The 57,671-nt window shown below is 41.1% G+C and carries 45 protein-coding genes and 1 pseudogene (2 of these 46 cut by a window edge); 22 read left to right on the forward strand and 24 right to left on the reverse strand.

Annotated features, from left to right (window positions below):
• Window positions 1–4, forward strand: partial view of a sulfatase gene (locus FQ608_RS07875; protein WP_158857273.1) — the final stretch only. 1,502 nt of this gene lie to the left of the window's left edge; the window shows 4 of its 1,506 coding nt (coding positions 1,503–1,506); the start codon falls outside the window, past its left edge; it ends in the stop codon at window positions 2–4.
• A 489-nt stretch (window positions 5–493) separates the two neighbouring features.
• Here the strand turns inward: FQ608_RS07875 and FQ608_RS07880 are convergent, their stop codons facing one another.
• The 13 genes from FQ608_RS07880 to FQ608_RS07940 form a co-directional block, all read right to left on the reverse strand.
• Window positions 494–964, reverse strand: a complete 471-nt coding sequence (locus FQ608_RS07880) for a YybH family protein (RefSeq protein ID WP_158857274.1) — start codon at window positions 962–964, stop codon at window positions 494–496.
• 658 nt (window positions 965–1,622) lie between these two features.
• Window positions 1,623–2,153, reverse strand: a complete 531-nt coding sequence (locus FQ608_RS07885; protein WP_158857275.1) for a hypothetical protein — start codon at window positions 2,151–2,153, stop codon at window positions 1,623–1,625.
• Between the two features lie 6 nt (window positions 2,154–2,159).
• Window positions 2,160–2,882 carry an iron-sulfur cluster repair di-iron protein gene (gene ric, locus FQ608_RS07890; RefSeq protein ID WP_158857276.1) on the reverse strand — a complete coding sequence of 241 codons (723 nt, stop codon included), beginning with the start codon at window positions 2,880–2,882 and terminating at the stop codon, window positions 2,160–2,162.
• A 30-nt stretch (window positions 2,883–2,912) separates the two neighbouring features.
• Window positions 2,913–3,344, reverse strand: a complete 432-nt coding sequence (locus tag FQ608_RS07895; protein ID WP_158857353.1) for an RrF2 family transcriptional regulator — start codon at window positions 3,342–3,344, stop codon at window positions 2,913–2,915.
• 276 nt (window positions 3,345–3,620) lie between these two features.
• Entirely contained in the window at window positions 3,621–3,899 is a 279-nt protein-coding gene (locus FQ608_RS07900) for a hypothetical protein (protein WP_158857277.1), read from the reverse strand.
• Between the two features lie 110 nt (window positions 3,900–4,009).
• Window positions 4,010–4,405 (reverse strand): group III truncated hemoglobin, encoded by a 396-nt coding sequence (locus FQ608_RS07905; RefSeq protein WP_158857278.1) that lies wholly within the window; start codon window positions 4,403–4,405, stop codon window positions 4,010–4,012.
• Window positions 4,405–4,827 (reverse strand): cytochrome C, encoded by a 423-nt coding sequence (locus FQ608_RS07910; protein ID WP_158857279.1) that lies wholly within the window; start codon window positions 4,825–4,827, stop codon window positions 4,405–4,407. The genes FQ608_RS07905 and FQ608_RS07910 overlap by 1 nt, the downstream gene beginning before the upstream one ends.
• 15 nt (window positions 4,828–4,842) lie before the next feature.
• On the reverse strand, window positions 4,843–5,106 hold the full coding sequence (locus FQ608_RS07915; RefSeq protein WP_234364123.1) for a hypothetical protein: 264 nt from the start codon (window positions 5,104–5,106) through the stop codon (window positions 4,843–4,845).
• Window positions 5,106–5,339, reverse strand: a complete 234-nt coding sequence (locus tag FQ608_RS07920) for a hexameric tyrosine-coordinated heme protein (RefSeq protein WP_158857280.1) — start codon at window positions 5,337–5,339, stop codon at window positions 5,106–5,108. Before FQ608_RS07920 ends, FQ608_RS07915 begins: the two co-directional genes overlap by 1 nt.
• Before the next feature lie 5 nt (window positions 5,340–5,344).
• The gene (locus FQ608_RS07925) at window positions 5,345–6,349 is read right to left on the reverse strand and encodes a cbb3-type cytochrome c oxidase subunit II (protein WP_158857281.1); all 1,005 of its coding nucleotides are present in this window, start codon (window positions 6,347–6,349) and stop codon (window positions 5,345–5,347) included.
• Window positions 6,350–6,360: 11 nt separating this feature from the next.
• Window positions 6,361–8,220, reverse strand: a complete 1,860-nt coding sequence (locus FQ608_RS07930; protein WP_234364124.1) for a cbb3-type cytochrome c oxidase subunit I — start codon at window positions 8,218–8,220, stop codon at window positions 6,361–6,363.
• Window positions 8,221–8,258: 38 nt separating this feature from the next.
• Window positions 8,259–8,693 carry an RrF2 family transcriptional regulator gene (locus tag FQ608_RS07935; protein WP_158857282.1) on the reverse strand — a complete coding sequence of 145 codons (435 nt, stop codon included), beginning with the start codon at window positions 8,691–8,693 and terminating at the stop codon, window positions 8,259–8,261.
• 221 nt (window positions 8,694–8,914) lie between these two features.
• Entirely contained in the window at window positions 8,915–9,067 is a 153-nt protein-coding gene (locus FQ608_RS07940) for a hypothetical protein (protein ID WP_158857283.1), read from the reverse strand.
• 133 nt (window positions 9,068–9,200) lie between these two features.
• Here FQ608_RS07940 and FQ608_RS07945 point away from each other — a divergent pair, with 133 nt between their 5' ends.
• Together FQ608_RS07945 and FQ608_RS07950 are read left to right on the forward strand one after the other, a co-directional pair.
• Window positions 9,201–9,524: a hypothetical protein gene (locus FQ608_RS07945; RefSeq protein ID WP_158857284.1), complete on the forward strand. Its 324-nt coding sequence runs from the start codon at window positions 9,201–9,203 to the stop codon at window positions 9,522–9,524.
• Between the two features lie 289 nt (window positions 9,525–9,813).
• Window positions 9,814–10,068 (forward strand): hypothetical protein, encoded by a 255-nt coding sequence (locus tag FQ608_RS07950; protein WP_158857285.1) that lies wholly within the window; start codon window positions 9,814–9,816, stop codon window positions 10,066–10,068.
• A gap of 33 nt (window positions 10,069–10,101) precedes the next feature.
• On the opposite strand, the gene FQ608_RS07955 is transcribed toward FQ608_RS07950, so the two are convergent.
• Window positions 10,102–11,145 (reverse strand): DUF3667 domain-containing protein, encoded by a 1,044-nt coding sequence (locus tag FQ608_RS07955; RefSeq protein ID WP_158857286.1) that lies wholly within the window; start codon window positions 11,143–11,145, stop codon window positions 10,102–10,104.
• Window positions 11,146–11,335: 190 nt separating this feature from the next.
• Here FQ608_RS07955 and FQ608_RS07960 point away from each other — a divergent pair, with 190 nt between their 5' ends.
• Entirely contained in the window at window positions 11,336–11,629 is a 294-nt protein-coding gene (locus tag FQ608_RS07960; RefSeq protein WP_158857287.1) for a hypothetical protein, read from the forward strand.
• Window positions 11,630–12,347: 718 nt separating this feature from the next.
• Here FQ608_RS07960 and FQ608_RS07965 read toward each other — a convergent pair.
• Window positions 12,348–15,044, reverse strand: coding sequence for a DUF7133 domain-containing protein (locus FQ608_RS07965; RefSeq protein WP_158857288.1), 2,697 nt, complete (start codon window positions 15,042–15,044; stop codon window positions 12,348–12,350).
• A 270-nt stretch (window positions 15,045–15,314) separates the two neighbouring features.
• Between FQ608_RS07965 and FQ608_RS07970 the strand changes: the two genes are divergently transcribed.
• The 3 genes from FQ608_RS07970 to FQ608_RS07980 all read left to right on the forward strand — a co-directional run bounded on the left by FQ608_RS07970 (window position 15,315) and on the right by FQ608_RS07980 (window position 18,763).
• The gene (locus tag FQ608_RS07970) at window positions 15,315–16,352 is read left to right on the forward strand and encodes an amidohydrolase family protein (RefSeq protein ID WP_234364125.1); all 1,038 of its coding nucleotides are present in this window, start codon (window positions 15,315–15,317) and stop codon (window positions 16,350–16,352) included.
• 95 nt (window positions 16,353–16,447) lie between these two features.
• Window positions 16,448–17,623 (forward strand): hypothetical protein, encoded by a 1,176-nt coding sequence (locus FQ608_RS07975; protein WP_158857290.1) that lies wholly within the window; start codon window positions 16,448–16,450, stop codon window positions 17,621–17,623.
• A 36-nt stretch (window positions 17,624–17,659) separates the two neighbouring features.
• On the forward strand, window positions 17,660–18,763 hold the full coding sequence (locus FQ608_RS07980) for an AI-2E family transporter (RefSeq protein ID WP_158857291.1): 1,104 nt from the start codon (window positions 17,660–17,662) through the stop codon (window positions 18,761–18,763).
• Between the two features lie 248 nt (window positions 18,764–19,011).
• Here FQ608_RS07980 and FQ608_RS07985 read toward each other — a convergent pair whose 3' ends face one another.
• Both FQ608_RS07985 and FQ608_RS07990 read right to left on the reverse strand, forming a co-directional pair.
• On the reverse strand, window positions 19,012–19,467 hold the full coding sequence (locus tag FQ608_RS07985; RefSeq protein ID WP_158857292.1) for an RES family NAD+ phosphorylase: 456 nt from the start codon (window positions 19,465–19,467) through the stop codon (window positions 19,012–19,014).
• Between the two features lie 7 nt (window positions 19,468–19,474).
• Window positions 19,475–19,936, reverse strand: a complete 462-nt coding sequence (locus tag FQ608_RS07990; protein WP_158857293.1) for an antitoxin Xre-like helix-turn-helix domain-containing protein — start codon at window positions 19,934–19,936, stop codon at window positions 19,475–19,477.
• Window positions 19,937–20,158: 222 nt separating this feature from the next.
• Here FQ608_RS07990 and FQ608_RS07995 point away from each other — a divergent pair, with 222 nt between their 5' ends.
• Complete coding sequence (locus tag FQ608_RS07995; protein ID WP_199856335.1) at window positions 20,159–21,088, forward strand: dienelactone hydrolase family protein; 930 nt, start codon at window positions 20,159–20,161, stop codon at window positions 21,086–21,088.
• Between the two features lie 260 nt (window positions 21,089–21,348).
• Here FQ608_RS07995 and FQ608_RS08000 read toward each other — a convergent pair whose 3' ends face one another.
• Window positions 21,349–23,559, reverse strand: a complete 2,211-nt coding sequence (locus tag FQ608_RS08000; RefSeq protein ID WP_158857294.1) for a DUF5916 domain-containing protein — start codon at window positions 23,557–23,559, stop codon at window positions 21,349–21,351.
• Window positions 23,560–23,870: 311 nt separating this feature from the next.
• Between FQ608_RS08000 and FQ608_RS08005 the strand changes: the two genes are divergently transcribed.
• Entirely contained in the window at window positions 23,871–26,066 is a 2,196-nt protein-coding gene (locus FQ608_RS08005; protein ID WP_234364126.1) for a carbohydrate binding family 9 domain-containing protein, read from the forward strand.
• A 76-nt stretch (window positions 26,067–26,142) separates the two neighbouring features.
• On the opposite strand, the pseudogene FQ608_RS08010 reads toward FQ608_RS08005, so the two are convergent.
• Window positions 26,143–26,322: pseudogene (locus FQ608_RS08010) on the reverse strand (deaminase); the annotation flags it as partial.
• A gap of 325 nt (window positions 26,323–26,647) precedes the next feature.
• Between FQ608_RS08010 and FQ608_RS08015 the strand changes: the two are divergent.
• The 3 genes from FQ608_RS08015 (at window position 26,648) to FQ608_RS08025 (ending at window position 31,431) form a co-directional block, all read left to right on the forward strand.
• The gene (locus FQ608_RS08015) at window positions 26,648–27,457 is read left to right on the forward strand and encodes a hypothetical protein (RefSeq protein ID WP_158857296.1); all 810 of its coding nucleotides are present in this window, start codon (window positions 26,648–26,650) and stop codon (window positions 27,455–27,457) included.
• A 136-nt stretch (window positions 27,458–27,593) separates the two neighbouring features.
• Window positions 27,594–27,992, forward strand: coding sequence for a GlcG/HbpS family heme-binding protein (locus FQ608_RS08020; protein ID WP_158857297.1), 399 nt, complete (start codon window positions 27,594–27,596; stop codon window positions 27,990–27,992).
• Window positions 27,993–28,260: 268 nt separating this feature from the next.
• The gene (locus FQ608_RS08025; RefSeq protein ID WP_158857298.1) at window positions 28,261–31,431 is read left to right on the forward strand and encodes a chemotaxis protein CheB; all 3,171 of its coding nucleotides are present in this window, start codon (window positions 28,261–28,263) and stop codon (window positions 31,429–31,431) included.
• A gap of 130 nt (window positions 31,432–31,561) precedes the next feature.
• Here FQ608_RS08025 and FQ608_RS08030 read toward each other — a convergent pair whose 3' ends face one another.
• Window positions 31,562–31,957: a hypothetical protein gene (locus tag FQ608_RS08030; protein WP_234364127.1), complete on the reverse strand. Its 396-nt coding sequence runs from the start codon at window positions 31,955–31,957 to the stop codon at window positions 31,562–31,564.
• 237 nt (window positions 31,958–32,194) lie between these two features.
• Here FQ608_RS08030 and FQ608_RS08035 point away from each other — a divergent pair, with 237 nt between their 5' ends.
• Complete coding sequence (locus FQ608_RS08035; RefSeq protein WP_158857299.1) at window positions 32,195–33,307, forward strand: glycosyltransferase family protein; 1,113 nt, start codon at window positions 32,195–32,197, stop codon at window positions 33,305–33,307.
• Between the two features lie 100 nt (window positions 33,308–33,407).
• Complete coding sequence (locus FQ608_RS08040; protein ID WP_158857300.1) at window positions 33,408–34,205, forward strand: SDR family NAD(P)-dependent oxidoreductase; 798 nt, start codon at window positions 33,408–33,410, stop codon at window positions 34,203–34,205.
• Window positions 34,206–34,237: 32 nt separating this feature from the next.
• Here the strand turns inward: FQ608_RS08040 and FQ608_RS08045 are convergent, their stop codons facing one another.
• From FQ608_RS08045 to FQ608_RS08055, 3 genes are all read right to left on the reverse strand, one after another.
• On the reverse strand, window positions 34,238–35,140 hold the full coding sequence (locus FQ608_RS08045) for an HAEPLYID family protein (protein ID WP_158857301.1): 903 nt from the start codon (window positions 35,138–35,140) through the stop codon (window positions 34,238–34,240).
• A 76-nt stretch (window positions 35,141–35,216) separates the two neighbouring features.
• Complete coding sequence (locus tag FQ608_RS08050; protein ID WP_158857302.1) at window positions 35,217–36,257, reverse strand: PorP/SprF family type IX secretion system membrane protein; 1,041 nt, start codon at window positions 36,255–36,257, stop codon at window positions 35,217–35,219.
• The gene (locus tag FQ608_RS08055) at window positions 36,254–41,836 is read right to left on the reverse strand and encodes a PKD domain-containing protein (protein ID WP_158857303.1); all 5,583 of its coding nucleotides are present in this window, start codon (window positions 41,834–41,836) and stop codon (window positions 36,254–36,256) included. The genes FQ608_RS08050 and FQ608_RS08055 overlap by 4 nt, the downstream gene beginning before the upstream one ends.
• Window positions 41,837–42,278: 442 nt before the next feature.
• Here FQ608_RS08055 and FQ608_RS08060 point away from each other — a divergent pair, with 442 nt between their 5' ends.
• Window positions 42,279–43,559, forward strand: a complete 1,281-nt coding sequence (locus FQ608_RS08060; protein WP_158857304.1) for a DUF445 domain-containing protein — start codon at window positions 42,279–42,281, stop codon at window positions 43,557–43,559.
• 11 nt (window positions 43,560–43,570) lie between these two features.
• Here FQ608_RS08060 and FQ608_RS08065 read toward each other — a convergent pair whose 3' ends face one another.
• Window positions 43,571–44,215, reverse strand: coding sequence for a nucleotidyltransferase family protein (locus tag FQ608_RS08065; protein WP_158857305.1), 645 nt, complete (start codon window positions 44,213–44,215; stop codon window positions 43,571–43,573).
• 314 nt (window positions 44,216–44,529) lie between these two features.
• Here FQ608_RS08065 and FQ608_RS08070 point away from each other — a divergent pair, with 314 nt between their 5' ends.
• From FQ608_RS08070 to FQ608_RS08100, 7 genes are all read left to right on the forward strand, one after another.
• The gene (locus FQ608_RS08070; protein ID WP_158857306.1) at window positions 44,530–47,808 is read left to right on the forward strand and encodes a PVC-type heme-binding CxxCH protein; all 3,279 of its coding nucleotides are present in this window, start codon (window positions 44,530–44,532) and stop codon (window positions 47,806–47,808) included.
• 106 nt (window positions 47,809–47,914) lie between these two features.
• Window positions 47,915–49,159 (forward strand): DUF4185 domain-containing protein, encoded by a 1,245-nt coding sequence (locus FQ608_RS08075; RefSeq protein WP_234364128.1) that lies wholly within the window; start codon window positions 47,915–47,917, stop codon window positions 49,157–49,159.
• Between the two features lie 199 nt (window positions 49,160–49,358).
• Window positions 49,359–49,967, forward strand: coding sequence for an RNA polymerase sigma factor (locus tag FQ608_RS08080; RefSeq protein WP_158857307.1), 609 nt, complete (start codon window positions 49,359–49,361; stop codon window positions 49,965–49,967).
• Window positions 49,968–50,116: 149 nt separating this feature from the next.
• Window positions 50,117–51,208: a FecR family protein gene (locus tag FQ608_RS08085; protein WP_158857308.1), complete on the forward strand. Its 1,092-nt coding sequence runs from the start codon at window positions 50,117–50,119 to the stop codon at window positions 51,206–51,208.
• Window positions 51,209–51,371: 163 nt separating this feature from the next.
• Entirely contained in the window at window positions 51,372–54,701 is a 3,330-nt protein-coding gene (locus FQ608_RS08090) for a SusC/RagA family TonB-linked outer membrane protein (RefSeq protein ID WP_158857309.1), read from the forward strand.
• Window positions 54,702–54,718: 17 nt separating this feature from the next.
• Entirely contained in the window at window positions 54,719–56,182 is a 1,464-nt protein-coding gene (locus tag FQ608_RS08095; RefSeq protein ID WP_158857310.1) for a RagB/SusD family nutrient uptake outer membrane protein, read from the forward strand.
• 272 nt (window positions 56,183–56,454) lie between these two features.
• A protein-coding gene (locus FQ608_RS08100; protein WP_158857311.1) for a SusC/RagA family TonB-linked outer membrane protein crosses the window boundary here: on the forward strand, window positions 56,455–57,671 show its start. Its footprint extends 1,915 nt past the window's final position; 1,217 of the gene's 3,132 nt are visible here — the first part of the coding sequence; it begins with the start codon at window positions 56,455–56,457; its stop codon lies off the right edge, out of view.

Below are 57,671 nucleotides of genomic sequence, written 5' to 3' on the forward strand. Positions count from 1 at the left end.
GTGATTTTATTGTTTTAATTGATTTTAAATCCAATGGTAGATAAATAGAAATAAATCCTCCTTATTCAAAGTTTAGTTAAACCTCATTTATGACGATTCACATATCCTCGCCAAAGGATATTCTTATGTCTCCGGTAATTTGGTTGTCTATCGGAATATAATAATGTTAATTCGGGTATCAAAAACGCAGGCAGTTTTGATAAAATTTTATAAAAGTTAATTTTGGTTAAAAATAATGTATTATTTACCGTCACTTAAATAAAAATTTTTTTAAGTTGAATTTTCCTATTAGATTTGTACTATCAAATAAAGCGAAAGGCTTTTGACATTGTAATAAAAAATCGGCCTTGTCGGTAAATGGGTGAAAGCAATCAACTATGCTTTCGTGAAGGTTCGAGTCCTTCTGTTACAACTGGTTATTTTGGGTTTATTGTTAATTGACTAAGCTATGAAATTTTATTTCATAGCTTTTTCTGTTTCTGGAGGTTGTATTTTATTCCTCGTTGCCGTTCCAGATATCGTGGGTAGTGATCCAAGTTCCGTCTTCCTGCCGTTCGAGGATATTCAAGTATTTGGAGGTGGCGTAGGTTTTTTCACCACCATTTTTTGGGGTTAGTGTTACTTTTGCAAAGCCCCTTCCATAGGCAAGATCACCGTCTACAACCACATCTTCATAGCCAGATTCAAGCACAGTTTCGAACTCTTCAAAGATGGACTGATAATAAGCTTCAACTGCCTCTTTGCCACGCTGACTGACTTTTCCAGGAGCCATTAAAAAGGCGTCATCTGCAAAGTAGCGGGCGATTTCCGCGGCGTTCCCTTCATTAAATGCATCAGCCCTGGCTTTACTCATGGCGGTGATGCTAGCGATATCTTCATTCATATCTGTCTGTTTTTCTCCGCCGCAGCCCAATATAAGAAAGGCAGTCAGGCTGGCCGATAGGAGGTTGGATAAGGTATTCATTGGTTAATTCTTTTATGGACGAATTTAGGGTTTCTTGGTGGGGAATGCAATTAGTTATGGGTTATGAATGATGAGTTGGGGGGTATAAATTAAGAATTACGGAGTGCGGGCCAAGACATTTTGAGTTATGAGGTAAGAATTATGAATATTAGGTAAAAACTCATATGGCCTTATATGTCTCATATGGTTAAAAAATTTATGAGTTATGGGTTATGAATTATGGCTTGACTTTTGACGATTGGGGAGGAAGTGTGTGGCGTTTTAATAGTACGGGTACTGATTATGTGTAGCATTCAGAACCCTCTGGTTAGGTACGGATTTTTGAGAATTATTAAAACGTAATTGATAAAAATTAAAGGTTGCTGGGTGGAAGAATTTCCATTCAGGTTTCTATCCTACTGTTCCTGCTATTCGACATTCGCAATGTAGAACTTACAGATAGAGGGATTTATAATCCTAGTTCCTAAACAAGTGACGCCGCTGCGCTAACAACAGGAGTACGAGTCCAAGGGGAAAAAGTGCGGACGCTAGGAAGATCAATAGATAATAATGTGGAATAAACCCCATTTTGGCCCATAGGAGCGTTCCCTGCCCTAGAAGAAGGATTTCGGAGCAAATGAAGGCAAAAGCAAGAAGTAACCAGCCAAATCTGCTTAGGCTATTGTTTACCAGCCATTTGTTTTTCAAGGCAAAAGCTCCCAAGCCGAACGTTATTGCTGAGTTTGATCAACGTTATTCCGATGGTAGATTTCACTTTTTTCAAGTCCTTAAAAAACTGGAATGCAAATGTGTAACTCGCCACTAGGTGAAGGGTTGAAAATGCGATGCTATAAAGTCCATAACCCTGGAATGGAAAACTAAGCATCATTCCTAGGTTCGCCAAGATTGTAAGGAGGAATATCTTTTGGTAGCTTTTAAGTCTGATGGGATTTCGAATAAAAGTCAATACGAGTGTTCCAGTGACTAACAGATAGCCCCAACCCAACAGGGCAACATGAGAATGTGCATGCAATAGATGCTTATATTCAAAAAATGGTACCTCTCCGATAAAAAAATAACGCATTGCCAATCCAAAAATAGAAGCACAAAAGAAAAAGAATACTGCCCACGTCATCCAAGTCTGGGGAGGGGTGTTAGAGCCAATCGACGGCGATTCCACAGATTCCATATGATGGTAGGCAGTATTCATTTGTGATTATGTATTTTTCTTTTTATACAGTTCTTGCGCTTTTGGGAAAAGGATGTTGTTTTCCAGGTGGATATGGGTATGTAGGTCCTCTTCAAATTCCTGGAGCATGGCGAAAGCTACTTTGTAAGTCTGGCAGCCATCAGGTGGGCAGGTATATATATCGGTGAGGGAAGAAATTCTTCTAAATCTTTCGCCCTCTGCATCATGCTCCTCCTCCATCATGGCTATAGGATTGTCTATATGTCCAAAATGTGCTTCAGATAAAGATAACCCACTGCGGTCAGCTTCTTCCATGGCTTTGATATAAGGGAAAAGAATGAGTTCCTCTTTTTTCATATGGGTGGTCAGTGCATCTGCTGCCAAGAGAAACTCCCGAGAAACTTCAATGAGCTCAGGATGTCGGTCTCCATGTACCGCCGCTATTTTGGGCAGGTATAGTTTAAGTGCTGGGATGGTATTTTCCACATACTGATGATGCTTTTTGACTATATGATCGATAAGCTGACTTAGGCCATAGTCTTTGAAGTGTACCTCTTCCGGTTGGATTACTGCCAGTTCGAGGTCCGTCAAAATTTGATCCAGGGCTATTCCATTTTTTTCGCAGGCATCGCTAAGGCTAATCCCACCTTTACAGCAGAAGTCAATTCCGTATTCGGTGAATACCTTGGCAGTTTTGAAGTTATCTGCAACTATCCCGCCTACTTTTCTATTTGCTAGTTCTTGTATCATGACATTTTATCTTTTATTAATTTAAGTTATTTAATCTTTCAGAAAACTGATTCCATCATTAACCCCGCTGGAAACGTCCTTTAGGTTTGTAGTAAGCAACATGCCTGTGAGGTGATCCCTTACAGCTTTGAATTTGTGGTGAACCGGGCATGGATGAACTTCGGAGCATTTTGCCAGCCCCAATGCGCAACCTGTAAAGATCATATCACCATCTATTGAAGCAACAATTTGAGCAATTGTAATCGTATGTGAGTCGCCATGGATAGCAAAGCCCCCGTTTGGGCCTTTCGCTGAGTTTAACAATTCCCTGCGGACTAGGTGTTGGAGTATTTTCGCCGTAAAAGCCTCTGGGGAGTTGATTGCCCTTGATATTTCCCTGAGCCCTGCTCTATCCTTTCCCTCCGGGAGGGAAGCCACAAAGATCATGGCGTTAAGGGCATATTTACAGGCTTTGGAAAACATCTCTCTTTTAATACAGGACAAATATATCCTTTATTTAAATAAAGACAAAAACATCCTTTATTTATTTTCGGGAAATTTGTTCTTTATATATTGCGCCAATCGGCTGTTTGACATTTGTAAGTCCGTATCACGGATAAAAAGGATTTGCAATCCGGGTTCAGAATAGGTCATCTAAGTGAATTACAAATTCCCAGTATCTGTCCCCGCGATTGCAAATTACGAACAGCGGAAACAATGTGATTTCATTTATTTTGATAGACCAAAGGATTTGATTAGTTAGCTGTTTGAATTTTCACCGGAGCAGGTTGGACAGGATTTGACTTCTCCCGCTTGAAGGCGTATGCCATCTATATGCTCTTTTACAAAGGCCTTAATAATCATGTCTTTTTCTTGACGGTTGTTAATTTCAATTTGTTTATCCTTTATCAGGATCCTAATTTTTCCATCATATTCCTGAGTACCCCAACAAACTGAACATAAACCTTCAGGTGCTGTGTTTTTTGTTTCTTCTTGAGGCTTAACTAAATGCGCTAAGAGTTTTTCGCTGATATTCATGGCCTTGAGTTTTAAATTATTGAAATCATTTTTTTATTGAATAAACTTTGGACTTAATGGACAAAATTGAATAAGGCATTGTCAATCAGTTTTTATAAGGTGATAACTGTTTACAGAATAGAACTTACCGAACTATGTTGATGATATTTAATTTTTGTATGGAATATTTCTGCCATTTTATTTCCCTGCCATTTAGCTTTTTCTGCTTTCTTACCATAAAATCGTTCATCTATCGTCTCGGAGAAAAGCTGCATCCAGCGGTCAAAATGTTCTTTTCCCACCGCCAATCTCGCATGTGGCACAAAGGGGCTGCCGAAGTACGTGTGCTCTTCCAATAAAACTGTTTGCCAAAACTTGTACATTTTTTCAAGATGGTCAGGCCACCTTTCCTCGATTTTCTCATTGAAAATATTCTTCAGCAAACCGTCTTTTCGGACCTTTTCATAGAAGGCATCCACCATTGATTTGATGTCCTCAAGCGTAGAAATTTCTTTTTTTGGTATCATTAGAAATAGGATTTATACAGGTCCGGATTCCAGAACATGGTGAAATAAAACGCCGCAAAGCCTACAAAAGAAATGATGAGCGCCCAAACCCAAGCGGGAATTGCCTGGGGCGTTTCTGAACCCCTAATCATAAAAAAATCGTTGCGCTCACTTCCATAGGAATTCACCGTAATTGGGATTTGCTGGTTGACAACTTCCCCTTCTTTTATACCCATAACCGATATATCAGGTCCGTTTCTCACCTCAAAGGATATTGTTTTGATGCCCTCTTTCCCGGAAGTGGATTTGGCGAGAATTTTGAGAATATGCTTTCCGTCAGGGATTTTAGTTGTGTCCAAAACAAACTTTATAGGAGGAGCGAATTCCGCAAATGGTTTTGGGTCCGAATCAAGAAAAATTTTGACTGTTCTGTTATCTTCCATGGATTCTACTTTTTATTATTCCAAAACGATGTTTTTAATATGCCCAGGCTTGTTTTCTTTGGGCTTGACGAGGTATATTACACTGAAAACCAAGGTGAAAGCTACAAGTATTGCGGCTGACCAGGTAATCAGATAATCCACATTCCCCTGAGGTCCTTGTCCATGTGTAATGTTTTCCAGCATTTTAGGTTGATTGGATTTACATACTTCACAAGCATAACTTATAGGCGCATACAAGAAAATGATGAGAGTGATAAGGAGTGTTTTTAAATTCCGCATTATTTCCAGTAATTATTGGCCATGGCAATCGTATGAAACTCCGTGGCTATTACCAACGAGGAAGCAATCAGCTGCGCGGTGTCCTGGGCATAGTCACTTCTAAGATTTTTGCGGATATCGCTATCCGGCTGGATTGCTGCAATTGATTTTCGGGCTAATTTAATTGCCAGTTCACGTCCTTCCTGAGGTGTGGCTGTTATCAGTGATTCCAAATAAATTTCTTTGGTTTCCATACTAATTATTGTTTAAGTGAATTAACAAAGGATCTGATTTCTTTTACCTCATCTAGAGTAACTGCACCGGCCGTATTTCCCCAATTTGAACGTTCATGGTTAGCAATTGCGGCGACTTCCTCATCAGAAAGCGTTTCCTGAAAGCCTGGCATTACACCAAATTCCGGCCTCGCATCATAGCCTTCCAGGATGATCCTGATCAATGTTTCCGGATTTTCATCGTTGATAATGGGACTCCCGATTAGGGAAGGAAAGGCACCTGCAAGTCCACCCCCTTCAGCTTGATGACAGGCAGCACAATTGTTCATATACAATTTCTCGCCATCGGGAAGAACTGCATCACCTCCATTATTTCGGGGCTCAATTTTCTTTGACGAAGGAATAAAACCGACGGCAGGGTTTTGGGGCATTTCAGCCTGCTTCAGGGATTGAAGATAGGCTACGAGATCAAGGGCTTTTTTGGAAGCAACCACCTTTTTGTTGGATGCATGTATGAATTTTTGGGGAACAGCTACCAGATAGTCAGTATCCTTAATTTTTGACTCCTCTTTAAGCTCAAAAAGCCACGGATAGGAAGGCATGATGGATTCTTTGACAACAATCCTGGGATTGTACAGATGCAATAAATGCCATTCCATTCCCGGTTGTCTTTGCCCCGCATTTGTAAGATCAGGTCCGGTTCTTTCACTTCCCAAAAGTGATGGAGACTGCCTCCACAGGTCCTGCCGTTGCTTACTGAAGTAATAATCCGAAGGAATGGAAGGACGTTTTCCCCAGCTATTGTCCATTTCGATATTTCTCACTTGCTGTGTATGGCATGACATACAATTTTCCTGTACATAAATGTGTAGGCCATTTAATTCCTCCTCCGAAAACCCCTCCATAGTGGGGAGTGGTTGGGTCTGTTGAATCTGAAAAGCAGGCATCAGGGCAACCAAAATACTCAGCACGAAAAAGCCGAACATCGCAGTACCTACAAGAAGTTTATGATTTTTATGAAAATCTAACATTTCAAATGCAATTAAAAGGTGACCGTTTCATTTTTTAGACCTTGTTTATTTGATGCTGGAATCCCCATCCCCGGCGTAATTCCGGTTGGATTTTCAACCGTTTGCTTTTGGCTCCCGGTCATCACGTAGAAATTATAGGCAAATAGGAGATGGGAGATGAACATAAGGGTTCCGCCAATAGCCCTCCAAAGCCAGAAAGGCTGCATCAGGATTACGGATTGAATGAAGGGTTCGCCTTCTATCCAGCTCAGTCCTTTTAGAGTGCCACCTACCATCAGCGATACCATATAGGCAAATAGGCCGATAAATGCCATCCAGAAATGCATTCCCACCAAGAGTTGCCTCGGTTCCCTGCCTGTTAATTTGGGAAGTATGGCATACACGCAGGCCCATAGAATAAAGGTTATTATCCCGTACATGGTCATGTGGGAATGTGCCACATTGAAATCCGTAAAATGCCAGACGAAATTCGTAAACCGGAAGGCTTGCAGGCTTCCCTGGGCGGATCCGACAAAATAAAATACAACGCCAACCAGAAAGAAGGGCAGGACATAACTCTTTGTAATTTCATTCCAACTACCCCTCATGGTCATCAGAAAGTTGGTTGTACCAGCTACTACCGGGATCAGCATGCCGGCACTGAAGACGATTGCCACCGTCTGCAGCCACCATGGCAAAGGGCTGAAAACAAAATGGTGGGTGCCAATGAGGGTGTAAAACAGCATCTGTGTCCAAAATGCCAAAACACCCAACGAATAAGAATATATGGGTTTGTTAAGAGAGGAGGGGAGATAATAATAGATCAACCCCAATGTAAACGTCATAAACCACATGCCTACCCCTTGGTGCATATAATAACCTTGGATGACAGTCTCACCAAGACCATCCTGATACATGGGGAGATAGCCAATAATCACCAGAATAATGGTCCAACCCAATCCACCCAGCAAATACCAGTTGGATACGTAGATTTCTTCGATTTTACGGCGTGCGACGGTTTGGTAGAAATTGTAAAAAGTGATGATTATACCAAGGGCAAAAAGCAATGCCACCGGCCAAATATATTCTCGGTATTCACCTCCGCCATTGTTGATCCCTGACATGAGAAACAGTGTGCCAATCGTAACACTCAGGTTCATCAACCACCAGGCATACCAGGCGAGTCTATAACTGTATAAGATATTATTGGAGGTCCTCGTAATGACAAAATGCCCCAAACCAATCATGGTTAGAGAGGCCCAACCCCAAAAGACAGCATTTGTATGAACAGGCCGCAATCTCCCAAAGGAAAGCCAAGAAACGGAATCCATTTCGGGCCATAAAAATTTCAGCCCCAGATATTGACCGATCAATGTGCCGAACACCAGCCAAAAAACGGAGGCACCGATATACCAAGTGATTATTTTCTTAAGTTGGAAGGGGGTATCGTAGGTAATGGGGGACTTTTTCTTTTCGTCAACGAGGGGATTGTTTGGTTCATGGGTTACACCGGCAATGATGCCACGGCTGTCTTCCACTTCCAGGTCGCTTCCCAATTCACTGCCGAACAGCCGATAATGAGCCGCTTTCTTACGTTTTTCGAGGATTGTGTCAATCTCTGCTTCATTCATATCAAGAAGTCGCTCGCCAAATTCATTTTTCCTGTTTTTTTCAGTCTTGGATTCAAGCTGCGAGAAATAGGCTGAAGCCTTCACAGTCAGAATGAATATGGCAATGAGAAGTACCGTTACAATTAGCAGGACAGTTCCAATTATTGCCGGGCTTGACATCCAGTTGGCCGTTTCAGGGTTTGGAGTAGGTTGAGCTGATATTTCCTTTGGGAAAACGGACAGAAAACCTAGTAGTATGATGGAAAAATTCCTGATTTTCATTTTGGATAAATTTATCGGAAATAGGTTTAAATTTTTTTTTATCGCACCAATAAGGTTTTACCTGATTTTAGTCCGGTGGCCAAATCAAGGATTGTGGTTGTTTCAAGCATCTTTTTGAGATCTTCTCTAATTTTCAAGAATTTATCATGCATTGGACAAGGTTGGTTACTGTTGCATTCTTCAAGCCCAAGACCGCAACCTGTGTAAATATCATCCCCATCTATTGCTGAGACGATATCGCTGACTTTAATTTCTGCTATCTTTTTGATTTCGATTAGGAAACCTCCATAGGGTCCTTTTCTGGATCCCAGAATATTCTTATTTATCAAGGCAGTTAATATTTTAGCCGTAAAGGCTTCAGGCGCATTAATACCTCGGCTTACCTCGCCGATTTTAACTCTTTCTCCCTCCAAAGACTTGGTGGCGATATAGATGATGGCCTTTATACCGTATTCGCAGGATTTGGAAAACATGATGCTGGTCAGTTATTTTAACAAATGTAGTGTATTTTTTTATTTCCGACAAGATTATCGTAAATAAGGTTTGTTATACTCAACCACTTCTCATTTCGACGATTTATATTTTTAGCTTATATATCAAAACGTGGCACACATTCAGTGGTTCACCGATTGTTTGGAATACAAGATGGTTGTTAGTTTCTTTTTTGTGTGGCTTATCCATCCCGGTATTGTTGTTACCCGATTGGGAGATTGTTGGCCACTACCTGCTTTTGACAGCCAGCATAGGTCTTTTGATCATGACGTATTTGCAAAGTTTGAGGCATCCGGTAGCATACCCAATATGTCATGTCAATAGGAGCCGCTTCTTGGCTACTTGGAAATTTCACGATGATTTATACGGGGTTTATTCCTGCTCCGGTATCGTGATGGATGGGCTTTTTATTATTTACGATAATTGGTGAGCGGCTCGAATTAAGTAAGTTCCTTCCTAAACCAACTTATGCCAAAATTCTCCTTTATATGTTTATAGGATTTTTCTTTCTTGGGATGTGGTTGCCATTTCATGATATGAGAACTTGGATAATGGGCGGATCAGTTATTTTTATCGGCAGTTGGCTCTTGCTTTTTGATATGGCTTACGTTGCGGCAAAAAAGGATAAGCAATTCAAATACGTCGGAGTAGGATTGAAAGTAGGTTATGTTTGGTTAATTCTCAATGGAGTCGTTCTTTGCTTCTTAGCATTCCATCCATTGTTTTATGATATTTATATCCATATATTCTTTTTGGGTTTTACCTTTTCCATGATTTGGGCCCATGCGCCAATTATACTTCCCTTGGTCTAGGGCATTCAGGAAAAACTATATCATCCTGTGTTATGGGTAGGCTGGACGCATTTCCAACTTAGTTTATTGGGTAGAATAGTAAGCAGCTTCTTAAAAATGTCCGAGTGGAGAGTCTGGTTAGGAATATTCAATGGCTGGAATATCTTGGGAGATCACATTTATTTATTAAATTTATCCTTAATTCAATCCTACCTCAATAATTCAATTTTGGAAGAATCTACAGATATTCTCTGGCAACAATGGTTTGAGAATTATCAAAAAGTCTTTCGCCAACTTAAATCAGCCATTGATGAAAATGGTGTTAATCCAATTGACATCATTAGATATCAGCTTAAAAGGAATTGCTTTACAGCCTGAAATGCTAGCCTCGGTTGAGCAGGATATTGATGATCTGAATACACCTTATCTTTTTGATATTTCCATTTTTCACCAGCTTAAAGCTCCCTCCTTGGTTGATCATATTGAGCGGGTTGGAAAGGTTTTTTATAAGGGAAAAGAATTGTTTTTCCAACTGCCCCCAGAAACAAAGACCTATGAAGATTGAATGCTAACGAATATGCTTTTTTTAATCCCGAACTTAAAGAAGGATCAAGGAAAGGTATAGATCCACTGCCACACCCATTGAAAGTACAAGCAGGTAGAATCCACCAAGTATCCAAAACTTGATCAACGTTTTGAACCAATGCTGCCGATATATTTTTATCAGGGCGATATAGGCATAGGTTGTCACTAGCACAAACGCTCCAATCATAAGCCAACTACTTTGAAACCCACCAAAAAAACTCAGTAGAATAACGATGCCATACAGGGCATAAGCAAACGCGTGAAGGTGAAAACCCAGAATAAGGTTTTCAATGAAATAAACTTCCCGCTTCCAAAACAAAACGTGCACGAACAAAGCAAATACAGGCAGCAGGATTAGCATCATAAGTGGAAGGTTTTTGGCAACCTGGCTTACGAACAAATTGGAATGGGCAATAAATGCCCGTTTCTTTTCCATGGTCAAATCCAAACCAAAAGAATAGGGACTGTTTGCCAGTGCCTGCGAAAACTGCTCCTCATTCACTGTAGGGTCAATTGACAAAAACCTCAGCTCTTTCCAGGAATGGGTCTTATTGACGCTGTCGGAGGTATTGCTTGTACTTATTGAGTATTCAGCCGGCATTTCCTCCCTTATTTCATCTTCTAGTTGTAGTCGGACCTCTTTTTGCTGATCCGGTTCCAAGAGTTTTTCCTCTCCATTTTCTCGGAACTCAGTGAAAATAAGGCCTAAGTCCGAGTTTAAAATTCGGTCAAACATGTCTTTCGGAATCAAAAAGCCAATCATAAAAAAATAGAAAAGGGAAAAAATCAGGTATAGACGAATGGGGTGGGTGTATTTTTTCCGTTGACCACTGTTAAAGGCAATGGTAAGCTTTCCTGGTTTGAAGAAAAACGCCGTTAACGTCTGCAAAAACTTACCGTCAAAGCTAAATAGACTAGCAAGTAATTCCTCCAAAAAGACACCGATAGGCACCTTTTGATCTTTATTCTCCTGTCCGCATTCAGGACAATAATTTTCCTTTGCTGGCAAGGTGTTGCCACAATTCAGGCAACAATCATTTCTCTGGTGAATTTCCACAAAAGTTTATCTTTTTTGATGTATTTTCAAGTTATCCCGATCGGCATTAACAGTGTCGGGACTTCAAATAAATAGGATTCGTTATCCTCCTCACAATTTGAACAATTCCAGTGGAATTTCAATTTAAGTTGCTAAATTGGAAGTATATTGAAATCAGTCGGTATTTTCTGGTCTAAATAAAATAGCGGTTATGAAAATCATATATGGAATTTTGTTTTTAGCCGCTTTGGCAGCGTGTTCAAATGATAATGAGGATATTACCATTCAGCAGGCAGAAGGAAATGTGTGGCGTAGCGGAGGTTTGATGTTTTGTGCGGATCAACTCCATCTTGATAATGGGGATACCTTAGTCGTTTCTTTGGAGGATATTCATTCATTTATTTCAGGAGATAAAATTAGTGTTACGTATCAGGAAACAGGCGTGAATGAATCATGTCCTAAATTCACCAACTGCAAAATTATTGAAATCAGAAAAGTTGAATAGTAAACCTAAAGGAAGATGGATAGATAATTTTTTCCGCCTCGACGGAGAAGTTTACTTAACCGCTGTTCGACATTTGCAATGTCGAACGACAGACAGGACATATTTTGAATTTCTTCCGACCTGAAAGGGTTGAACAAAAGAGCTCTAGAAGAGCTTTAATCCTTGACATACGAATTCTAACCAATCATTTTCCACTGAACCATTTAATTTAAAAAATTTTTCAAATATCCCTTGGAATTTAGAGTTTTAATCTTTAGCTTTATTTCAACAAGTGAGAGATAAAAGGCCAAGAGTAATGTTTTGGACTAAGGTTGAAAATCTTGCGATGAAAGTATGAATGGGCTAAGGCTTTCGGGTCTTATGTTTGAAACGGTTAACCGCAGAAATACCCAAGTCAGCCGATCCAATTGAAAGATTGAGAAGTGTAAGTTTATCAGCCTAAGGTTAGATTTCCGGGTAACTGGAAAGAAGTCACAATAACTGTAGCTTGTCATTATTTGAATACCAAGGTCTTCAGATGGTGAAGCGGGAATAGCTCCAAGAGTTTGTTCCCGCTTTTGCTTTTTAAAGGGGTATGGAAAATGACTTTAACTTATTTTTTTTCTGAATTAGGTTTCTGTTCAATATTGCATACTACCAAATGATCCCAACAAAAAAAGGAGCGCCAACCACTTGTTGCCGCTCCTTTTTCAAACGATTTCCTATAGCATTATAAAAATTACCTGGCGTAAAGCTTCAAATTACGCATAGCCCATGAGTTCTCATTTTTCTCCGATGCGTGTACTCGAATGTACTTGGCTGAAACCTGTTCTTTCCAGTGCAGGGAATTCAACCCTTTTTCTCCCGAACCTTCAGCCACCTGAGACCAGGAATTTCCGTCCTCAGACACCGATACGGCATAGCTACGGGGAAACTGATCATCATTCACATCAAACTGGATTTCGGAAAAGTTGGCCGGTTGGGGTAGTTCTACTTGGAACCACATGCCTGGTTCCTGTGGCGTTTCCGTTTTCCATCCTTTATAGGTAAACGCATAGGAGGGATCCCGGGTAGATCCTACGCCCTGAAGTGCCGTGCTGCTGGCGGTGACTTTCCAGTTGTCCTGCGGAAATAGGGCCTTGGGAATTTCTCCGATCAACTCATCATAGGAATATGTCGAGGATCGGTTTTCTGTCTCTTTTCTCACCTGTGCGACATAATCCGGACTGATGAAGCTTCCCTTGTTGCCAAAATCATTTCGAATATAGGAAACTACGGAAGCTATCCATTCGTCGTCGTTGGTGTCCATAGCTATCATAATCCCCTCATATTCTTTGCCTTCTATCGCTCCGGTTAGTCCGTGCAGAAGGGTCTTGACGGCATACTCCGGATGTCCCTGAATGCGTGGAGATCCTGAAAAACCGGGAGCAAGGAGCTCTCCACCAGCGGGACCAGTTGGAGTACCCAAGCCTTTTACGCCATGACAGGCTGCACAATAGCCGTCAAAAATGGTTTTTCCCTTGTCAAAGAGTTCGCGCTCGATCGGGGAATACTGGGTGGAAGCCAATAGTTTGGCGGCATCCATTTTTTCTAACAACTGCGTGCCTACCACTTGTACGCCGTTGCTTTTGTTTTGAGCAAGGGTGGTTTTCAACAGGTTTTCCACCCCTTCAATTTTCAATAAGTAGGCACTTTGGATCGCCTGTATGGCTACGCTGGGGTCCGTATCTTTTGTTAAACTGATATAATCTGCTTCCAATCCTTTTTGTCCGTACTTATATAGCGTCTCACTCGCCCGAAGTGCCTGAATACGAATCTGGGGGTTTGGGTCCTTAATCAGTTTCCTAACGATCCCGGTCTCCAGCACCCCCAGTCCTTCCATTGTCCAAAGAGCATGTATTCTCGCAAGTTCATTGTCTGATTCCAGCGCAAGTATCTCCAGCTCCTTGGCTATGGATTTGTCTTGGTTTAATATCATAGTTTGCTGGGCCATATCTCTCCACCAACCGTTAGGGTGTGAGAGATGCCTTACAAGCTGTGCTGAAGTTTCCTCGTACATGCGGGGCTTTTCTTTGCTCCTCTCCATACCTTCGTAAGTAACCCGCCAGATGCGGCCGTTTTCGATGATGTCATCCATTTGATATTGGAGGAGCTTTGTGCGCAGATAGCTCCCTTCCTGCGTCCAGTTTCCTTCTTGAATGATTCCCCGGTACATATCCACGATATACATGGTACCGTCAGGTGCGGTGGCAATATCCACCGGCCGGAACAGGGGATCCGTGGATTGAATAAATTCTGATTCGGAATCTATATACTCGTTTTGGATGTAGGTCAATCCATCTTTTTTATCGGAGCGCACTTGGCGGATAATTCTTCCTACAGGCTCACCGTAAAAGTACTGATTGACCAGTTCCTTTGGCAGTCGGTCTCCCCGGAAAACATCGTTTCCGGCAGCACCGGTTACATTATTCAGCGATCCATCTGGTTTGGTTTCCCGCATGCCAGGTTCAAAGTCTGCAAGCTTGACCAAGCTGTAAGGTACCCTGAAGCCTTCTTGAAACTGACCCTTTACCTGAAAATTGCCATAGGAGAGGGGGAATTGGAAATTTTGGGGGACGCCACCTGCACCATCCTGAAACCATACCTGGCCATAATTGTCCTGTGTCACACCCCACTGTCCATATGGATTGCCTGTTGACTCCTTTATCACTCCGTCTGGAGTCCAGCGAATCCGATGCGCATTGTAGGTACTGTACATCCAGTTGTCCATGGCCCAAGTCAGGAAACTTGTTTGGTGCTCCACGTTGCCTGAACGGCCCAGTCCGGTAGCAAAAAGCTCTTTCTTGTCGGCTTTGCCGTCGTTGTTGGTGTCGGTATATTTGTAGACATGGTCTTCGTTGGACTCCATGGAAAGAATGGAATTGGGACCGAAGGGCACTACAAAACGGGGAAAAACAAGGCTGTCCAAAAACACAATGCCTGTTTCATAAATCCCATCGTTATCTTTGTCCTCCCAGCGGGAAATGCGGCTTGTAGGAAACAATTCCCCGGTCGCATCTATGTCCTGCATATAGCTCCTTAGTTCGAGCACATACATCCTCCCGTTCCCGTCAAAGCGAATGGCCGCAGGTTCCTTAATCTGAGGTTCGGTTAGGATAGGGTCGATTTTAAAGCCGGGCCTAAGGATAAAGGTTTCCTTCTGCTGATTTGCGGAAAGGGGCATAATTGGAGCAACGGGAGATAGATCAATCCCCTTCCATCTCGGGGATTCCAAATCTGCTTCCTCCGGAATGGCTACAGAAGGGTAGGGACCTTCCAATCTGTTGGGAGACAATCGGTCTGCGGGAGATATTTCAAAGGGTGATTTTTCTTGTTTGCAGCTTGCAAACAGTGAAATTGTAAAGCACACTATGATGAATTTTACTTGTGGGAACATTAAATCAATATATTAGTTTTTAAAATTTAAGGGGTGTATGGGAGGTATATGACTCGCTTACTCAATTTTTCGGTGACCCTCTTTACAGGCTGCAAAATATATCATTTTTACGATAATGAGATAACCGTGGAAATAATTTCTACCCATAGATACTGACAAATTTATATTTAATGCTTTAATTTAAGGCTTACTAGTCAATTTTGCCAAATTTTACTTCACAGCCGATACATGATGAAAAAATATATCATTCATACTCTTGTTATATTAAATATGTGTGCTTGCAGCCAGCGGGATCAATGGTATCAAGTTGACGATTATCCAGCAGTAAAGAAAATGGATGTTCACGTCCATATAGAAACGGATAGGGATTTTTTTGTAGAAAAAGCCACAGCGGATAATTTTCGGCTGATAAATGTTTCCCTTGAATATACTGAGGGATGGGATGATGTTTATGGAAAGTTTGCTTATGGGCTAAGGCAACACAAGCAGTCTCCCGAAGTGGTGGATATGGTGACGGCATTTGCTGTTTCCGACTGGGATTCCCCAAACTGGGAAAAAAAGGTGCTTTCTTGGTTGGATTCCTGTTTCGAGGCTGGTGCGGTTGGGGTAAAAGTTTGGAAAAATATCGGAATGGTCTCCCGGGATACGTCAGGCAATTTGATATTTATAGACGACGTACGGTTTGATCCCATTTTTAACCATATCCAGGCAAATGACAAAGTGCTGATGGGACATCTGGGCGAGCCCAAAAACTGCTGGCTGCCTTTGGAGGAAATGACGACCAACAATGACCGGAGATATTACGGCAACCATCCCGAATATCACATGTACCTCCAACCAGATATGCCCAGTCATGAGGAACTTACGGCGAGAAGGGACAGGATGTTGGAAAAACACCCATACTTGAAATTTGTCGGGGCACATTTGGGAAGTCTGGAATACGATGTGGACGAATTGGCCAGTCGGCTGGATCGGTTTCCTAATATGGCGGTGGATCTCGCTGCTAGGATGGGGCAGGTCTTTTACCAAACTGCCCAGGACCGGGAAAAGGTTCGGGACTTTTTTATCCAGTATCAGGATCGGGTAATGTATGCAACGGACTTGTCTGACAATGGGGAAAGAACTAAAGAGCAACTTCATCAGGGCATGCAGGAAAACTGGAGGAGAGACTGGGATTTTTTCGTTATGGATAATGAAATGAGCAGTACGCTGATCGATGATCCTTTTCAGGGATTAAAACTGCCTAAGGAGGTCGTTGATAAGATTTTTTATCAAAATGCGGTTAGGTGGTTTGAGCTGGAGGAATAATTCCACATTTCACTGCCTTTGACGGATATGGTGTATTTCGGTTACCTACCTTGATTTATTTCGAAACAGAAATTAGAAATCCAATTATCAAAAAAATGCCCCAATCCAATTTTCCATCTGTACCCTTTTTTCAGGAAAGAATAAACGGATTGAAAGAAACAATCTTAATGCTTGATTCAAAATTGAAAAGGCTGGCAATATGGAGGTTTCTGATATTTCTTCTCTTTTTGGTCCTGGCATTATTTATAATTGATTCCGGACTTTATGGAGTTCTTTTGATTTACATGCCGTCAGCTATTTTGGCATTTAGTTTTGCTGTCAAGCAATTCAACCGGTTCGAATACCTTAAAAAACAACATGAAAATCAAATATGCGTTAATCAACAGGACATTGATATTCTAAAACAAGATTTAGCCAAGTACTATGGCGGAGAGAGCTTTATAGATAAGAATCACCGTTATACCCAAGATCTGAATATTTTTGGCATGCACTCGATTTTTAAACTTATCAACAGAGCAACTACTGAGTTTGGGGAATCAAAACTGGCCCAATGGCTGAAGGAACCATCCCAACACAAGGAAATATTGGAAAGGCAGGCTGCTGTTAGGGAGCTTTCTTCTGGATTAGAATGGCGGCAAAGATTTCAGGCGTCCGGCATGCATTACTCCAATACCAATAAATCCTTTAGAGGTTTGTTAAATGGGATGCTAAAGCCAAATCAATTGTTGGATTCTAAAGTGAACTATTTGCTTTTAGCTGGATCTATGGGAGTAATATCATTTGCTGCCCTTGTGTATTTTCTGATAAATTTGATGGAATTTTTGAGGGGAATGGCGGATTTGAATCCATATACTCTACTATTTGTATTTCTCGTAGTAATTATAAACGGAAGGATAATCAAAAGGCATGAAAATGTAACGGAAGAACTAATTGAGAATAGTCAAAATAATGTGCAAATTTTAGGTGGATATAAATTGCTTTTAAAATTAATAGAATCATCAGATTTTGAATCTAATTTGCTTAAAAATATTAAATTAGTTCTTAATACCAGGAATGCAGCGTCTGCTGAAATCAGCAAATTAAAAGGTTATATGGAGTTGTTTCAGCAAAGAGGTACGCGGAACTCGATCGGAAAAAACTATATGTACCACCTTTTAAATTCCTTTTTTTTATTTGACTACAAAATCACCAAGGGAATTTGTCATGATTTTAACGCAAGTGAATTGATGAGAAGAAGTGGAATTAATCTTTTACCTGAAACTGATTTTTAAAACTTTCTTTGGTATAGTTATTGGAAACTATCTCCCATGACTATAAACAAACTTTTCCGCAATCCTACGAATGTAGTTGCATATGCGTCCGTAATTGTTGCTTTGTATTTTTTGATTTTGGGATTGATACAGGCACAATCGGTTTTGGCTCCGGTATTATTGGCTTTGGTAATTGCCATGCTTACCGTTCCATTAGCCCGCAAGATGGAGGAAAAATTAAATTTTAAGCGGGTATTTGCTTCATTGGTTTCTCTGCTGGTAGTGATTTTGGTTACCGTTGGAATAACAGCCCTAGTATTCTTTCAATTCAGTAATTTTATCGCTGATTCAGGGGACATTACTGGAAAAATGGAAAAAACACTTTCTTCTGTAGAGAAATTTATGATTGAAAACACCCCATTAGAAAGGGAGTCCCTTGATGAATTTAAGGCGGATTATGGGCTTAAAGAAACTGAGGATGGCGAAGAGGGGGATAATGTAAAGGAAAATCAACAGGAAGCTATGACCATTCTGGGCGCAATGGGAGGGTTCTTGGCGGCTTGGATTTTGACCTATGTGTATGTCTTCCTTTTCATTCAATACCGAAAGAAGTTCTTTAACTTTCTACTCCGACTGTTTCCAGCAGATGAGCAAAAGCGGATTTCGGTTATAGTCATTCAATCCTTGGAAGTGGTACAACATTATATCGTAGGGAGATTGATACTAATGGTTTTTTTAGCAATTCTATATGGGATAGGTTTGATGATTTCTGGTGTGGAAAACTACGTATTGGTTAGTTTGATAGGTGCTGTTTTATCGATTATTCCATTTATTGGAAATATGATTGCCTATGTCATCGCCGTTGTTATCGGTTTGGGTGGGGGAGGAGATACCCAGATGATTTTGGGAGTTACCTTGACTTTTGTAGTGGTTCAGTTTGTGGATTCCTATATCTTTCAGCCGTTGGTTTTGGGCAGTAAATTGAACGTAAATCCTTTTTTCATCATTTTCTCCGTGTTGGTGGGAAATGCGATTTGGGGAATTGTGGGTATGGTCCTTTCCATTCCACTATTTGCGGTAATTACCATTATCACCAACAAAGTACCCGACTGGGAGGCATTTGGATACCTTTTTAGAAACAACAAGGAAGACGTAGAATGAACATTGAGAAAAGAAGTAACCTTAATACGCAAAGGGTAGGCTGCCGGTATTGCTGTTTAACCATTCCTCTTTGATCAATATGTAGTGGGTAACAATGAATTCGTAATTGGAAGAAAGGAAATGCAATTGGCTCGTTATGCTATTTCTAAAGAAGCTACGCGGGATTCTGTCTAGATTCAAAGACGATTGATTAGTAGGCCGGATTGATTTTCAACCAATTAAAGAGTTACCCTCGTAGAATGGTATTATTACTTAACAATTCGCTGATCTAATTTGAGTGGGTAAACATCAAACGAAACCGAAATAAAACTATTTGATAGGGGATTTATCACAAAATTCAAAGAAGTTTGATCCACAACGGATGGAACACCAAAACAAAGTATTCCCGATTTCAACAAATTTGTCCCGTATTTTTGGGAGGCCTGTATAGGTGGTATTTCATCCCAACCGATGGGTAGTTCCCCCAGCTTTGGTATAACTACCAAATCATCTGAAATTTCGAATTCCATCACCGAATAGATCACATACCTTTCTGATGAAAGCAACTCGCTGTCTACCGTCAGCCGCTCAAGTAAAGCAGATGAAACCGAAGCACTTCCATACAAAGCCGGGTTTCCGGGTAGATTCCATCTTCCACCATACAGCTTTGCCCCTTCGCCACTTGCATCGCAATATTTGGTCACCGCTATTCTGTAAATTCTCATTATCAGACTAAATCGCTATACCATGTTGCAAGCGCATGATTTCAGCCTTTAAAATCTCCAAACCCTCTGAAACATCGATTAATGCTAAGGGTTTGATATTTCCAATAGAGAAAAGGGGACGCTCCATCCATCGTCTAAATCCTTCATTTCCAAAATAATTGATGCCTAAAGCATACAAATTCGCCAATTCATACATTTTTTCTGATTGTATGGTATCAAATATGTCCTTGCGCTGAAGGGTTTTGGCCGAAACTCCCAAGGCCGCAGCCAACGTATGGTTATCGAGACCGGATATTTCTTTAAGGCGATCAAAGGACTTTCTTTCTAAACCATTACGAAAAGTATCCACTCGATTTAAGGGTTCATCCAAACGACTTAAATCCACATTAAGAATGTCCTGAACAGACAAGGTGGATTTTCTGTAGAGAGCAACCGTAGGTTCACTTATTTTTGAGGGTTTTTTTGACATGTATTGATGAAGTAAATTGTCCATTAATATAACGTAATTTGTCCAGTTGTCATAATTTCACTACCAATTTTTTTAATTAATTTTTAAAGTTAAATTGGCGTTCTTTTAAAGCAATTGCCTATGTATGATTTACGAATGTCCACGTTCAGCTCAGTATTCACTTTCTTTTTTTTAATTTTGAGTAGCTTAACACACATCTTTTCTCAACAAGTTAGCACTACCATGTCCAATACCCCTAATGAGATCAAAGACAAAGACGATTTGCGAAAAGAGCTTTATGCGCTACTCGGTAGACTTCCTGAACGTGACCGGCCAATTCGTGTCGAAATGATATCCAGTGAGGAAGTTGATGGTGTGATAATAGAAAAGTTGCTCTTCGATATAAATGGACAGGAATTGGTGCCTGCCTATTTTTCCAAACCCAAAGGCGCAACTGGCAAATTGCCGGTTGTGCTGTTTAACCACTCCCATTTTGGGCAATATGAGGTTGGAAAGAATGAATTTACCCAAGGAAGAAAGGAAATGCAAACCCCTCCCTATGCTATCGCTTTGGCAAAAGAGGGGTATGCCGGTCTTTGTTTGGATTCTTGGGGATTTGGGGAAAGGTCAGGAAGGGCCGAAATCGATTTATTTAAAGAAATGCTGTGGCAGGGTCAGGTGCTCTTTGGCATGATGGTCTATGACAACCTCAGGGCATTGGACTACCTTGTTTCCCGGGAAGATATTGATCCTGATCGGATAGCGACAATGGGGATGTCCATGGGAAGCACCATGGCTTGGTGGTTGGCCGCTTTAGATGAACGCATTGCCGTGACCGTGGACTTGAATTGTCTGACGGATTTTTATACACTGATGGAGAAAGGGGATCTTCGCCTGCACGGAATCTACTATTATGTTCCTGATTTGTTATCCCATTTTTCCACCTCATCCATCAATGCGCTGATTTCACCCCGTCCCCATTTTGGACTGGCAGGCGAATTCGACCCACTAACACCTCTTGAAGGCCTGGCAATTATCGACAGGAACCTGAAGGAAGTCTACGCCCAAGATGGGGCACCGGAGGCCTGGAAGTTGAAAATATATCCGGTAGCCCACGAAGAAACAGCCGAAATGAGGGACGATATATTACAGTTTTTGAGGGATTGGTTGTAAAAGGGAGGTGAGATTTCCTGCCATGAAGTTAATGAGTTTTAAAAGCCAATTTGGGATTGCAAATCCCTTTTTATTTGGAGTCGGACATTGCTAACGTCGGACAGCGTTAGTTACGAGGGGTGAGCGTAGCCGAATCCCGTGAGTTGCAATCGCAAGGACAGATAACTGGAAATTGCAATGCCAAGCGAGCTGCCAAACTTGGGACCGGGATTGCAAATCCCCTTTTATCTGAGTTCGACATTGTAAATGTCGAACAGCGGTTAAAGATTTAACCAGTAATTCAATTTCATTACGAAAGCCCGTTGTTTGGAAGCAAATGACTCGGGAAAGTAGTTGTCGGTATAGACCATGAAAAGATCAGAAACCGGCGCATAGCGCCATTGCAGCCGGGTGTTGAGGTTTATATTGTCTATTTGATTGTTGTATTGGACAAAGGTGGTCCAGAACAAGCTCTTGGTAAAGGTTAGGTCAATTCTAGGTCCGATTAGAACCAAATCTGCATCAATTTGAGGGTCTGGCAGTCTGATTCTGCTGTAACTGATATTCATGGAAATATTGGCCAGGTACCCCAATCTCCATTGGGTGGTTCCGCTGAAATTGCTCATAGTTCCCGTATAATATTCCCCGATTTGTCCCTTACCCAAAAGGGCAAAAGTTTTTCTGGGATCTGTTCTGAAATCAAAACCCATGAAATTGTTCCTGTAAGAGGTCCCGCTAAGCAAAGGCTCTCCTCCGGTTCTGGTTGGATCGAACGGGAAAAACAGATACGTGTATTGATTATTATAGCTAAATGTCATTTCCGCAAATGAATCAAACTGAACCAGGTAATTCAACGTATGCAATTCATCGGTTACCCCCAAGGTCTCATTCCATAAGGTTTCTGATTTGAAGCCGGGACCATGACGGTTTATATTGCTGGATTTGGGAAAAAAAACATAGCCTAATTCAGGGGAAATTCTTTGAAAGTCCGTTCGGGGGGTATAACCTACCAAAGGGTTATAATCTGCGCCAACATAGGAATAAGCTAAGCCAGCGGAAAAATTGACATCACTAAAGGCAAGCTGTGCATGCCCTGTTCCCGCATCCGGTCCGGCAACCTCTTCGAATGTCCTATGATAGAAAAACTTCCCACTCCATCGGTTATCCTTGGAGAACAAGTTATAATCAACTCCTGCCAATCTGTTGGAGGCATCATGTTGTATGGAAGTTCCTCCTTTATGGATATCCATGGACTCCCGATTGACTAGCATCACACCCACATTGGATCGGTTAAACACTTTCTTTTGAAGTGCTGCCACAGTGAAATTTTTACCGGAAATACCTCTCAGTGGATCATTGGCAGTTTGCATGTTCATGGCACCGATCCGCAAATCATCCGTCAATTTCCCACTTAATCTGGCTCCATAAAAGATTGGATTTTGAACATTCTGACCAGTATTTTCATCTCTATCCACGCCGATCCTTCTGGAAAAAAAGGGACGGATCCTATCGGTTCCAAAATCGGCAAACAAATCTGCGTTTTCCAAAAAGAATTGCCTTCTTTCAGGAAAGAAAATTTCAAACCGGTCCAGATTGGTAACCTGTTCATCCACTTCTACTTGGGAAAAATCAGGATTTACTGTCAGGTCAAGGTTCAAGGCCGGACCGACCCCTATTTTCGCATCCCCTCCAAAAGCGGGCCGTAAAGGTTCACTGAAACCTTCAAGGTAATTTCTGGAAGTGCCCATTGCGGCGTATGGTATGATCGAAATATTTGTTCCAGATTTGGGTAAAGGCTCTGGAAAGGTTAGCTTCCTTGAAAAGGCCATGTGGGTGACGTTGAAATTTTTCGGAATGGGCGTCCAGGTAGATTTTTCAGAGTATTTACTGTCAATTCGGTAAAAATTAACATTCCAGCTCGTACCACCGTCTTTATACCTTAATGTAGAAAATGGAATTGCCACTTCGACAGTCCAATGATCCTCATGGATTTTAGCTTCGGCGTACCACTTATTATCCCAGGCAAGGTTAAAATCCGTTTGGTTCAATCCCCCGTTCCCCATCTGAGCTTCCCGCTGTACACCGTATGGATTAACCCCGAAAATGTAACCGTTTGTTTTGTCCTTAAAAGTATCCAGAACAAAGCTAATGCCGTCATTTTGATTTCCTCTATAATCCCTTCTTAAAGAAGTGCTTACATATTCGTCCCGAGGCTCAGGATTGAGCATAACCGCAGCTATATATAAAAATTTTTCATTGTATACAATTTTCACCTTGGTTTGTACAATGGCAAGGGATGTATCCGAGGGAAATGTCTGGACAAAATCAGATACCCAGCCATCTTCCTGCCAAACCTGCTCATCCAATAATCCATCTATTTTGATAAAACCATTGAGCTTATCGGCAAAAATACCCGGATGTGGGTCTTCCTGCGCAAAAGATGACTTGCATATAGTACTTATTAGGATAAAAACAAAAATAATCCTTTTCATAGATTTCAATATTCAAACCTAAACGTAACCATTCAATTGCGAAATGCTATTCTGTTTTTATATAAATGGTAATATTTTCGCTTAAAGTCACTTTCAAAGTAACAATTGGTTTTTTGGCATAAACATGCGCAGTTTTGCCTCGATTTTCGTGCTAACACATATTCGGTTAAAAGAAGTGGAGTAAAAGAAACGATCTCTATCCCCTAGCTCATTTACGGATTTCATTTCTATTGACACAATGATAAGTCCTTTTATATAATAGGTTTGACAATGCTCTACATATTCACTTATTTCGCAATTCCTATTTAAACATGCCTATCAAAAAGTCTTTTACCTTGTTTTTTTTGTATTCCTCTCTTATTTTGTCTGGGCTTTATGCCCAACAGGATGGAGAGATAAATGCCTATCGTCTAGGGCCAGAAGAAATGGTAACCTTGGATGGCAGGTTGGATGAGGGCTTTTGGTCTAAAGTTGAGGCGGCCACTGCCTTCCGCCAACAGGAACCATTGGAAGGGCAACTTGCTACCGAACAAACATCCGTACAAATAGCCATTGACGATAAAAACCTATACTTGGGAGTGAGGCTTTACGACAGCGAACCAGATAAAATCAAAGCCTTTCAGAAAAGGCGGGACGCTCCACTGGATACGGATGATATGTTCGCCTTTATCCTAGACACCTACAATGACCAGAGATCTGCGTTTTATTTTGAAATCAATCCCCATGGTCTGATGGGGGACGGCATATTAAGAACAGGTCAGGGATCGCAGGTCAATAAGGATTGGAATGGCATTTGGCGGGCATGGGTGACCCGGGATGACGAAGGCTGGTCGGCAGAAATCCGAATACCTTTTATGACGCTGAATTTTGATCCAAATAATGAAACCTGGGGCATAAATTTTCTAAGAACAATTAGAAGGAAAAATGAGATCACCCTCTGGGAGGGATTCAGGCGGAACCAAGGGATTGAAAGACCTCAGGATGCTGGGAAATTGCGGGGTTTGAGTAATATCAATCAAGGCATTGGGTTGGAAGCCATTCCCTACGTAATAGCTTCCCAATCTAGGGGTAGGTCAAACCCTGAGGAGTCCATGGCGGAAAGTGCCACCTTTAATGCAGGAGGGGAGCTGAATTATAACATCACTCCTAATCTAAAAGCTGGAATTACCGTTAACACCGATTTTGCCGAAGCTGAAGTCGATGACAGACAGGTCAACCTTACCCGGTTTCCTATATTATTGCCGGAGAGAAGGGATTTTTTCCTGCAAGGTGCCAATGTTTTTGTTTTTGCCCCTTCCAGTAACCCGAACCCATATTTCAGCAGAAGGGTTGGCCTTCAGGATGGACGGCCTATTCCAATAAAACATGGCGGGAGGCTTATCGGACGCATAAAAAACACGGATGTAGGGTTTGTTCAGGTACGTACCGGTGAATCGGGAGAGCTGCCTGGAGAAAATTTTACTGTGGGACGGGTTCTTCAAAACATCTCTGCTGAAAGCACGGTCGGTGCCATTTATACCCGAAGAGATACAGATGGGGATAGCCTCCCGGTAAGGGAAACCTTCGGTGCCGACATTAGTCTAAGTACTTCAAAATTTCTTGGAAACAGGAACTTCCAATTTGAAGCTTTTTTCGTGGGACATACTCCTTCATTTTTCGCTGATAGCAGCAGCTTGAAGGATAGGTCAACCAGGGGATTCAGGTTTAATTTCCCCAACCAACCTTGGGATGCCCACGTTTCTTACCGGGAATTTGGGATTAATTATGACCCCGCAGTGGGGTTTGTTCCCCGAGTAGGATTCCGAAGGCTTCAACCTACCGTTACCTATAATCCGCTGATTGAAAGAAGTGCTATATTTCGTGAGCTGAGCTGGCAATATGATTTTGAATACTTAATGATGTTGGATTGGCAACCAGCTACGGTAAATCACAAAGTAAGAGTGCTGGGATTAAGATTTGAAACGGGCGATTTCATCAACTTTTCTTTTCTCCACAATTATGAATTTTTGGATTTCACCTTTGATATTTTAAGGGATGGTTTCTTTTTGATTCCGGAAGGCACCTACCAAAATAGAGGGTATTCCATCGAGGCGTCGTCCGCTCCATTCCGAAAAATCGGGGGGGTGGCCACGTTAACCAATATCGGGTTTTGGACTGGAAAGCAGACTCTATTGGAGGCGGATTTGTTTATGAGACCTTTGGTGGGGCTAAATATGACAGCCAGTTACATCCACAGCAGCGTAGATCTGGAGCAGGGACATTTCCAAACCCATTTGATTCGGCTAAATAGCAGCTACGACTTTTCCCCGTGGGTTTCCGTCAATTTTAATATTCAGTATGACAACGTCTCGGAAAGGCTCGGAACCAACAGTCGTTTTATTTGGGTGATTGATCCGGGAAATACGTTGTTCATCGTCCACAACCATAATTGGCAGCGGTTTACAGACCGGTTTAATGTGATGGAAACGCAATCGACGGTAAAACTGGCCTATACGTTGAGGTTTTAAGTAATAGAAGCTACTAGATCATTTGGGATATTGGAATTTATTAGGATTAATTGTATTTTTTATTATAACTATACCTCGCTTCGATTTCCGCATGGGCTGTGGGATCATTGGTGGCCAACACGGAATTGCACCCTTTGCCGACTACCTCTCCGTCTTTTAAAATTACACAGCCGAAGGGTCCGCCTTTTCCTTCCTGCATTCCTTCGGAGGCAAGATCAATGGCCATTTGCATAAAGTGTAAGTCTTTCGTTTGAATGCATGAGATCCTGAATTTGGCTTTATAAACATGACATTAATGTAATCGTCAGTCTAAAAATAGGACCAGAACCGAAGTTTTTAGATGGGGGAACACAAGGAATTTTAAACTTATGTTTACACTTCCCTAACGTAGTTCCCGTTGTGCGAAAAAAACAGTAACCACCAAGGATCAAAGAGACACGTAGTTTTTTTATTTGTAATTTTTGATAGTCATCGAAATGCGGGATTTTGATTTGGATCAACTTTTAAACTATTTCCTTAAACCCCTCACCTTTTTAGTTCGTTAACCTAAATGATTCAACATTCATATCCAATAAACGCCTATGAAGTTTATCAATAAATTTATTTTCCGTCTACTTTTTTTGGTTCCAATATTCTTTAGCTGCACCACGCATTATATCGCCACCATGCAGGATAGCGATCTCCCGGCAACCAGTACCAACCGTGAATTCGATTATTTGAAAAAGGATACCATTGGAGTGTCTTATTCCTTTAACAATCAAAATGGTTCCGTCCGAATCCGCATGGAGAATCATAGTGATCAACACATGCTGATTAACCTTAACAAGTCGGCTTTAACCATCAACGGCAGGGCGAGTGGATTTGTCAATGGCAAGTCATTGGTTTATGGAAGGATTGGTCTATTTGGTACCCAAAATATTCCAACCACGGGAATAATTGATGCTGTAGTCGAGAATCAACTTGATAAATTGCACATCCCTCCCAAGTCCTATGCGGAAAGTTCATTTACCAACCTACACCCTGATATAAGGAAATTGTTTACGAATAACTTTGAAGGTTCTTTATCCAACTACCCATTGTTTGATCAACCGCAGGAAACAACGATTGCCTTTTATCAACAGCAAAACTCACCGCTAACAATTTCAAGCTATGTCAATTATTCACTGCTGGATGCGAACAACAATCCCAAATGGTCAGGTTTTGAGACACAGAACTTCTACCTGACAAGCATTTCCAAACTTAAAAACGTTAAAAAAAAGACGCTGCGTCAAGAATTGAATACACGCAATGATATGACCGGATTTAGTGAAACTAAAGGTGGGTTATGGGTTTTAATCGGGTCTCTTGCGGGCGTATCGGCATTGCTTACGGCGATAGGGGAACCGCAATGAGAAGATCAATCCTTGGATTATACCCAAATTAGGTAAAATAAAAATATTTTTATAAGTTATTAAACCTTTTTTACATATTTTTGTGTTGTTTAAACTCATATCTTACATTTATATAACATAACAAATTCAACCTACCATGAATATCACACTAGCTCAAGCTGAAACAGCAATCGAATCAGCAAAGCAAAAAGCTGAAGAATTGAATACCAAAATGAATATTGCAATTGTAGATGCAGGTGCAAACCTAGTGGCATTCGCCCGAATGGACGGAGCTTGGCTGGGATCGTTGGACATTTCGATAAAAAAGGCAAAGACTGCTAGATACTTCGATATGAACACCGGATCAATCGGTGAGCTTTCGCAGCCTGGGGGATCACTTTTTAACATTGAACATTCCAATCAGGGTTTAATCACTTTTCCCGGAGGTATTCCTATAAAAAATAAAGTCGGCGAAATCATCGGTGCTATTGGCGTCAGTGGTAGTTCAGTGGAAAATGACCATGCGGTGGCCGCTAGTGGAGCCAAGGCATTTTAGTCAAGTGAATTTTTGTTGTGTAGACCGACAACGATATATTTTCAGAAAGCCCACTTCCCATTGCTAGAGTCTGACGCTAAATCAGATGACTAAGTAATTTTTGAGATGCTTTGCAATGCGAGATAAAATTTCAAAAATTGTATTTTTTCTGGAATTTTATATTATAATTATTTTTTAATTATTTTCTTTTTGGTCAAATAATTCCTAATATTGGTTATAATCAACTACCTACAACTCATAATCTAAATTTCGGAAAATCGAATTAACTATGGACCAGAAGGATCTATACACTATTGCCATAGGTGCATCCGCAGGCGGAATGGAAGCGATACATTTACTTTTTGACAATACCCCCGAAGACGGCGCTGCTTACGTGATCATCCAACATCTTTCCCCGGACCACAAAAGTTTTATGGCGGAACTTCTTGCCAAGCACAGCAAATTGAAAATCTTTGAAGCAGAGAATAATATGCTCATAGAATCAAATTGCGTCTATTTGATGCCCAAGGGCAAGAATATGACCATAAAGGACAGAAGGTTACATTTAACTGATAGCCATTCTAATCAACCAAACAAGGCAATAGATATATTCTTAAACTCCTTGGCAGAAGACCAGGGTGATAAAAGCATTGCGGTTATCCTGTCAGGTACAGGAACTGACGGAACAAAGGGAATAGCTGCCATAAAAAAGTTTGGAGGGCAGGTAATCGTTCAGGACCCAGAAAGTGCGAAATACAATGGAATGCCAAACAGTGCCATACAATCGGGAAATGTAGATGCTATCCTTATACCAGAGTTGATACCCGATGAAATTATCGCTTATTTGAAGCAGGACACCCTACAAAATAGTTTTTCAACCAAAATTTCGGAAAACGATGAAAAGGCTTTGTTGGAAATCCTTAATCTTATAGAACAACATACTCCGTTAGATTTTACCAATTATAAGCGGCCGACCATTATCCGAAGGATCGTCATTCGGATGACTCATAATAATTTAGGTACACTCGAAGAGTATACGGATTTTTTAAAGAAAAACCCTTCGGAAATTTCTGTGCTAACACAGCAATTTCTAATAAGTGTAACCAAGTTCTTTAGGGACCAAGATGCTTTCTCAATAATTAGCGAAAAAGTAATACCTGAAATAATCGAAAGCAAATTGCTTGTAGATAAGCTAAAGATCTGGGTAGTAGGATGCGCCACTGGAGAGGAAGCCTATTCCCTGGCCATTCTTATACAGGAGTATCTGACTTCAATGAAGAAAAATCTCGAAGTGAAGATTTTTGCAAGCGACATCGACAAAACTGCGTTGCTCTTCGCCTCAAAAGGGGTATATGGTGAATCTATTGCTACCGATGTATCAGCGGAAAGGCTGGATAAGTTTTTTATTAAGCAGGACAAATCCTATAAGGTAAGGGATAACATAAGGAAAATGATCATTTTTGCTGATCATGATATTGTAAAACAGCCGCCTTATGGAAAAATTGACTTGATTAGCTGTCGCAACCTATTAATCTATATAAACCCATTATTACAGAAGCGGATACTCGCTTCTCTTCATTTCTGCCTTAATCTAGGTGGTTACCTATTTTTAGGTCCCAGTGAAAGTATTGGCGAACTAAAACAATCCTTTGAAGAAATAGACAAAAAATGGAAAATTTACAAAAATACGCAGGTTGCTCTCAATTTTAGGAATACAACGTATAGTACCCCTGGTTTGAATTCCCAGTGGGATAGACCCAGTCAAATATCTACTCCGATTAGTACTTCTCTGGATAACAGCCTTTCAGGAATTTTAACTCAAACTCTTTTGGAGGAATCAGGCTATGAAGCCGGTGTATGTGTTGATGGAGATTTTAAAATTATCCAATTTTTCGGTAATTACGAAAAATACCTGCTACCTAAAATTTTTAATTTTAGTTTGCTTGAAATGTTACCCGAAGATCTTTACATAGCTACCTCTACTACCCTGCGAAAAGCTGTAAAAGAGAACAAAAAGGAAGTAATTAAAGGTGTCAAATTCAGTTTAAACGAATTAATATGCTCGGTCAATATTTATGTAAAACCGATACCATTCGAGAAACCATTAATCCAGCAAGTCATTCTTGTATTATTCAGTGAGGAAAAGGAACGGACGATGCCTGATAATGACGCTGAAGTCTTTCAAATGGAAAAGCACTCATTGCGCTATTTGGAAGATTTGAACACGGAACTTGCGGAAACCAAACACAAACTCAAAGAGGCCCTAAATGCGCTTAAAGTTTCCAATGAAAATATTGACTCATACAACGAGGAGCTTATTTCCAGCAATGAAGAGATGCAGAGTACCAATGAGGAACTTCAGTCGGTGAATGAAGAATTGCAAACTGTCAATAATGAATATCAATTAAAGATTAAAGAACTTGCTGATCTGAATGATGATTTAAATAATTATTTCAAAGGCACGTTGAATGGGCAAATCTATGTAGACAAAAACCTTATTGTCAGGAAATTCACTCCCTCTGCCGTCCTACAGGTTAACCTTAAGGAAAGTGATATTGGGCGACCCCTAGGTGATATCTCCACCAATATAAAGTTTTCAATACTGACAGAAGACATTAAACGCGTAATATCTGTCTCTAACCATAGCGAGAAGGAGATTCAAACCAAGGACAACAAATGGTACCAAATGATGATTATTCCTTTCATCAGACAGCAAAACAACGAAAAGGATGGTGCAATAATTACTTTTAATGATATAACGGAATTAAAACAAATACAGGAAAAACTCGCCAAGATCAACGCAGATCATGGTACTTTTATTTATTCTGCGTCACATGATCTTAAAGGACCATTAGCCAATGTGAGTGCCCTTATCAGTTTTTTGAAAGATATTAGCGATCCGGATAATAGAAGCATTAAAGACTTGACAGATTTGATTGAAATATCTATTGCAAAGCTAAAAGAAACGATCAATGAACTGTCGGATATAGCCAAAACAGAAAATGAAATAAATGAGGTCGAGTCTGTTTCCTTACCCGATCTACTGGAAGAGGTGCAATACAGTATTAGAAATAAGATTCTGGAATCCAAGGTACTATTTAAGGTAGATTTCAAAGTTCCCGAAATCCCATTTTCTAAAAAGAATTTGAGAAGTATCCTGTTGAATATTTTGGATAATGCTATTAAATATAGATCACCGGAACGTGACCTTGAGGTGGTCCTACGAACTGAGGAAACGAAGGAGTATGTAGTTCTCTCTGTGAGGGATAATGGATTAGGTCTGGAATCAAGTAAAAGAAATGAAATTTTCTTGAAGTTTAAACGTCAGCATTCCCATGTAGAGGGAAGTGGGGTAGGACTTTATTTGGTAAAGAAGTTAATGACGAATGCGGGGGGAAAAATTGAAGTAGAAAGTGAATTGGGAAAGGGATCCGTATTTCGTCTTTATTTTAAAAAGTAATTCCTTAAATCCGCATACCTTCCAGGTTTTGATGACAATCAGCTATTTGTTTAAATTAAATGGGTGAAACTTGGAAGGTTTTCTTTAGTGGATAAAGAAATAATGTAGAAGATGGTAAAGCAAATCTATATCATTGTTGATCGTTTTTAATTGCGTTTAATTTAGCTTTGTTCTCCAATATGGTAGGATGAAGGTCATATGTCGGAAAAAATTCGGTTGAAAAAGCTCCCCATACGCTTCTTTCGACCGAAATGTTCAATGCTCTCAATTCACTGGCAGGTATCTTGACCGTGACTACCTGGCCTATTCCCATCATAACGTACCAAGAGACCACTTTGGCAGCTGCAGGTGGAAAGTTTTCGGTAAATCCATTTTTTTCACGTATCTCAATTAGTTCATCTATATTTTTATCCTGATGGTGCTTCAGCATGATGGTAATCATTATGCTGTCATTTTTCGTGTCTTCCTGCGCTGCGGCAATCTGGATCATCATCAAGAATATTACAAATAAGCTTGCTCTCTTCATTTTTTCTTCGTTTATATAAGAGATAAACACAGATTGGTAGGATCAAACTGGTTGATTTGTTATGGTTTGAATCAGGTCAAACTTACAATATTTTCCTCAGGTATGAGCTGTCTAAGCAGATAATCTTAAATGGATGTTGACGAGAAATGAATCTTAATTAAAGAAATCTATAAGGTTGGCAGGGTTTTTTCATTGCTAAAAGGTTAAAGTATCAATTTATTTTCATTTTCCCATGAAATGACTAAACCAAAACGAATTTTAGTTGCCTGCAATCACCTTAAAACAGTGGGTGGCTCTGAATTATATTCCTATTACCTAATAAAATCCCTTCTTGAAAATGGACACCATGTCGAATACTTTACCTTCAACCTCGGCATGGTTTCATCCAAAATCGAACTGGATTTAAATGTTGGTTTTAAGTCTGATAACCACTATGATTTAATTCTGGCAAGCCATCAGACCACAGTTAATTATCTTTTTGGGCAGGGCCCTATCCTTCAGATCTGTCATGGGCCAATTCCGGATTTGGAACAGCCTTCCCCTTTGGCGGATTTTCATATTTCGGTGTCTGAGGAAGTTGCCTCTCACCTGAAAGACAAGGGGTATTCTTCTACCGTAATTCTAAACGGAATTGATTTGGAAGTTCTCAAACCGAGGAGATCACTGAATAAGCGACCAAAGAAGATTCTTTCGCTTTGTCAAAGTAGAGAAGCCAATACGCTGATAGCTGCCATTTGTGAAGAGGAAGACTTAGAATTTAATTCCATAAATAAACATACCAATCCTAAATTTGAAATTTCCAATGAAATCAATGATGTAGATTTGGTTATTGGAATTGGTCGTTCTGCTTATGATGCGATGGCGTGCGGAAGACCATGTATTCTTTTTGACAAACGTTCGTACAACGGTAGCTTGGGAGATGGATACCTGTTTCCAAATAAATTCCGGAACTTTTCCAAATACAATTGTTCCGGGCGATTTTCCAAGCGTTCTTTTACCCGCAGGGATTTAGTCAATGAGATAAAAAAATACAATTCAGATCATGGAAAACAATTACGGGAGATTGCCACCGAGGAGCTGAACCAAAGCCATGTTAGTAAGGAGCTTGTGGAAATCGGCAAGAATTTATCTGGATGGAGTCATCGGAAACACTATCTGAAAATCATCATGAATTATTATCGATTCCAAGAATATTTCTCAACTGTAAAACGCTCATTTCGGGCAAAAATGAAGGAGGATTTTCTGTCCGGGATTTCTACGAAAGCAATCAAAGCAGCCATTGATAAAGAGAACTTTATATTGCCGCTTAGGTTTAGCCTTTATCTTTATTGGCTTCAATTAAAAAAATAAAACTAAGGATTTGTTCTGCAATTATTAATTGTGGTTACTTCGATGGAAGTAACCCACTGGCAATATGTATTTGGGGTTTGTTTTTCGTAAATTAGCCCTGATGAATGAAAAAACATACACCTTGATTACAGGTGCCAGTATGGGAATCGGTAGGGCCTTCGCATTGGAATGTGCTTCCAGAGATATGAACCTAATTCTGGTTGCACTTCCTGACCAAGTTTTGGAACAAGTAAAAAATGAGATTCTTTCGGAAAACAGCGTGGATGTATGGATTTTTGGCGTTGATCTCACCAAGGAGGGTGGGGTATTTTCCCTTTTTAATTTTTGCAGTGAAAAAGCGTTTCGAATTAACATGTTGATCAATAACGCCGGAATGGGAGCTGGGGGCAAATTTGAGAATTTACCCTTGGATAAATATTTAAACATCATTGACTTAAATAACAAAGTGCTTGTGCAAATGACACATTATTTTTTACCTGTCATAAAGCGTGAAAAGAAAGGGTTTATATTAAATATGAGTAGCATGGAAGCCACCTTACCGCTACCCTATAAGGCAGTGTATACCGCCTCCAAGAGTTTTGTGTATGCGTTTTCTCTGGCTATACGTGAAGAATTGGCAAGTGAGGGTAAAGTAGAAGTGTCCGTAGTATGCCCCGGCCCTGTAGTGACTAACCCGGAGGCACTCAAAAGAATGAAGGCTCATGGTGCCCGTGGCAAGATGGTGGCCCAAATGCCAGAACAGGTGGCAGCCATGGCAATTAGAAATCTATTAAAAGGGAAACGCGTTACTATTCCCGGAAAGTTAAACTGGGCACTTGTCAAAGTTGGAAAAATGTTGCCTACGAACCTTAAGATGAATCTATTGGAACGTCTCTTTAGAGTATATCGAGATCATTAATTTTCCTTAGGTCTAGATGATACTTCGGTACATTAATGCATCGCTTTAAATCCAGGTTCATATATCAGTCGGGCGAAAGAACTTAACCCCCTGTTTTCCCGGTTTAATGGAATACCGCTGACGATACCGATCATCAAATTTTCCGAAAGTCCAATACGCATTTGGGGTCTCAATACGCTGTAGATTTTTCCATGGACAACCTCCTGGTTTAATTCCATACCTATAAAATTTCTAGTACCGGAGATCATATAATGAAAGTTGGTGTTGATTTCATAGACATGTTCCCAATTGGGTGAATCAAACTCCTTTATTAGCCGGGGGCCGGTATAAATCAGTGTGTGATAATTGAGCCCCCATCGCTTGGCAAGGACAAAAAACGGATTGTAGCTATTGCCTTTAAATAAGTCATCACTTCGCATCATATTTAAATCCACCAATTTAAATTCATGGATATAACCTAGAGCCATGCTGGTATTCAATTTTTCAGAAACAAAGAAAGACCACTGGGCAGCGACTTTTATGCTTTCCAAACGGCTGGATGGTCTTTGCATAGTGGGATCCGCCGAGGAAGGTCCGTAAAAAGTCAGCGGAAGTTCTATTTCTAATCCCAACCTGTCAATGGGCGCCCATTCATACTCGACTAAAGCTTCGTACTCATCAAAATTCCGGTCAGTTTTCATACCGAATCCGTAGTTCCATTCTTTTTCCCCTTTTCTTGCTCCCAAGTCCCGAATCAAGTCAATATAAAGAGGTTCCGCATGAAGGACCTTGGCTTTTAAGCCGGGTCGGTTTTCAATTTCACCTATAAATACACTGTCAAGGTAAATATTGTCCAGCCTTATTGTGGTGTCATTTTCTGTTTGGGCTATTCCTAAGATAGGGAAAAATCCTATCAAAAGGATAAAAAGTTCTTTTTTGAAAATCTGAAAGTGCATTTCCGGATAATTTTTTCTTTTTAAAAGTTCAAAGCTACAATAAAAATGGGATGTGTCTAATAATGGCTTTTGATTTTTAATGGAAGACACATTTTAATATGGTATCCCGGTTGTTTTTTCTGCGCGGATCCCCGGTAAACCAAGAATATCGAACTGAAATCTCATGTGCACCCTGCGTGCTGCTTCCAAACTGGGAAAGAATGGTATCGTAACTATACCCGATGGTCACGCCTGAATCAAGTGCCACCCCAAGTAAACCTACTAGGGTAGCTTGGTAAGGTAAATCCGAAAAACTGCTTATTCCACGATATCCTAGTCCTAGTATAAATTGGGTGTATTGCCATTGGGAATTAAGGTCTATCTGCTTAAATGGACCTTGTTGCTTGTAGTTGGCGGAAACGGTTAAATAATTTTCTGGAAGGTTACTCCTTGTATTCCAACCATAAAGGTCAAACATATAACCGCCATGAACACTCCATCTAACCGGTAATCGGCTATCAGCATTGTCCTCAAAAAAGGTAATTTGTGGCCTTGTAACATGATGGGCACTTCCTCCCAACCAAAAATCATCCGTAACCAGCAATGTTCCAAACGATACGTCAAAGTAATTCACCGGTTCTTGAAGCGGCAAAGCGTCAAGAGTCACCGGAGAGATTGATCGGTCAAACAGGTTAATCTGATCTCCAAAGACTAGGTGGTCTAGCGCGGCGTTTCTCATGACGTAGGATGCCTGACCGCCAAACTTTAAATCAATATTTCTCCCATATCTATTATTTGATTCCGATAATTTCAGGTTGTAGGCATATTGCAGGCTGATGTCGGTAAATTTCAGTTTCATATGCGTTTCTTCAAACGAATTGATGGAAAGGCCCGCACCGCTGTTGTAGCCTCGGAAATAATGGTCTATGTAGGCAGAATAGGAATTGAAATCATAACCCAGACCAGGCCATTGTTTGCGGTAATTTGCCCCGATCCGGGATAATTCCGTGGAACCGGCAAAAGCGGGATTTAATTGTAGAGGGGCGGCGTAAAACTGGGAGAAATGAAAATCTTGGGCATCCGTTGAAGAAAGCCAGCCAAATAAAAAAAGCAAGATCGTCCAATGTTTTTTCATCATTTCATTAATAAAAACACCCCGTTTTTGGTGAAAAATCTTCCATCCAATGTATGATAGGAAACTTGATATACATAATTTCCAACTTGGGCATCATCTCCGTTTAACCTCCCATCCCAGCCAATAGACTGCAATTCGTCTGAATGGAAAACCACTTCACCCCATTTGTTGACAACACGAAAGTTAATGTCCGCAATTTGTAGAAACTTAGGGAAGAAATAATCATTCATTCCATCGCCGTTGGGGCTAAATACATTTGGAACCTCAAGAAAATGATCCCATATCTCAATCTCAAAATTCCGAGCCTGCTCACATCCATACAAATCAACAACTCGAAGGGTCACCGTATAGGTACCTTCTTCTTGATATCTATGAATAGGACTTTCTTCCATGCTAGCATTTCCGTCCCCAAAATCCCAATAATAGGATAGGATATTACCACTGCTGCGGTTGATAAATTCAATGTCCAAGTTTACTAAATGTGCCCCATAATCCAATAATGATTGCGACCTGAACTCACCGTCAAATAATACCTTGTTATTGTCAACTTCGAATGTTTCTGAGTATTCGCAGCCTGCAGCATCCTTCACGGTAAGGAAATATAGTCCGGGTTCTTCGGTGCTCATCTGGTAACCGTTACTACTAATATCACCATGGCTCCAATTGATTGTATAAGGGGCAACTCCGCCATCTATTTTTATATCAAAAACATCACGTATGTTTCTAGGTTCACATTGGATCTCCTGATAGGTGATATGGGAAACCTGAATGGGTTGGGGTCTTCTTACCTGAAACCGCTGGGTGGAAAAACAACCCGACTGGTCAGTGACATTCACCGAATACCAGCCTGAGGTTAAGTTAGTCAAATCCTCCGTACTTTCCCCGTTGGACCACTCATAAATATATGGGGGTGAACCTCCGGATACAGTCAAATTGATGCTTCCACTCTGCCCATCTGTACATTCCAATGCATCATCTACGATACCGACCGCAATTAGAATTTCCGGCTCATTGATGAAAAATGTCCTCCGAAATTCGCAGCCCGCCCCTTCGACTATGGTAACACTATACTCCCCAGGGCCTAGGTTGAATATGGCGGCTTGCTCCGGGCCATGATCCCAAAGGGCCCTTACAGGTGCCTGACCTCCAACAAGGTTAAGGTTTATACTACCGTTATTTTCTCCAAAACAGCTAATCTGAATTACTTCAGGGTTAATGTCAAAAACCGGAACTTCTTCTATGCTAACTGATTCTATGACCACACATGCATTAGCGTCAGTGACAGTTATTTCATAAAGTCCGGGTCCAATGCCTATAAGGTTTGATTGAATGCTGCCAAAATTCCAACTGATTTGATACGGTGGGACGCCACCGGTAATCTCTGAAGTAATGGATCCGTCATTGGCGTTATAACAGCTGACTTCCGTAGAAGTTAGGACAACTTCCAATGGAGTAGGAGGTTCATTGATGCTAATATCAGTAAGCACAATTGCGCACCCGTTGATGTCGGTTACGGTAACCTCATAATTTCCAGCTAAGAGGGTGGTTGGGTTTTGGCCCAACTCATTAATTTCATTTCCATTGCGGCGCCAAGAAAATAGATAATCAGGTGATGCCCCACCGGAGACCTCCAAGGTAACACCTCCCGTAGGCTCACCAGAGCAAAGCACATCAACCGTTCCCATTACCCCTGCCTCCAGTAACGGCGGTTCGGTAAGCGCATAGGTTTCGGTGACAAAACATCCATTTTCATCTTCTAAGAGTAAATTATAAATGCCTGGTTCCAAGTTGTCTATTCGGCTTTCTGTGGCAGTAAATCCGTTTGGCCCGGACCATGCGATGGAGTATTCAGACGTGCCGCCACTCGGAGATATAGAAATATACCCGTCACTGCCTCCGTAACAACTGATGCCAAATCCATTATAATCCGAAACGTTTTCATTGAGGGCGAGCTGGTCGGGTTCAGTGATTTCCAATTCACCTGTGGAAATAGCACAGCCATTGGTGTCGGTGATCGTAAGCTCATACATCCCAAGGCCTATGTTTTCGATCTTCGATGTAGCAGCTGTGAAACCATTGGGGCCTGTCCATTCATAAACATAATCGCCACTTCCTCCCGTAAGTATCACTTCAATATGTCCATCCTGGGCTCCATAGCAGGAAATTTCAAACCCGTTATAATCGGATATGTTAATAGCAGAAATGGTGACACCCGATTCTGGCTGGGTTATTTCTATTCCACTTAACTGTTCGGTACAACCGTTGGCGTCAACGACAGTCAATTCATAGAAGCCGGCAGGAAGGTTTCCAAACACCCACTCAGTGGCTGGTATTTCCTCCGCAGTCCCCGCACTACCAAGTTCAGCACCTGTTTCTTGAATATAGTAATTGTATGGTGAAGTGGAAGGTCTGCTGACACTTACATGGACTTCTCCAGTAGACTGCCCAAAACAAAGCACATTTACCCGCTGTTCCTCCAATTCAGATATTTCAAGGCCTTCCGGCTCTGTGATGACATATTCACGGGTGATTGTACACCCATTTGCATCTTGAATAATTACCTCATAGGTCCCTGCTGCGATGCCTTCAAGGTCTTTGCTCGTACTGGTAAAACCATTCGTACCTGTCCACAAAAATGTATAATCCAGATTTCCCCCGGTAGGAAATAGGCGGATGTACCCGTCAGCACCTCCGTTACAGGTGATTTGAAATCCGTTGTAATCAGAAACCGCATCATCCAAGGCCAGCACTTCCGGTTCTTCCAATATAAAGGTTCTATTGAGTTCACATCCACTTTCATCGGCAATTTGAAGCATATAGGTCCCAGGACCCAAATTTTCCAGGTTTTGATCGATGGAAGTATATCCCTCGGGTCCGGTCCAGCTGTAGGTTACCTCCCCCTGATTTCCTGTAAGTTCATAATGTATGCTTCCATCCGCCGCACCGAAGCATGAAATCTGGAAACCGTTATACTCTGAGATATTTAAATCAGTCAAATCCAGGCCTTCGGCCGGTTGAGTTATCAAGATATTCTCAAGCAATTCGTTACACCCATTGGCATCGATGACGTCTATCCAATAGTTGCCTGAAGGAAGGTTTTCGAAGGCATAAGACGTTCCGTTGAAATCCAAAATTTCGAACGCTGTTTCAAGTGATCCCATTTCACCGATATTGAGCGTATAGGGACCTACTGATTCGTTTATCCATTCGACGCTGATGCTTCCCGTACTCTGTCCGAAGCAGGTGACGTTGATCCGCTCGTCCTCATTCTCCTCAACTATCAATTCCTCCGGCTCTATCAAGTCGAATTCATCGAAAATCGAGCAGTCATTTGCATCGGTCAATGTTAAAGAATAGGTCCCGGGACCAAGGTTTTCCAATATCGGAGCATTTGATTCAAATCCATCTGTACCCGTCCACCTATAGGTAAGGGGTTGGACCCCACCGGAAACGTTAGGCAAAATCGATCCATCAGCGGCTCCATGACAGCTGATTTGAAAGCCGTTAAATTCGGAAACGATGGGGTCAATTGATAGGACGTCAGGTTCTGTAATTATCACTTCGCCTGTGGTAGCCGAGCATTCATTTTCATCAGTTACTGTAAACTCGTAAATCCCAGGTCCCAGTCCGGTTAGCGAAGTTTCTGTACTTGTAAAGCCATTAGGGCCAGTCCACCCAAATATTAGATCACCGGAACCACCGCTCACTTCCAGCGAAATGCTTCCGTCATTTGCGCCTGCGCAGGATATCCCATATCCGTTAAAATCAGAGATCGAAAGGTTCTCTATGGCTAGCCCTTCTACCGGTTGGGACAGAAGGATATTATCTATTGTTTTTACACACCCGTTCGCATCAGTGATAATTATTTGATAATTGCCTGCGGCCATATTTACATAGGTGAACGGTCCGGATTCATTTCTGGTCACTACTTGAACAGAGCCCGGCGTACCGCCCATAAAATGGGTTTGGACGGTATAAGGTCCCACCGATTCCTGATCGATTGATACGGTATATTGTCCTGTACTTTCTCCGAAACATCGGATATCTAGCCGTTCGGCTTCAACTTCACTGATTATAAGTTCCTGAGGTTCGGAAATGGTGAAGTTTTCCGCAATAAAACAGCCGTTGGTGTCCCTTAAGAGAACGGCATACTCTCCTTCCTCTAGATTTTCCACCGTCAAATCTCCCAAATTCGTCCCAGCCAAAGGTTGTAAATCCGCAGGAATAGGGTCTCGGAGATCATCAAAATGGCCAACAAACCATTCAATCTGATAATTTGGGATCCCTCCAGTGGGATTGATTTCGATTGTTCCGTCTCCTTCTCCAAAGCAAGAGATGTCATTAAACTGACTATTTAAGTTAAGGATTTCCGGTCCTTCAATTACAAATACGGGCGTGGTGACCACGCAGGCTAAAGGATCTGTATTTGGAAACTCGTATATTCTTCCTCGGTCTGAGATTTCTGCATAAAAACTTCCGGTGGGCAATCCACCAAGAACATTTTCCACACCTATAATTTGATTGGTGCCGTCACGAATAAATTGGCTCACCCCATTTCCCACAGTCTCCCCGGCAGCGGTAAACCATTCGACGTTGTATTGAGTCCATTCTTCTCTTGGATTGCCAGGAAACGGTTGACTCCACCCGCCTTCTATTTCAAGCCGTATGGCTCCATCTAGGTTTTCAGGGCAACTGACCGGTGTGATTTCTTCTTCTATAACTATGGGGGAGGGAATGACAATTTCAAATGGCTCTGAACCACTGCAAGTTAATTGATCAACGATTGTCAATTCATATTTCCCAGGGACTAGGTTTTCCACCTGGACGACTACAAAACCATCCAATTGGCTTATAATGTTGTTATTTGTGAAGTTCGAAAAAACATCATCTCCGTTCTCATCCACAATGAGAAAGGTTTCCAACGGTAAAGATGCGTTAGATACGACGAATTCAGCGACTCCACGCATATCATTCCCGCAAAGAACCCCGGCAAAATTTAGCGCAATATCTACTGCATAGGCTTCTCCAATTGGATCAGAAGTGCGTGTAAATTGCCTGCCTAAATTGTCTGTCACGACAAGCGTATAAGATTCTTCTCTATCCAGTGTCTTTTCAGGGTCTAATCCAAATGTGGCATTGGCGGTTACTACAAAGGGAAATTGGTAATCCACGATTTTGGTATCGAAAAGCAGACCGTTAGAATCAAAAAGTTCGAAGACAAACGGAAAAGAAACCACTGAAACGGCAGTAGGTTTATATGCACTTGCTAAAATAGATATGGTGCCTTGACAGTTGTTTTCAGTATAAGATAAGGAAGAAATGGGAGGAATAACTAATATTTCAAAGGGGAAGACAGCACTTTGATCTACCCCGTCGCTAAGTTGGATATTGACAGGTAGAATTTCGCCAGCAGCAGGCCAGTTATTGGCATAATTGATGCTGGGAACAATGGTAGTGCCATTGACAATTTCGTAATCTACTCCTGGCAATACTGAAAGGACCAAATCATCCACGTCTCCCGAATAGTCAATTTGTAGATCACTTAGCTTAATTTCAAACTCCCCTCGGTAAAATGTTTGCACATTGTTTTGTCCGGTGATCGAAATGGGAGCGAATAGGATTAACGTTTTACTTAATAGATCTGAAACAATTGGCAATGAGAATATTATTGCAATTAAAAAAAACAATCTTAAAGGTGAATACTTGTGCAAAAACGACTTGAAACTCATGATTAAAAACTTTTACTTAAAAAAGGCATAATGAAAATCGTTTAATTGCACTATAACAATTCATTAATTGAACCCGAAAAGTACTGAATATGGACCAACAAAATTAGATTTTTATTAAAATATTATCAAGATATTTTAATGTGAATTTTTTTTTAGCTTATTTGATAAATAAGCGGAACTTTAGGTTTTGTACCATTAAGGCAATTTATTGAAAGATTATGCGCTTATGCGTGAAATCTAATCTAACTCCATAAAATATTTTAGTATATTGAAGATTGATTTTACCCCTAATAAATTGAAAAGTAAAATAGGACATTATTCACTGCTAACCGCTGTGTGTGGTTTTTTCCTTCTAGAAGTTAGCCTTTTTCAGGGCTGGTTGCAGGGAGATTTTTGGCGAATATTATTGACAGGTTTTGAAGCGGCAACCATAGGTGCATTAGCTGACTGGTTTGCTGTAAGTGCTCTTTTTTATGAAATCCCCATACCGATCATTCGCCGTCATACCAACATTATTGTTAAAAACAGAGAAAAGCTTACCGAAGGCATCGTGGACATGGTGACGACCAAATGGCTATCTCCAGAAATTATTCAGGAAAAATTGGCTGATGTCAATTTAGCTGACAATATGATTAGGCTTATGGAAGAACCGGCCAATCTCAACCGAACCCTTGATATTCTAAGACTTGTTGCAGGAAGGTTTGCGGATAATCTCGACCATCCCAAACTGGCCATATGGATGCAGAAATTGCTCAAAGACCAGATGAATGACGTAGAGCTCGGCAAGCCTCTTGGAAATTGGTTGGTTGAAGCAGTTACTGCCGGCAAGCATCAGCCTGTGGTGGATATAATGATTCATGAGATTAGTAAAACAATCCAGCAACCGACTACCCGAAGTGTGGTTTTTGATAAATTGAAGGCTACGCTTGAGGCGTATGAAAAGCAGGATTGGATAAAAAAATCTACCATCTGGATCGGTAAACGAACCGGAGGAATTGACCTTGAACTTCTCACGGATAGAATATTGGATATTGTACAACTGCTGGGGGAGGAGATAGAAGGGGATAGGCAACATCCAATTCGTCTTAAGCTGGATGGATATTTTATGGAGTTTGCCGAAAGTCTGGCTTCTGGAGAGGATGATTCCACTAATTATATCGAAGATCTAAAAACAAATTTGCTCTTAAATGCGGGGACAAGGAGAATTATTCAGCAAGTTTTAAAAAGCCTCAAAGTCAGTGTACATGAATCTCTCGAAAATAATGAAACGGTTTTTATGCGGTTGGTAAAGGGAAATGTGATCGACTTGATTACCTACTTGAAAAATGATAAAGAGACTCAAGAAAGCATAGATAGTTGGATAAAAAATACCCTAACCCAGCTAGTGGACAAGTACCATCCCGAAATCGGAAATATGGTACGGACAAGCCTTGGCAAACTGGATGATAAAGGAATGATGGAGCAGATAAAAGACAAAGTAGGTGATGACCTGCAATATATCCGCCTCAACGGAGCTGTGGTAGGTGGGTTAGTGGGGCTTGTTATCGCATTGATCCGCTGGATGTGGCTGGAGTAAAAGAAATGTTGTTAGTCTTTTTTTTCCTCAAAATAATTCCAGTCTTCTTTCATATAGGCATCGAAATCTGTCTCGGTATCAATGTCTACATTTCCTTTGGGAAAATTGATACTTCCCACATCTTCACCAAACTTTTTCAATAGTTTTTTAGCTCCTTCCTTACCTTTCAATGCCAATAATTCAGGAAAATATTTCCTCTCAAAAAGTACTGGAACACCAACTGTTCCCGCGTAGGCAGATCCGACAATTCCCTTTTTAACATTGCTTTTTTGGGAAATTAACTTTTCCAGAAGCTTTTGATCAACGAAGGGTTGGTCGCAAAGTAGAATCAATACCTGGTCCGGGTCATAATGGTCAATCAGCCAGTTCAAACCCACTTGTATGGATGATGCCATTCCGTTTTCCCAGTTTTTGTTAAATAAAATTTCTGTATCTGTAGGCGTAATTTTTGCCTGTATTTCCTTTTGATAAGCACCGAGTACCAGCACTCGGACTTGACAGGAAACCTTCAAGGCCTCTTGCAGCGTATGATTTAGCAAGGTAGTGTTTTTCATTCCCAAGAGCTGTTTAGGCCTCCCCAAGCGGGAGGAATTTCCGGCACCAAGAATTAGCAAGGCCGTGTGAATAGGTTGGTCTGAGTTTTGTTGATTTTTCATTCGTTATATGATAAGCTTGGTGTAGACTTTACGGATTGCAACGGAATTTACTAAAATTCTAAAGTTTAAAATCCGCAAACCTTCCAGATTTTATTGATAATCTGCTAGTTGTTCAAATTAAAAGGGTGAAACCTGGAAGGTTTTTTTCCATTAGGATCACCTGTTTACTGGAAAGTTCTGCGGAATTTAGTTTTATTATAAATAGGAATGTTAACCGACAATGTCCAAAATTAACGGACTTGAACCATTTTATTTGATTTCAGCTGATAATTCGATTACTTTCAGGAAATTTAACTTCTAGCCCAATTGACCTGATGCGAACCAAAAGTTTTTTGAAGCCATTATATCAGGCGTTTCTTGCCGTCTTCGTTGGACTTTTGATATTTTCATGCTCCAACGAACCGAAAGTAGTAGACTTTAATCCACCAACCGAAACTCGCATAGTAATTCTGGGAAATACCTTTGCCGAGCAGCTGCAGACTACTAATTATTTTGAAACCTTATTATATAAAAGTTTCCCGAATAAAAATTTGATTGTGCGCAATTTGGGATGGAGTGGTGATGAAGTTGATCTTCAGCCAAGGCCATTGGATTTTGGATCGTTGGAAGATAACTTGAAATCCCACCAACCGGATGTAATCTTCGCATTCTTTGGGATGAATGAAGCCTTTCAAGGAGAGTCGGGATTGGAAGATTTCGAGAAAAACCTTACCTCATTATTAACCCAACTAACACAAAAATCATATAACGGTAAGGCTTCGCCTCAGGTAATTTTGTTTTCTCCTATATATCATGAGGAAGTTGGTGGATTACTGCCAGATCCGAAAATTCATAATCATCAATTGCAATCCTATACCCGCAGGATGGAGGAGGTTGCGGAAGATCTTCAAATTCCATTTGTCAATCTATATGATCTCACAAAGGGGCTGATGGAACGATCTGAAGTAAATTTAACAAGTAACGGCATTCATTTGTCTGAAGAAGGTTACAAATTAGTCGGAGAATTGATGGCGTCGGCGTTGGGTTTTCAGCAGGATACATGGGAAAACAAATTTGAATCCTTGAGAGAACTGATAGCTATCAAAAACAGACAGTTTTTTTTCAGATTCCGATCTCAGAATGGAGAATATATTTCGGGTAGTCGGAAAAATTGGGATGGTGGCCAAACTCTTCCCTTGGAACTTGCGCAACTGGATTCAATAATCCTCCGGTTGGATTCCCTGGTCTGGCAGGGCGCTCTTGAAGGGGAATCATCGGCATTGCAAAAAGCCAAGCAAAACTTCCGCACCACAGAGTTTGATAAGCCTTCCATTACCAATTCCCCACCATCCACAGACCAGTTTATCCTACAGGACGGCTTTCAGATTGAGCTTTTTGCTTCCGAGCAGGATTTCCCTCTAGCTAATCCGGTTTCTATTACTTTTGATCCGAAGGGGCGTGTATGGGTTGCTACCATGCCATCCTATCCACATATTTTACCGGGACAACTGCCTAATGATAAATTGATCATCCTAGAGGATAAAGATGGAGATGGAGTAGCAGATCACCATACCGTATTTGCCGATAGCCTGTATTTGCCATTGGGATTTGAACTGGGAGATGGTGGAGTTTACCTTACCCAAGCACCAGATTTGATATTTTTGAAAGATACTGATGGAGACGGAAAAGCTGACTTTCGCCAAAGCCTGCTTCACGGTTTTGGAACGGAAGATGCTCATCACGCTATCTCCGCATTTACATGGGGTCCTGATGGGGCACTATATATGCACGAGGGGACTTTTCTTCATTCCCAGGTAGAAACTCCATACGGGCCTATCCGGGGCGCATATGGAAATACATGGCGATATGAACCCCGCTCGATGAAGTTGGAGCCTTACGTTTCTTATCCTTATGCGAATCCTTGGGGAAATATTTTTATGCGAAATGGCACCCACCTAATCGGGGATGTCTCTACCGGGATGAATTATTTGGCTACGCCATTAACTGTAGCCACTGAATACCCCAAAAAACATGTGGGGATGAAAGATTTCCTGTCGAGTACCTATAAGCCAAAAACCTGCGGGATGGAAATCATCTCCAGCTTGAATTTTCCGGAGGAAGCGCAGGGAAATATTCTGTTCAATACGTTTGTGGGATTTCAAGGCATACGCCAACACCAACTTACCAGCGAAGGCAGCGGTATAGTGGCAGAGGAGATAGAACCACTTCTTCAGTCAACCGATCTGAATTTTCGCCCTGTAGATTTAAAGTTTGGTCCCGAGGGTGCCCTTTATGTGGTCGACTGGTACAATCCCATTATCCAACATGGCGAGCAGGGATTCCGCGATTCCCTCAGGGACCAATCCCATGGAAGGATTTGGAAAATTACCCACAAAGACAAAAACTTGAGCCCAGTGTTGGACTTGACCCGTTTATCGGTGGAAGAATTGCTCGACCAGTTGATGGTGTATGAGGACCGGGTTCGATATAGGGTTCGAATGCAACTAAGGGAATATTCCTCAAAGGAAATTCTACCTGCCCTGGATAAATGGATTCAGAGATTAGACCAAGAGGCTACAGGGTATGAACAGAATTTATTGGAAGGGCTATGGGTTTACCAGCAGTTTCACACACCCAATAAGGTATTGTTGGATAAATTACTGGGTGCTGACCATGAGGATATTCGGGCGGCAGCTACCCGGGTGTTATTTTATTGGAAGGAAAAAATCCCATACACAGAACAGCTGCTTGCCCAGAAAGCCGTGGATCCTTCCCCAAAAGTCAGGCTGGAGGCCATTGCGGGGCTTAGTCATTTCAAATCAAATAGTTCGGTGGATGCGTTACTTAAAGCTTCCGAACTGCCCATGGATGATTACTTAGAATACGCTGTTAAAGAAGCGTTCAAAACCGTTAGAAAGGTTTGGATGGAAATGTTCATTGGAGACGTGAAATTTTTGGAGGATGAACCTTTCAAAACTGAGCTTCTCTTGGGTCCGCTAATGGCTCCAGAGAAGTTAAAGTTGCCGGGGTTTCTAAAAACAGACCCTGATTGGGTGAAGTATACCTGGCCCATGCTGTCACCGGAAGAGCATGAAAAGCTCGGAAATTCTCCAGCGGCAATGCAATTCTTGATAAACAGTGGAAGTAGTCTTGGTGGTGAAGGTGAAAATCGCGCAAAATCCTTGGCTGAAAGAGATGAGGAATCTAACGGTTCTTTGTTGGAAGATGCCGAAATCCGGAAAGTATCACTGAAGACACTCCCCGGAGAAATGGTTTTTGACAAGAAACAGTTCACGGTCGAATTGGGCAAGTCAGTGGAGATACATTTCGAAAACCCGGACGATATGCCCCACAATTTATTGGTTTTGAAACCCAATAGCCTAGATATTGTCGGTGCGTTGGCGGATGAGATGGCAAAGTTGCCGGACGGATATGAGAAGCAATTTATACCGGATTCGGATATGGTGCTATTTTCAACGCCCTTAATACTTTCAGGCCAGCAATATATTCTTCGATTTACCGCCCCCAGTGTGCCGGGTGATTATCCGTTTGCCTGCACTTTTCCGGGGCATTGGAGAATGATGAACGGAGTGATGAAGGTGGTGGGGCGTTAAAAAGCAGCTTCTAGATAGAGATACTTACTTTTTCACTTAGGCTAAAGTTTATAACCCCATAAAGGTGAATAGCGATTTATAGTTAGTAAGAACAAAGAAAAGTAATATGGAATTAGACGAAAAAATGGAATCAACGATTTTATATAGCATTGTTTTTAGGTATTCCATTTTAATGATATCAGTATTGGCGGGTGCCTGCTCTTCCAAAACTGACATTTCCGTAAATCAAAAAAACACTTCTCTTACCGAACTAAAGTTTACTGTAGAAGAAGCTACTGAATGGACTAACCTCTTTAAAAGAACATCAGGCTGGTTTGGTGGAGATGGTATTTTTACCATACCATTGTCTGGGGTGGATTCGGCTGGTTCTGAAGCAGCAGGTACCACCGTGGTTTTGTTCAGCGACAGCATGATAGGGGAAATAACAGACGGCAAACTGGATACTCCTTTGGTAATGATCAATAATTCAATCGCATTGATTTCCGGAGTGGAGCCAGATGACTCCAACATTTCCTTTCACTGGGCATTAGATAAACAAGATACTCCAAAAGCACTTTTTGTCCCCGAGACCCCAAGCAGTAATCCAGGGGAATATTATTGGTTGGGGGATGGTTTTGTAAATCAGGAAAAAAGGAACGATATCTATCTCTTTGGCTATAGAATTACCACGACGGACGCAGAGGTATTTAATTTTAAGGAAGTGGGAAATACATTGATCGTACTTCCGGCAGGCAGTAAACCTCCATTTAAAGAGCAACGCCAACTGGACACCCCGTTTTATATGGATGGAACTCCGGAAAATACAGGGTCTTTTGGGGCTGGTATTTTGGTAAATACAGAATCCGCTGGTGCCTTGAATCCAGATGGATATGTTTATATCTATGGGGTAAAAGGGACAAAAAAGGAAGTCATGGTGGCAAGGATAACCCCAAAAGATATCGAGCAGTTTCATCTTTGGGAATTTTGGGACGGAAAAACCTGGCAACATGATATGATGAAAGCAGCCTCTATTGCCGATAGAGCCTCCAATGAATTAAGTGTAACTCCTCTCAAAGACGGTAGGTATGCCATGGTTTTTCAGACAGATGCCATTGGAGCCAATGTGGGTCTCCGGTTATCTTTATCCCCGGAGGGTCCATATGGACCTATTATCCATCTATGGGATGCATCCCCCGATTTCAAGGACGGGAAGCAGCTTTTCAGTTACAATGCCAAAGCCCACGCCAATTTTTCCAAACCTGGGGAATTGTTGATTAGTTATAATATTAATTCCTTTGATTTTTTTGCGGATGTGGAAATTCAGCCAGACTTTTATAGGCCTAGGTTTATAAGGGTGACACTTGAAGAGTGAGTAAATGGTGCGCATTTTTCTGATACTTTAGACAGAGTTTGCTTTTAAACCTGATCTAATGAAGGTATTGATTTAATTTTTCCTCCATTCATCAACAAAAATATATTGCAGATAGAAAAAATGGTGAATTTTTCTTTTTCAAATCCATAGGTAGAAATTTTTTCATATCTTAGAATATCCAAATAACCCAATATAAATCATGTTTTCACTTAACGAATACCCAGCTTCATGTTCTGGCGATGAATTGGAATGGTGGGATAAACTAAGACAGGGAGACAAGAAGGGATTAGCAATGATCTATTCCTCCTACGTGGATGACATGTACCGGGTAGGGATGGCTATCAAACCAAATAGCAGCTATGTTCAGGATTGTATCCATGAGGTATTTGAAAGTTTGTGGAAATACAGGTCAGGCTTGAAAAAAACCGACAATGTCAAGCTTTATTTGCTGAAATCTATAAGCAATAGAATTCACCGGGATTTAGCTGATAATTCAGGAAAATTGCATCTACGACCCGTGGATGAGTTTGAGGGATTATTTATGGTAAATTCTCATGAGTTCGATCTAGTAAGAGATCAGGGTAGCGAAGAGGTAAGAAGGCGGCTTATGTATGCGTTTGGGAAGTTGCCCCTTAGACAAAAAGAAGTAATTCACCTGCTATTTTTCGAAAATCTTTCCTATGAGGATACATCCTCCGTTATGAATCTACATCTGAAATCCGTCTATAACTTGGTATGTAAAGCTATTTCCAATCTTAGAAAAAGTCTAGTGTTAATTTTGTTTTTAATACTGATTACACAAGGCTAATTTTTAATGAATGGCCGTGATATTTTAAATCCAATCATTGGAAAATTTCCTGCCAAAAAATTCGCTTTTTTTTTCCGAAATAATTTTTTTCACCTAAGACGGTGAACTTTTGCCAAATTTCTCCTTACGTATTATAAGTGACTTATATCATGGATATATCAAACTGGACAGTAGACGATTTTGTACTAAACGCGGAGTTTAGAAAATGGATTTTATCCCCCAATGCCGAAATAAACCTGGTTTGGGAAAAAAGGATCAATGCTTATCCCGAAAAGTTGAGGGAAATCAAACTTGCTAGGGAATTGCTGGTCAATTTTCCAAATCAGGGTTTTGTTCTTTCCCAAAGGGATAAAAAATCCCTTTGGGAAAGAATTGACCGTTCAACTCATGCAATTGTTCCCGCAATTCCTGAGGAAAAAGTAATTCCGTTAAATTCCCAAAGTACGATCAAACGAATGGAGCGGAAATCTGAGAATCCGTTTCGGTTCAGCCAAGGATATAAAGTTGCCGGTATTTTACTTGTCAGCTTTGTGCTGAGCCTTTTGGCAACAGTTTTTTTAAGAGTTGAAGGGATTGAAACAGAAACCCCCATTGTATTTACCGAGCATACAACCCGACAAGGGGTAAAATCGACTTTCACCCTTCCTGATAGCTCCACGGTTATGTTAAATGCCGGTAGTAGACTGTATTATCAGGAAAACTTTTCCGGTGAATTGAGAGAGGTTTTTTTAGAAGGGGAGGGTTATTTTGAAGTTCAAAAGAAATTAGATCGGCCATTTATTGTACATACTGGGCCCACTTCCACTACTGCATTAGGCACCTCATTCACAATTCGGGCTTATGATGAATCGGAAACAGACGTGTACCTGCTGTCCGGAAAGGTCATTGTTTCCACAAAAGACCGTCTTGATTCAGCTGTTTTTCTCTCGGAGGGAGAAACTGTTTCTTTTAAGTCAGGAGCACTTTCAGGTAAGAAAAAATTTGATCAGGAACCCGTAACTGCCTGGACCAAAGGCGTCCTATTATTCGATGAAACGCCAATTCGTGATGCAATTCTTGTTATGGAAAATTGGTATGGCGTCAAATTCCGCTTAGAAAATGATCCGCCGGCAAATCTTCAGGTGTCCGGAAAATTCGAAAAAGAAAGTTTAAAAAATATCTTAACAGGGTTAGGCTATTCAGCCCGATTTGAATTCGAAATCCTGGGAGATACTATATCTGTTTCATTTAAAAAAAAATAGCCTGCCAATGATATAAAAAAAAGGAAAAAGCAGGTGGCGAAAGAACGCCACCCGCCAATTTGGAAAAAAGCCTATCGGAATGTAAACGACCAAATCCACAGCTCCAATAGGTGAAGTTTATCGAGTACCATTTAAGAAACAGTAATTATAAACCCTTAAAGATATGAAAAACATAGTACTTATACATGTACTCAACATGACCAAACGATTAATACCCATATTAATATTCCAATGCCTTTCGATGAGCCTGTTGCTTGCCGCAAACGGCAATGCACAGGTAAAAGGCATAGACGAGGTGCCTATACGGATAGGTTTTCAAGAAGCCCCACTGAAATCGGCATTAGCACAGATAGAAAAACGGACGGGGTATAGTTTTGTATATACCAACCTGGAGCTCGAGCAATACCAAAAAATCTCCCTTGTACAGAAGAAGCAATCGCTCTATGAACTACTCGTAGAAATTTCCCAACAAGCCAATCTGGAGTTCATGCAGGTGAATCACAACATCCATGTCAAGAAACCTTCATCTAAATCGGATGCCGTAACCATAGCATCTGAAGAAGTGGATGTGGTAGTTAGGGGAACAGTGGTGGATTCTAACGGTCAGGGACTGCCAGGCGTTACCGTTTCGGTTCCGGGAACCTCCATAGGGACCGCCACAGACCTGGAGGGAAATTACAGCCTTTCTGTAAGTGAAGGCGCAACGTTGGTTTTTTCATTTATAGGCTTTGAAAGTCAGCGGGTTGCGATTGGAGATCGGAGCGTCATAGACATCACACTCCTGGAGGACATGTCCTCTTTGCAGGAGGTGGTTGTAATCGGATATGGTACGGTTAAGAAATCTGATTTAACAGGCTCTGTGGGGTCAGTAGATTCTGAATTGATCCATAGCAGGCCATTGACTAATGCAGCAGATGCACTTCAAGGGAGGATTCCCGGTGTACAAGTCATGAATAATTCAGCAGCTCCAGGAGGTAACTTTTCGATTAGAATTAGAGGCAGTAATTCTATCAGTGCTACAAATGAACCCCTTTACGTGATTGACGGAATTATTGGTGTGGGAGGGCTACAGTTTATCAATCCTAATGATATTGAATCCATTGAGGTTCTTAAAGATGCCTCAGCAACTTCCATTTATGGTGCAAGGGGTGCCAATGGGGTAGTATTGATTAGTACAAAAAGGGGTAAGGAAGGTAAACCCCAAATCACCTACGACAGCCAATTTGGATTTTCTGACATGTCTAGGAAAATCCCCATGTTGAATGCTTCCCAGTACATGCAGATGGAAAACGAAGCCTATTTGTATTCCGGGTTAACCCCTCAGTTTACCCAGGAACAGATACAAAATCCGGAATTTGACACGGACTGGCAAGATGAAGCCACCAGAACCGCCTTTCGTCAAAACCACCAAATTGGCGTGTATGGTGGAACTGAACAAAGTAGATATGGTATTTCCGCCGGGTATTTGGATGAAGAGGGTATCATGCTTAATTCTAAACTGGAAAGAGCCAATATAAGGATTAACTTGGATAATAAACTCTCCGATAAATTGACCCTAGGGACAAGTTTGTCTCTGAATCATTCAAAAGATAGGCGGATCGATACAGACAATGGAGGTTTAAATGCCAGCCGGGCTATGTTGGAAATGTTTCCGTTTCTCCCAGTAAAGTATGAAGATGGTACGTATTCCAATAGTGCCGATCATCCTGGTGGGGAGGGAACAGACAATCCTGTTGCTATTTTGAACGAAATAGAAGATTATTATACAATTACGAGGACCCTGGGAAACATTTTTCTTGAATATGAAGTGATTAAAGATCTTAAAATTAGGATCAGCGGGGGTGGGGATATCAATTATGAATCCCGAAATTATTATAGCCCGAGGACATTAAGAAGAACGAGAAATACCCGGGGTATGGCGTTAAGATCAAATACAAGAGAGCTTTCTTGGCAGAACGAAAATACTATCAGCTATCAGAAAATTTTAAATGATAGGCATGATTTCAATGCTATAGTCGGAATTACCTGGCAGCAATTCAGGCATGAAACTTTCCAAGGGTCTACCAGAGGATTAAATGATGATTTCTTTAAGTTTAATAATCTAGGTGTTGGAGATACACCGCTGCCACCTACTTCCAACACTTTTGATTGGGCCCTGAATTCATATTTGGGCAGGCTCAATTATATATTGGACAAAAAATATTTGTTTACGGTATCTGCAAGGATGGACGGTTCTTCAAAATTTGGAGCGAGCAATAAATATGGCTTTTTTCCTTCCGGAGCATTTGCATGGCGAATTTCGGATGAAGGTTTTTTGGATGGACAGGATATTATATCGGACCTTAAATTGCGGACAAGTTACGGAATTACAGGAAACCAAGAAATAGGGGTATTCAATTCGATTTCTAGTTTATCTACTTATACGTATATCATCGATGGTCAACGCACCATTGGATTGGGACCGGGAAGGATACCAAATCCTGATTTAAAGTGGGAAAAAACCTCCCAAGGTAATGTGGGTTTGGACGTTGGTTTGGTCGATAACAGATTGTCGTTGACCATTGATGCCTATTACAAACAAACTAACGATTTGCTGTTAAATGCTCCACTACCGTATAGTACAGGTTACGAGTCAATCTTCAGAAACATCGGCCGAGTAGAAAACAGGGGAATAGAGTTTATGCTAAGTTCGGTAAATGTAGACCGGGATTTTCAATGGACTACCGATGCAAACATATCTTTTAATGACAACAAAGTATTGGAATTGGGACCTGAGGGAGATGATATTTTTCCGGGTCCCGGTTTTGTTACACAAACCAATATTCTTCGTGTAGGACAGCCAATTGGTTCTTTATGGGGATGGACTAGGTTGGGCATTTTCCAGAATGAGCAGGAAGTTTCAGACCATGGTGCCCAACCTAATGCACGGCCTGGAGATATCAAATACCTTGATCTTAATGGGGACGGAGTAATTGACTCTCAGGACCAAAGAATTATTGGCAATACCGCCCCAAAATTCAATTTTGGATTTATCAATTCATTCATTTACAAGAATTTTGATTTAATCATTGAAATCCAAGGAGTTCAGGGCAATGATGTAATGAATTTAAATCCGATTGTATTAGAAGACCGGCAAACACAGGCCAATAGTTATGCCACCCTATTGGATAGGTGGACACCTGAAAACCCCAGTAACACCATCGCTAGAGTAAGGAAAAACAGTGATTTAAGACTTTCAACACGACATGTGGAAGATGGGTCTTTCATTAGGGGTAGAAATATTTCTTTGGGTTACAACTTTAACCTTCAGAATAAGGAATGGATAAATACCTTGAAAGTTTTTGCCAGTGCCCAGAATTTCTTTTTGATAAGTGATTATGGCGGATATGATCCAGAAGTTAGTACATATGGCGGCAATTTTGGGCAGGGGATTGAGTTCAGTAGTTATCCTACTCCCCGTACATTTACTTTGGGTTTAAGTGTTGGTTTCTAATTTAAAAAGATAAAATCATGAAAAATTATAACTTCAAATGTATAACCACATTTCTGATTTTGGCACATACATTCATGGGATGTCATGAGTTTTTGGAAGAAAACCCAGAAACGTTTATCAGTCCGAATGCCTATTATAGAAACGCAGAGGATGCAACAAGTGCAATTAACGCAGTTTATGCGATTTTACCGCGGTTTTACCAAGGTATTGCTTATGGGGAGAGTGTGTTTTTTACGTTGGAAATGCCGTCTGATCAAGCTCTTTCCGGTACGGGAGTATCGGTAGTGGACCAAGATAGGCTCGATGCATATATATATGACCCTGCGATCAGGCATCTTAGATTATGGTGGCAATATTCCTACCAAGGTATAAATGCTGCCAATTCGGTCCTCTATTATGTCCCGGATATTGAGATGAATGAAAACCTCAAAAACAGGATATTAAGTGAGGCCTATTATCTAAGGGCATATTTCTATTTTGATTTGGTGCGACTGTTTGGTGCGGTTCCACTTTCTATTGAGCCTACCTTGAATATAAGCAATGTTAACGTATCTAGGGATGAAGTTACTGTCATATATGACCAGATCATTCAAGATCTTATTAGGGCAGAAAACCACCTTCCTTTGGCCGGCTCCGGCGAAGTTGAGCACGGAAGGGCAACAAAAGGGGCTGCATCCACTTTATTATCCAAAGTTTACCTAACCTTAGAGCGATGGGAGGATGCTTCAAATAAGGCGGAGGAAGTTGTTAACTCAGGAGCTTATCAATTATTTAATGATTATTCCCAAGCGTTTAAAGTGGAAAATAAAAATGGCATCGAACATATTTTTTCCATTCAATTTGAAAGGGTAATTATTTCCAGCAACTTTCATGCATGGTTTTTGCCTAGGTACAGGGGCATTCAGGCCAATACAGAGGAGTTTGGAGCTATTTTACCAAATATGGATTTCTATAATTCCTATGGCGAAGACGATTACCGAAAAACCGCAAATTTCTATACGAGTTATCCCGCAGCTGATGGGTCAGGCATAGTAGAATTTGAACCCCACATTTTTAAATATTTTGATCCTTCAGTAGATGTGGTGGGGGGGTCTAGTATGAATTATCCCAAGATAAGGTATGCTGAAACACTTTTGATCCTTGCAGAAGCTGAAAATGAAATAAATGGCCCTAACGCTAAAGCTTTAAATGCCATCAATCAGGTAAGAAGCAGGGCAAAGCTACCCAATCTGGAAAATACCGAAGGTTTTCAACCTACAAAGGAATATTTTAGAAATGCAGTTTTACAGGAACGTTCATGGGAATTAGCCTACGAAGGCAATCGGTATTTCGATATGTTACGAACCAATACTTCCATCAGTGGAGCTCTAGTTGGGTATGACAGTGGATCAGGGGTTTTTAAAGCCCATAATATTTTGTTCCCGATTCCTCAAAGGGAGATTGATAACAATAACAGTCTGGTACAGAATCCTGGTTACTAGGGATTCGAAAAAGAAAGTTAAAAAATATCTTAACATGGGTAGGTGATTCAGCCCGATTTGAATTCGAAATCCTGGGAAATTCTATATCTGTTTCATTTAAAAAAAAGAGCCTGCCAATGAATTAAAACAAAGAGAAAAAGCGGGTGGCATTCTTTTGCCACCCGCCAAATTGAAAAAAGCCTATCGGAAAGTAAACGACCAAATCCACAGCTCCAATAGGTGAAGTTTATCGAATACCATTTAAGAAACAGTAATAATAAACCCTTAAAGATATGAAAAACATAGTACTTATACATGTACTCAACATGACCAAACGATTGATACCCATATTAATATTCCAATGTCTTTCGATGAGCATTTTACTTGCCGCAAACAGCGATGCAAAGCCTTCATCTAAAACGGATGCCGTATCTATAGCATCCGAAGAAGTGGATGTGGTAATTAGGGGAACAGTGGTGGATTCTAACGGTCAGGGGCTACCAGGAGTGACGGTATCCGTTCCGGGTACATCCATAGGCACCGCCACGGATATGGAAGGAAATTATAGCATTTCTGTTAGTGAAGGCGCTACCTTGGTTTTTTCATTCATCGGCTTTGAAAGTCAGCGGGTCGCCATAGGAGACCGCAGCGTAATAGACATCACACTACTCGAGGATATGTCCTCTTTGCAGGAAGTGGTTGTGATGGGGTATGGAACCCAAATTCAAAGGGAGGTAACGGGTTCTGTGGCAACGCTTGAAGCAACCCAACTTCAAGATCAGCCCGTGGGTCAATTTACCCAAAAGCTTCAAGGAAGGCTGGCCGGAGTACAGATCAGTCAGGCGTCGGGTACCCCGGGTGGCGGAATGGCTATTCGGATTAGAGGAGCTGCTTCCATCAATGCGGGAAACAACCCTTTGTATGTTGTTGATGGTTTTCCCATAGTGGGAGATATCAATAATATAAATCCAAATGAAATAGAAAGTTTCTCAGTCCTGAAAGGTGCATCTGCCGCCGCCTTATATGGATCCCGTGCCGCTAATGGTGTTGTTCTTATCACAACCAAACAAGCTAAATCCGGGCAGACATCCATTCAGGTAAATGTAATTCAGGGAGTCACCCAGGTCCCGCAAAGAGGAAGAGCCAACCTAATGAATGCCAGAGAGTTTCTTGAGGATAGGAAGGCGATTTATGAAGATAAAATAAGATATGAAGGATTTACCGGGGGTATTCCCGAACTCTACCAAAATCCCGAATCCTATAACGGACCTGATACCAATTGGTATGAGGAGTTGCTTCAAGGTGGTACTCAGAACAGCTATAACCTTTCGTTTTTAGCAAACAAAGACAATTTTAGTTCGGCTACCACACTCGGTTATTTTGAAGAAAAGGGAGTTGTCATCAATACAGGTTTTAATCGGTTCTCCCTTCGTACAAACAACGAATACCAAATTAACGAGAACATCCGTGTAGGCGTGAATTTAGCTCCAACCTACCAAACCAGTAAAAA

This window comes from Lunatibacter salilacus (assembly GCF_009797935.1).
GTDB classification, from domain to species: domain Bacteria; phylum Bacteroidota; class Bacteroidia; order Cytophagales; family Cyclobacteriaceae; genus Lunatibacter; species Lunatibacter salilacus.

Coding starts and splice junctions, on each gene's coding strand:
- FQ608_RS07975 (WP_158857290.1), top strand. CDS start 16,448: ATGCCCCAATCCAATTTTCCATCTGTACCCTTTTTTCAGGAAAGAATA.
- FQ608_RS08090 (WP_158857309.1), top strand. CDS start 51,372: ATGAAAAACATAGTACTTATACATGTACTCAACATGACCAAACGATTA.
- FQ608_RS08030 (WP_234364127.1), bottom strand. CDS start 31,957: ATGAAGAGAGCAAGCTTATTTGTAATATTCTTGATGATGATCCAGATT.
- FQ608_RS07935 (WP_158857282.1), bottom strand. CDS start 8,693: ATGTTTTCCAAATCCTGCGAATACGGTATAAAGGCCATCATCTATATC.
- FQ608_RS07900 (WP_158857277.1), bottom strand. CDS start 3,899: ATGAATATCAGCGAAAAACTCTTAGCGCATTTAGTTAAGCCTCAAGAA.
- FQ608_RS07965 (WP_158857288.1), bottom strand. CDS start 15,044: ATGTTCCCACAAGTAAAATTCATCATAGTGTGCTTTACAATTTCACTG.
- FQ608_RS07930 (WP_234364124.1), bottom strand. CDS start 8,220: ATGAAAATCAGGAATTTTTCCATCATACTACTAGGTTTTCTGTCCGTT.
- FQ608_RS08075 (WP_234364128.1), top strand. CDS start 47,915: ATGGAATTAGACGAAAAAATGGAATCAACGATTTTATATAGCATTGTT.
- FQ608_RS08065 (WP_158857305.1), bottom strand. CDS start 44,215: ATGAAAAATCAACAAAACTCAGACCAACCTATTCACACGGCCTTGCTA.
- FQ608_RS08040 (WP_158857300.1), top strand. CDS start 33,408: ATGAATGAAAAAACATACACCTTGATTACAGGTGCCAGTATGGGAATC.
- FQ608_RS08095 (WP_158857310.1), top strand. CDS start 54,719: ATGAAAAATTATAACTTCAAATGTATAACCACATTTCTGATTTTGGCA.
- FQ608_RS08000 (WP_158857294.1), bottom strand. CDS start 23,559: ATGAAAAGGATTATTTTTGTTTTTATCCTAATAAGTACTATATGCAAG.
- FQ608_RS07995 (WP_199856335.1), top strand. CDS start 20,159: ATGTCCAATACCCCTAATGAGATCAAAGACAAAGACGATTTGCGAAAA.
- FQ608_RS07910 (WP_158857279.1), bottom strand. CDS start 4,827: ATGGAAGATAACAGAACAGTCAAAATTTTTCTTGATTCGGACCCAAAA.
- FQ608_RS08035 (WP_158857299.1), top strand. CDS start 32,195: ATGACTAAACCAAAACGAATTTTAGTTGCCTGCAATCACCTTAAAACA.
- FQ608_RS08015 (WP_158857296.1), top strand. CDS start 26,648: ATGAAGTTTATCAATAAATTTATTTTCCGTCTACTTTTTTTGGTTCCA.
- FQ608_RS07970 (WP_234364125.1), top strand. CDS start 15,315: ATGTGTGCTTGCAGCCAGCGGGATCAATGGTATCAAGTTGACGATTAT.
- FQ608_RS07960 (WP_158857287.1), top strand. CDS start 11,336: ATGAAAATCATATATGGAATTTTGTTTTTAGCCGCTTTGGCAGCGTGT.
- FQ608_RS07985 (WP_158857292.1), bottom strand. CDS start 19,467: ATGAGAATTTACAGAATAGCGGTGACCAAATATTGCGATGCAAGTGGC.
- FQ608_RS07990 (WP_158857293.1), bottom strand. CDS start 19,936: ATGTCAAAAAAACCCTCAAAAATAAGTGAACCTACGGTTGCTCTCTAC.
- FQ608_RS07920 (WP_158857280.1), bottom strand. CDS start 5,339: ATGGAAACCAAAGAAATTTATTTGGAATCACTGATAACAGCCACACCT.
- FQ608_RS08080 (WP_158857307.1), top strand. CDS start 49,359: ATGTTTTCACTTAACGAATACCCAGCTTCATGTTCTGGCGATGAATTG.
- FQ608_RS07945 (WP_158857284.1), top strand. CDS start 9,201: ATGTTTATAGGATTTTTCTTTCTTGGGATGTGGTTGCCATTTCATGAT.
- FQ608_RS07950 (WP_158857285.1), top strand. CDS start 9,814: ATGAAAATGGTGTTAATCCAATTGACATCATTAGATATCAGCTTAAAA.
- FQ608_RS07925 (WP_158857281.1), bottom strand. CDS start 6,349: ATGTTAGATTTTCATAAAAATCATAAACTTCTTGTAGGTACTGCGATG.
- FQ608_RS08005 (WP_234364126.1), top strand. CDS start 23,871: ATGCCTATCAAAAAGTCTTTTACCTTGTTTTTTTTGTATTCCTCTCTT.
- FQ608_RS08020 (WP_158857297.1), top strand. CDS start 27,594: ATGAATATCACACTAGCTCAAGCTGAAACAGCAATCGAATCAGCAAAG.
- FQ608_RS07905 (WP_158857278.1), bottom strand. CDS start 4,405: ATGATACCAAAAAAAGAAATTTCTACGCTTGAGGACATCAAATCAATG.
- FQ608_RS08085 (WP_158857308.1), top strand. CDS start 50,117: ATGGATATATCAAACTGGACAGTAGACGATTTTGTACTAAACGCGGAG.
- ric (WP_158857276.1), bottom strand. CDS start 2,882: ATGATACAAGAACTAGCAAATAGAAAAGTAGGCGGGATAGTTGCAGAT.
- FQ608_RS08050 (WP_158857302.1), bottom strand. CDS start 36,257: ATGATGAAAAAACATTGGACGATCTTGCTTTTTTTATTTGGCTGGCTT.
- FQ608_RS07880 (WP_158857274.1), bottom strand. CDS start 964: ATGAATACCTTATCCAACCTCCTATCGGCCAGCCTGACTGCCTTTCTT.
- FQ608_RS08025 (WP_158857298.1), top strand. CDS start 28,261: ATGGACCAGAAGGATCTATACACTATTGCCATAGGTGCATCCGCAGGC.
- FQ608_RS07915 (WP_234364123.1), bottom strand. CDS start 5,106: ATGCGGAATTTAAAAACACTCCTTATCACTCTCATCATTTTCTTGTAT.
- FQ608_RS08045 (WP_158857301.1), bottom strand. CDS start 35,140: ATGCACTTTCAGATTTTCAAAAAAGAACTTTTTATCCTTTTGATAGGA.
- FQ608_RS07885 (WP_158857275.1), bottom strand. CDS start 2,153: ATGAATACTGCCTACCATCATATGGAATCTGTGGAATCGCCGTCGATT.
- FQ608_RS08070 (WP_158857306.1), top strand. CDS start 44,530: ATGCGAACCAAAAGTTTTTTGAAGCCATTATATCAGGCGTTTCTTGCC.
- FQ608_RS07980 (WP_158857291.1), top strand. CDS start 17,660: ATGACTATAAACAAACTTTTCCGCAATCCTACGAATGTAGTTGCATAT.
- FQ608_RS07895 (WP_158857353.1), bottom strand. CDS start 3,344: ATGTTTTCCAAAGCCTGTAAATATGCCCTTAACGCCATGATCTTTGTG.